At 52.9% G+C, this 48,301-nt stretch carries 47 protein-coding genes and 4 pseudogenes (1 of these 51 only partly in view); 18 read left to right on the top strand and 33 right to left on the bottom strand.

Annotated features, from left to right (window positions below):
- Nucleotides 1-14: 14 nt before the first annotated feature.
- Nucleotides 15-1,193, top strand: coding sequence for a MalY/PatB family protein (locus tag FG166_RS05115; protein WP_035431013.1), 1,179 nt, complete (start codon nucleotides 15-17; stop codon nucleotides 1,191-1,193).
- A gap of 27 nt (nucleotides 1,194-1,220) precedes the next feature.
- On the opposite strand, the gene FG166_RS05110 is transcribed toward FG166_RS05115, so the two are convergent.
- On the bottom strand, nucleotides 1,221-2,147 hold the full coding sequence (locus FG166_RS05110) for a linear amide C-N hydrolase (protein ID WP_003683043.1): 927 nt from the start codon (nucleotides 2,145-2,147) through the stop codon (nucleotides 1,221-1,223).
- 1 nt (nucleotide 2,148) lies between these two features.
- Complete coding sequence (gene xerS / locus FG166_RS05105; protein WP_003683045.1) at nucleotides 2,149-3,228, bottom strand: tyrosine recombinase XerS; 1,080 nt, start codon at nucleotides 3,226-3,228, stop codon at nucleotides 2,149-2,151.
- Nucleotides 3,229-3,349: 121 nt separating this feature from the next.
- Here xerS and FG166_RS05100 point away from each other — a divergent pair, with 121 nt between their 5' ends.
- The 5 genes and pseudogenes from FG166_RS05100 (at nucleotide 3,350) to FG166_RS05080 (ending at nucleotide 7,725) form a co-directional block, all read left to right on the top strand.
- Nucleotides 3,350-3,979 (top strand): AEC family transporter, encoded by a 630-nt coding sequence (locus FG166_RS05100; protein WP_240839892.1) that lies wholly within the window; start codon nucleotides 3,350-3,352, stop codon nucleotides 3,977-3,979.
- 9 nt (nucleotides 3,980-3,988) lie between these two features.
- A pseudogene (gene icd / locus FG166_RS05095) lies at nucleotides 3,989-5,242 on the top strand (NADP-dependent isocitrate dehydrogenase).
- Nucleotides 5,243-5,428: 186 nt separating this feature from the next.
- Entirely contained in the window at nucleotides 5,429-6,259 is an 831-nt protein-coding gene (locus tag FG166_RS05090) for a PfkB family carbohydrate kinase (RefSeq protein WP_003683053.1), read from the top strand.
- A 15-nt stretch (nucleotides 6,260-6,274) separates the two neighbouring features.
- Nucleotides 6,275-6,760 carry an ECF transporter S component gene (locus FG166_RS05085; protein WP_003683054.1) on the top strand — a complete coding sequence of 162 codons (486 nt, stop codon included), beginning with the start codon at nucleotides 6,275-6,277 and terminating at the stop codon, nucleotides 6,758-6,760.
- Nucleotides 6,761-6,852: 92 nt separating this feature from the next.
- Entirely contained in the window at nucleotides 6,853-7,725 is an 873-nt protein-coding gene (locus FG166_RS05080) for an aldo/keto reductase (RefSeq protein WP_003683055.1), read from the top strand.
- A 33-nt stretch (nucleotides 7,726-7,758) separates the two neighbouring features.
- Here FG166_RS05080 and FG166_RS05075 read toward each other — a convergent pair whose 3' ends face one another.
- Nucleotides 7,759-8,685 (bottom strand): YdcF family protein, encoded by a 927-nt coding sequence (locus FG166_RS05075; RefSeq protein WP_003683056.1) that lies wholly within the window; start codon nucleotides 8,683-8,685, stop codon nucleotides 7,759-7,761.
- Nucleotides 8,686-8,738: 53 nt separating this feature from the next.
- Between FG166_RS05075 and FG166_RS09580 the strand changes: the two genes are divergently transcribed.
- The 4 genes and pseudogenes from FG166_RS09580 to FG166_RS05060 all read left to right on the top strand — a co-directional run bounded on the left by FG166_RS09580 (nucleotide 8,739) and on the right by FG166_RS05060 (nucleotide 10,466).
- Complete coding sequence (locus FG166_RS09580; protein ID WP_003683057.1) at nucleotides 8,739-8,921, top strand: DUF2316 family protein; 183 nt, start codon at nucleotides 8,739-8,741, stop codon at nucleotides 8,919-8,921.
- 17 nt (nucleotides 8,922-8,938) lie between these two features.
- Nucleotides 8,939-9,040: pseudogene (locus FG166_RS09760) on the top strand (hypothetical protein); the annotation flags it as partial.
- Nucleotides 9,033-9,557: a GNAT family N-acetyltransferase gene (locus FG166_RS05065; RefSeq protein ID WP_003683058.1), complete on the top strand. Its 525-nt coding sequence runs from the start codon at nucleotides 9,033-9,035 to the stop codon at nucleotides 9,555-9,557. The pseudogene FG166_RS09760 and the gene FG166_RS05065, both read left to right, overlap by 8 nt.
- 54 nt (nucleotides 9,558-9,611) lie before the next feature.
- Nucleotides 9,612-10,466, top strand: a complete 855-nt coding sequence (locus tag FG166_RS05060) for an alpha/beta hydrolase (RefSeq protein WP_024271963.1) — start codon at nucleotides 9,612-9,614, stop codon at nucleotides 10,464-10,466.
- A gap of 529 nt (nucleotides 10,467-10,995) precedes the next feature.
- Here FG166_RS05060 and FG166_RS05055 read toward each other — a convergent pair.
- The 7 genes from FG166_RS05055 to FG166_RS05030 all read right to left on the bottom strand — a co-directional run bounded on the left by FG166_RS05055 (nucleotide 10,996) and on the right by FG166_RS05030 (nucleotide 16,407).
- Nucleotides 10,996-11,859 (bottom strand): phage minor capsid protein, encoded by an 864-nt coding sequence (locus FG166_RS05055; protein ID WP_260239078.1) that lies wholly within the window; start codon nucleotides 11,857-11,859, stop codon nucleotides 10,996-10,998.
- A 41-nt stretch (nucleotides 11,860-11,900) separates the two neighbouring features.
- Entirely contained in the window at nucleotides 11,901-12,110 is a 210-nt protein-coding gene (locus FG166_RS05050; protein ID WP_003683063.1) for a hypothetical protein, read from the bottom strand.
- 200 nt (nucleotides 12,111-12,310) lie between these two features.
- Nucleotides 12,311-12,451 carry a hypothetical protein gene (locus FG166_RS05045; protein WP_003683065.1) on the bottom strand — a complete coding sequence of 47 codons (141 nt, stop codon included), beginning with the start codon at nucleotides 12,449-12,451 and terminating at the stop codon, nucleotides 12,311-12,313.
- Between the two features lie 199 nt (nucleotides 12,452-12,650).
- Nucleotides 12,651-13,787 (bottom strand): aminotransferase, encoded by a 1,137-nt coding sequence (locus FG166_RS05040; protein WP_003683067.1) that lies wholly within the window; start codon nucleotides 13,785-13,787, stop codon nucleotides 12,651-12,653.
- Nucleotides 13,788-13,798: 11 nt separating this feature from the next.
- On the bottom strand, nucleotides 13,799-14,866 hold the full coding sequence (locus tag FG166_RS05035; protein ID WP_003683069.1) for an ornithine cyclodeaminase family protein: 1,068 nt from the start codon (nucleotides 14,864-14,866) through the stop codon (nucleotides 13,799-13,801).
- 169 nt (nucleotides 14,867-15,035) lie between these two features.
- On the bottom strand, nucleotides 15,036-15,284 hold the full coding sequence (locus FG166_RS09570; RefSeq protein ID WP_003683070.1) for a hypothetical protein: 249 nt from the start codon (nucleotides 15,282-15,284) through the stop codon (nucleotides 15,036-15,038).
- Nucleotides 15,285-15,312: 28 nt separating this feature from the next.
- Nucleotides 15,313-16,407 carry an MFS transporter gene (locus FG166_RS05030; RefSeq protein ID WP_258409084.1) on the bottom strand — a complete coding sequence of 365 codons (1,095 nt, stop codon included), beginning with the start codon at nucleotides 16,405-16,407 and terminating at the stop codon, nucleotides 15,313-15,315.
- A gap of 343 nt (nucleotides 16,408-16,750) precedes the next feature.
- Between FG166_RS05030 and FG166_RS05025 the strand changes: the two genes are divergently transcribed.
- Complete coding sequence (locus FG166_RS05025) at nucleotides 16,751-17,308, top strand: phosphoribosyltransferase family protein (protein WP_021349906.1); 558 nt, start codon at nucleotides 16,751-16,753, stop codon at nucleotides 17,306-17,308.
- A gap of 469 nt (nucleotides 17,309-17,777) precedes the next feature.
- Nucleotides 17,778-18,203 (top strand): Fic family protein, encoded by a 426-nt coding sequence (locus FG166_RS05020; protein ID WP_137876804.1) that lies wholly within the window; start codon nucleotides 17,778-17,780, stop codon nucleotides 18,201-18,203.
- Between the two features lie 95 nt (nucleotides 18,204-18,298).
- Here FG166_RS05020 and FG166_RS05015 read toward each other — a convergent pair whose 3' ends face one another.
- Complete coding sequence (locus FG166_RS05015; protein WP_003683081.1) at nucleotides 18,299-18,865, bottom strand: sugar O-acetyltransferase; 567 nt, start codon at nucleotides 18,863-18,865, stop codon at nucleotides 18,299-18,301.
- Between the two features lie 113 nt (nucleotides 18,866-18,978).
- Here FG166_RS05015 and FG166_RS05010 point away from each other — a divergent pair, with 113 nt between their 5' ends.
- The 3 genes from FG166_RS05010 to FG166_RS05000 all read left to right on the top strand — a co-directional run bounded on the left by FG166_RS05010 (nucleotide 18,979) and on the right by FG166_RS05000 (nucleotide 22,926).
- Nucleotides 18,979-19,620 carry a sugar O-acetyltransferase gene (locus FG166_RS05010; protein WP_035431042.1) on the top strand — a complete coding sequence of 214 codons (642 nt, stop codon included), beginning with the start codon at nucleotides 18,979-18,981 and terminating at the stop codon, nucleotides 19,618-19,620.
- 638 nt (nucleotides 19,621-20,258) lie between these two features.
- Nucleotides 20,259-21,290, top strand: a complete 1,032-nt coding sequence (locus FG166_RS05005; RefSeq protein ID WP_003683084.1) for a branched-chain amino acid aminotransferase — start codon at nucleotides 20,259-20,261, stop codon at nucleotides 21,288-21,290.
- A gap of 178 nt (nucleotides 21,291-21,468) precedes the next feature.
- The gene (locus FG166_RS05000) at nucleotides 21,469-22,926 is read left to right on the top strand and encodes an amino acid permease (protein ID WP_050755176.1); all 1,458 of its coding nucleotides are present in this window, start codon (nucleotides 21,469-21,471) and stop codon (nucleotides 22,924-22,926) included.
- A gap of 52 nt (nucleotides 22,927-22,978) precedes the next feature.
- Here FG166_RS05000 and FG166_RS04995 read toward each other — a convergent pair whose 3' ends face one another.
- Nucleotides 22,979-23,743, bottom strand: a complete 765-nt coding sequence (locus tag FG166_RS04995) for an aspartate/glutamate racemase family protein (protein WP_003683088.1) — start codon at nucleotides 23,741-23,743, stop codon at nucleotides 22,979-22,981.
- Complete coding sequence (locus tag FG166_RS04990) at nucleotides 23,743-24,969, bottom strand: NAD/NADP-dependent octopine/nopaline dehydrogenase family protein (RefSeq protein ID WP_003683100.1); 1,227 nt, start codon at nucleotides 24,967-24,969, stop codon at nucleotides 23,743-23,745. The genes FG166_RS04995 and FG166_RS04990 overlap by 1 nt, the downstream gene beginning before the upstream one ends.
- 506 nt (nucleotides 24,970-25,475) lie before the next feature.
- Here FG166_RS04990 and FG166_RS04985 point away from each other — a divergent pair.
- Nucleotides 25,476-26,698 (top strand): annotated as a pseudogene (locus FG166_RS04985) (ClC family H(+)/Cl(-) exchange transporter); the annotation flags it as partial.
- 180 nt (nucleotides 26,699-26,878) lie between these two features.
- Here FG166_RS04985 and FG166_RS04980 read toward each other — a convergent pair.
- A pseudogene (locus FG166_RS04980) lies at nucleotides 26,879-27,100 on the bottom strand (hypothetical protein); the annotation flags it as partial.
- The gene (locus FG166_RS04975) at nucleotides 27,087-27,242 is read right to left on the bottom strand and encodes a hypothetical protein (RefSeq protein ID WP_003683109.1); all 156 of its coding nucleotides are present in this window, start codon (nucleotides 27,240-27,242) and stop codon (nucleotides 27,087-27,089) included. The gene FG166_RS04975 and the pseudogene FG166_RS04980, both read right to left, overlap by 14 nt.
- 14 nt (nucleotides 27,243-27,256) lie before the next feature.
- Between FG166_RS04975 and FG166_RS04970 the strand changes: the two genes are divergently transcribed.
- A complete protein-coding gene (locus FG166_RS04970; protein ID WP_003683111.1) occupies nucleotides 27,257-27,460 on the top strand; it encodes a hypothetical protein in 204 nt (67 codons plus the stop codon).
- A gap of 126 nt (nucleotides 27,461-27,586) precedes the next feature.
- Here the strand turns inward: FG166_RS04970 and FG166_RS04965 are convergent, their stop codons facing one another.
- From FG166_RS04965 to parE, 15 genes are all read right to left on the bottom strand, one after another.
- Entirely contained in the window at nucleotides 27,587-28,936 is a 1,350-nt protein-coding gene (locus tag FG166_RS04965) for an MFS transporter (protein ID WP_003683113.1), read from the bottom strand.
- Between the two features lie 586 nt (nucleotides 28,937-29,522).
- Nucleotides 29,523-30,203, bottom strand: a complete 681-nt coding sequence (locus FG166_RS04960) for a DUF554 domain-containing protein (protein WP_003683116.1) — start codon at nucleotides 30,201-30,203, stop codon at nucleotides 29,523-29,525.
- On the bottom strand, nucleotides 30,200-31,546 hold the full coding sequence (locus FG166_RS04955) for a replication-associated recombination protein A (protein WP_003683118.1): 1,347 nt from the start codon (nucleotides 31,544-31,546) through the stop codon (nucleotides 30,200-30,202). Before FG166_RS04955 ends, FG166_RS04960 begins: the two co-directional genes overlap by 4 nt.
- 14 nt (nucleotides 31,547-31,560) lie before the next feature.
- A complete protein-coding gene (locus tag FG166_RS04950) occupies nucleotides 31,561-31,911 on the bottom strand; it encodes a hypothetical protein (protein ID WP_228030790.1) in 351 nt (116 codons plus the stop codon).
- 116 nt (nucleotides 31,912-32,027) lie between these two features.
- The gene (locus FG166_RS04945; RefSeq protein ID WP_031274565.1) at nucleotides 32,028-33,731 is read right to left on the bottom strand and encodes a phosphoenolpyruvate carboxykinase (ATP); all 1,704 of its coding nucleotides are present in this window, start codon (nucleotides 33,729-33,731) and stop codon (nucleotides 32,028-32,030) included.
- 168 nt (nucleotides 33,732-33,899) lie between these two features.
- Complete coding sequence (codA, locus tag FG166_RS04940; protein ID WP_003683122.1) at nucleotides 33,900-35,138, bottom strand: cytosine deaminase; 1,239 nt, start codon at nucleotides 35,136-35,138, stop codon at nucleotides 33,900-33,902.
- A 2-nt stretch (nucleotides 35,139-35,140) separates the two neighbouring features.
- Nucleotides 35,141-36,499: a cytosine permease gene (locus tag FG166_RS04935; RefSeq protein WP_023466126.1), complete on the bottom strand. Its 1,359-nt coding sequence runs from the start codon at nucleotides 36,497-36,499 to the stop codon at nucleotides 35,141-35,143.
- Nucleotides 36,500-36,655: 156 nt separating this feature from the next.
- Nucleotides 36,656-37,114 (bottom strand): GAF domain-containing protein, encoded by a 459-nt coding sequence (locus FG166_RS04930; RefSeq protein WP_003683128.1) that lies wholly within the window; start codon nucleotides 37,112-37,114, stop codon nucleotides 36,656-36,658.
- The gene (locus FG166_RS04925) at nucleotides 37,104-37,613 is read right to left on the bottom strand and encodes a GNAT family N-acetyltransferase (protein ID WP_003684903.1); all 510 of its coding nucleotides are present in this window, start codon (nucleotides 37,611-37,613) and stop codon (nucleotides 37,104-37,106) included. The genes FG166_RS04930 and FG166_RS04925 overlap by 11 nt, the downstream gene beginning before the upstream one ends.
- A gap of 152 nt (nucleotides 37,614-37,765) precedes the next feature.
- A complete protein-coding gene (gene msrB, locus FG166_RS04920; RefSeq protein WP_003683130.1) occupies nucleotides 37,766-38,191 on the bottom strand; it encodes a peptide-methionine (R)-S-oxide reductase MsrB in 426 nt (141 codons plus the stop codon).
- 9 nt (nucleotides 38,192-38,200) lie between these two features.
- Nucleotides 38,201-38,593: an iron-sulfur cluster biosynthesis family protein gene (locus tag FG166_RS04915; protein WP_015638938.1), complete on the bottom strand. Its 393-nt coding sequence runs from the start codon at nucleotides 38,591-38,593 to the stop codon at nucleotides 38,201-38,203.
- A 193-nt stretch (nucleotides 38,594-38,786) separates the two neighbouring features.
- Complete coding sequence (locus FG166_RS04910; protein WP_003683133.1) at nucleotides 38,787-39,719, bottom strand: manganese-dependent inorganic pyrophosphatase; 933 nt, start codon at nucleotides 39,717-39,719, stop codon at nucleotides 38,787-38,789.
- A 110-nt stretch (nucleotides 39,720-39,829) separates the two neighbouring features.
- Nucleotides 39,830-40,345, bottom strand: coding sequence for a YagU family protein (locus tag FG166_RS04905; RefSeq protein ID WP_003683135.1), 516 nt, complete (start codon nucleotides 40,343-40,345; stop codon nucleotides 39,830-39,832).
- Nucleotides 40,346-40,410: 65 nt separating this feature from the next.
- Nucleotides 40,411-42,888 (bottom strand): DNA topoisomerase IV subunit A, encoded by a 2,478-nt coding sequence (gene parC / locus FG166_RS04900; RefSeq protein ID WP_003683137.1) that lies wholly within the window; start codon nucleotides 42,886-42,888, stop codon nucleotides 40,411-40,413.
- Between the two features lie 7 nt (nucleotides 42,889-42,895).
- Nucleotides 42,896-44,893 (bottom strand): DNA topoisomerase IV subunit B, encoded by a 1,998-nt coding sequence (gene parE / locus FG166_RS04895; protein WP_003683141.1) that lies wholly within the window; start codon nucleotides 44,891-44,893, stop codon nucleotides 42,896-42,898.
- Between the two features lie 231 nt (nucleotides 44,894-45,124).
- Between parE and plsY the strand changes: the two genes are divergently transcribed.
- Entirely contained in the window at nucleotides 45,125-45,736 is a 612-nt protein-coding gene (plsY, locus tag FG166_RS04890) for a glycerol-3-phosphate 1-O-acyltransferase PlsY (protein WP_003683142.1), read from the top strand.
- 67 nt (nucleotides 45,737-45,803) lie between these two features.
- Here plsY and FG166_RS04885 read toward each other — a convergent pair whose 3' ends face one another.
- The 3 genes from FG166_RS04885 to topA all read right to left on the bottom strand — a co-directional run.
- Nucleotides 45,804-46,682 (bottom strand): aldose 1-epimerase family protein, encoded by an 879-nt coding sequence (locus FG166_RS04885; protein WP_003683143.1) that lies wholly within the window; start codon nucleotides 46,680-46,682, stop codon nucleotides 45,804-45,806.
- A gap of 15 nt (nucleotides 46,683-46,697) precedes the next feature.
- Nucleotides 46,698-47,534, bottom strand: a complete 837-nt coding sequence (locus FG166_RS04880) for a site-specific integrase (RefSeq protein WP_234446810.1) — start codon at nucleotides 47,532-47,534, stop codon at nucleotides 46,698-46,700.
- A 134-nt stretch (nucleotides 47,535-47,668) separates the two neighbouring features.
- Nucleotides 47,669-48,301 carry the final stretch of a type I DNA topoisomerase gene (topA, locus tag FG166_RS04875; RefSeq protein WP_003683147.1) on the bottom strand. It continues 1,500 nt past the right edge of the window, so only the last 633 of its 2,133 coding nucleotides appear in the window; its start codon lies beyond the right edge, outside the window — the gene reads right to left on this strand; it ends in the stop codon at nucleotides 47,669-47,671.

Here is a 48,301-nt window from a genome sequence, read left to right as displayed (position 1 = left end):
AAGGAGAATGCCAGATGACCATTTACGACTTCACCACTAACTTAGACCGGCGCCACACTAATTCGATCAAGTGGCGCGTTAAAGACGGCGAGCTGCCCCTAACGATTGCCGACATGGATTTCCGGGTGGCACCGGAAATTGAGGCGGCGATGCAAGCCAAGGTTGCCCGCGGTAACTTTGGCTATGAATACACCCCGGACGAGTACTTTACCGCCGTCGCTTCCTGGTACCAACAGGAGCACGGGGTAGACGTCGCCCCAGCTTGGATGCAATACGTGAGCGGGGTCATCCCGGCGTTAACGGCTTGCTTGAATTACTTTACGGCCCCGGGCGACGGAATCGTCATGCTGGAGCCGATATACAATTCCTTTTTCGGGGCGATTGAAAAAACCGGGCGTAAGGTGGTCGCTAGCCAACAAGATTACGATAGGGAAAACCACGCCTACCAAATCAACTGGGCCGACCTAGAGGAAAAACTAGCCGACACCAAGACCCGCATGTTTATCATCTGCAACCCCCACAACCCAACTGGGATGGTTTGGTCGAAAATGGACCTGGAACGGATGATTCGCTTAGCCAACCAATACGGGGTGTTGGTCGTTGCTGATGAAATCCACGGTGACCTGGTTATTGAGGGGGAAGACTACACGCCAACCTTCTCTTTAGATCCAGTCATTTTGAGTAACGTAATTACCCTCGTATCAACCTCCAAGACCTTTAACCTCGCTTCCTTACAAGCGGCGACCGCCATTATCGCCAACCCCTTATTACGGGACCGGTTTGCCCAGGCAGCTAACCAACAGGAGATCGTGGGTCCCAACCTACTGGCCATCCCGGCTTCGATTGCCGCATACGAAAACGGTGGTGAGTGGGTCCACCAACTTAAAGCCCTCATTAAACACCACCGTCAACTCGTACAACAGGTTTTGGCAACTGACCTTCCCGAACTTAGCTTAGTACCGGGACGAGGGACGTACCTAGTTTGGTTAGACACCCAAGCCGTTGCGGAGGACTCCCGCACTCTCGTTGCCTTCTTGAGGGAACAAACCGGCTTGCTCCTGACGCCGGGAACTGAGTACCGGGGAAACGGAAAGGGCTTTGTCCGGGTTAACCTAGCTTACCCAACCACCGTCATTAAAGACGCCTTAGCCCGCTTAGTTCGTGGGGTTAAAGCTTACCAGGCCCAGAAATAAAAAAAGCGCCCCGCGGGGCGCTTTTTTTTAGGGTACTTGCGATAGGACCTGGGGCGTTGAATACTTAGCCATCAAGGCTGGCAAGGATTGTGTAATCGTCGTCATTTCAGGAACGGGAGTGAAAAAGTAGCGCAGGGAGTTGAGATCCGCCATTCCAAGGTAATGGGTGAAGTCATCGTGACCCGGCAGGTGCGCCATCTTCACCGCCCCCAAAACCTTCATTGACTGGGCAACGGCTTGGTGATCATCAACCGGAAGTTGGTGCGCTAACCGGATGCTCGTAGCAATGAACCGTGAACGCGGGGAGCGAGCTTGCGGCAGATCACCTTGGTAATCCTTTAACGCTTCCTCCACCGTTTTAAGCGGGGCGTCGGCACTCAAGCCCAGAAAGGAACGGAGCCGCCGCAGGTGATTGGCGTAGGTGGGTGAATTAGTCAAGACCCCTAACTCAACTCGCTGCAAGGACAGGGTGGGGCTAGTTGGTTCCAATAGGTAGGTCCCGCTGGCATCCTGGATGAACCAGTGGAAGGGGTGGATGATATCGTGGTCATACCACTGCCGGTTAGTAATTACTAACCGGGGTAGCAGGGCCGCCACCTCGCTAATGTTGGCGCAGTTGCCCAGTAGGTAACCAATCACGTCCTGGGGTGAGAGGTTAATTTTCCCCGGTTGGGCCCGGGCGGCGTAATCAACCTGGCCGGGAAAGTAAAGCTCGGCGACCGCTAGCCCCGCCTGGTTAAAACCGTCGCCAATTAAGTAATAATCATCCACTCGGCGCATCCCGCCTAAAATGGCGTACTTAGAGGGGTAGGCGGCTTGGGGGGCGAGGGGACGCCAAAGGTACCCCTTCGGCAAATAAGTGAGGTTCCAAGGGGTGTTTTTGACCGGAAAGTCCATCGTCCGCCCAAAGTAGCGGTGGTGCTCCGTTGACCAAAAGGAAACGGCCGTGCACATCCTAGTCACCCTCTTTACTTGGTGCGTCGCTGCCGACTTCATCCAGTGCTTGACGTTGCTTGGTTTGATCGACGTGGGTGTAGAGGTCGGTTGCCGAGGTGCCCTTTTGGCCAAGCTGTTGGGCAACTAAAACCTGGTCTTTAGTCACGTCGTACAGCTCCGAGGCGAGGGTATGGCGAAGCTTGTGCGGGGTCAAGGGATGACCAAAGGCCCGCGAGTACTTGCTGACTAACCGTTCAATCCCGTTGACCGAGATCCGCTTGGTCTGCCCGTGGTAGTGGGTTAAAAAGAAGGCCCGCTCCGTTTTCTCCGGTTGGTAGCGCTGACGGCGAATCGTGGCGTAAGCCTGAATGTAGGGCATCGTCCAGGGGGCAATTGGGACCGCATCCCGTTGGCCACCTTTCCGGGTCACTTCCAGGGTCTGCCCCTTTAAATCAAGGTCGTTGACGTCAACACCCGCCGTTTCCGAGACCCGGATCCCGGTGCCCAAGATCAGGGCTACCAAGGCGATGTCTCTTTCCTTATTCTTTTCAAAGGCGGTCCGGGCGCGCGGATCACACTTTTGTTCGTACTCCTGGTCTAAAAAGGTTAAAAAATCGTACTTGAGCTGGCCGGTGTACATCTTGGCCTCCAAGACGTGGGCGCGGTAATTCAGAGTCTTGGTGTCATTTAAGGAGTCGATCTTTAGCATCACGTTACGCTCAAAGTAGGGCTGGCCCCCATTGATGTCGGCGGTTACGGTCAGATATTTGAACAGCGAGCGCAGGGCGTTGATTGACCGGTTAATCGTGGTGGGCGAATTAAGTCGTTGCTGCGCATTTTTGGTGTGGGCCAAGTCGTCAATAAACTGCATGATGTCGTTGCGGCGTAGCTTTTCCAGTTCCGCCGTCGTCACGTGGGCGTTATCCGTGGCCTTGCTTAAGCCGGTTTTGCGTAGCCAGGTAAAAAACCGGCGCAGTTCGGTTAGGTACTGGTACGAAGTGGTGAGGGAATGGCGGGTGCCCAGCTGGTACTCGCTGACAAAATCTGGCAGTTGCTTTAGCTCCCGGTCGATTAAATTAAGGTATCGTTGCGTTTCCATGCTTAACTTCCTTACGAATTGATGTTCCCTTCATTATAGCATGGTCATTTACAACGGCCTTCGTTCGTATTCTGCTCGCCCCCGTCAGGTAAGCTTGCTTTATTAAGCAAATGACGCCCCCGTGGCCATCCTACGCGCAATGTCGATTGCCGACCCCTCGGTTCCCTTCGTTGGCTCGGCCGTATTACCGTTAATTTTCGGCGCTAATGACAGTGCTATCACGATCGGGATCTGTACCCTGACAATCAACGTGATCATGTTACCGATCGCATTTAGTACCTTTGGCGATAACGGCGATACAGTATCCGCCAGGTTGAAAAACACCTTTAAGAAACCGCTAGTAATTGCCGCCTTGCTGGGCTTTATCCTAGTTTTATGTGGTTCCCAAATGCCCACGCAATTTGACTCCATTTTCACCCTGCTAGGGAAGGGCGCAGGTGGGTTAGCCATTTTCACCACCGGGATCGTATTAAAGACCCGCCAGATCACTTTCAACAAAACGATTTGTTCTACTATTTTATTGAAGAACCTCGCCTTCCCGCTAGTTGTTTGGGGATGCATGGCCCTTTTCAATAGTCCGACGCCCCTGACCCGGTTGGTGGTCGTAGCCTTGGCCATCCCCACGGCCACGATGCCCTCCACGCTGGCAATTCGCTTTAATGTCCACGAAGCCGAGTTAGCTTCGACCCAGTTTTGGAGCACGGCCCTCTCCTTCATTACCTTGACCGCCTTTGTTTTAGCACTTAGTTAGGAGGAAAACATGGGAGAAATAATTAAACTTGAAAACGGTCAACTCCGGGTTCCAGATTACCCCACCATTCCCTTTATCAAGGGGGATGGTATCGGGCCGGAAATCTGGGCAGCAGCCCAACCGGTCTTTGACGCTGCCGTTAAAAAGGTCTATGGGGGAACGCGACGAATTACTTGGCAGCCGGTCTTAGCGGGTCAAGCCGCCTTTGAACAAACCGGGAACTGGCTACCGGACGCGACCCTTGCCGCCCTCAAACGCTACCTGGTCGCCATCAAGGGGCCACTGACCACCCCAGTAGGCGGAGGTCACCGTTCAATTAACGTCACCCTACGTCAGGAACTTGATTTATACGCTTGCGTTCGCCCGGTTCGCTATTATCCCGGCTCCCCCTCGCCAGTCCGTTATCCCGAACGGGTTAAGATGACCCTGTTTCGCGAAAACACCGAAGACATTTACGCAGGAATCGAGATGGGGGTGGGGACAGAGGCGGCCAAGGGACTAACGGCACTGCTAAAAGAACAGCGGTAACTGGCCAAGGTTCGCTTCCCGGCGACGTCTGCCTACAGCATCAAGCCGGTCTCAAAGGAGGGGACTACCCGCTTAGTCCGGGCCGCTATTGAATACGCCTTGAGAAATAATGAACTCACCCTGACCCTGGTCCACAAGGGTAACATCATGAAGCAAACCGAGGGGGCCTTTAAAAACTGGGGCTATCAAGTAGCAGAAGAGTACGGTGACCGACTTTTTACAATGGCACAATACCAGGCCCTTGCTAAAACTAGTCAACATCAGGCTGACCAGGCCCTTCAAGGCGCCCGTGCCCAAAAGAAGCTGATCGTCAACGACGTCATTTGCGATAACTTCTTGCAACAAAGCCTCCTCCACCCGGAAAACTTTGCCGTCATTGCCACGTTGAACCTAAACGGTGACTACCTTTCCGACGCCTTAGCCGCCCAAGTGGGGGGGATAGGAATTGCGCCGGGTGCTAATATTAACTACCAAACCGGCCAAGCGTTGTTTGAAGCCACCCACGGGACGGCACCCCAATTCGCTGGTCAAAACAAGATGAATCCGACCTCCCTGCTTCTGTCCGGGGCGATGATGTTTGATTACCTCGGGTGGGAAGCAGTTGGTGGTTTGATTCGCCAGGGGATCGCCCAGGCCATCGCATCGCAACACGTGACGGCCGACCTAGCAACCTCAACGGCTGCCAACGTCCTCTCGACCAGTTCGTTCGGAAATTACCTCGTCAGCCACCTATAAGCGACCAAAAGGAGCCCCAACACCATCAAAAAGTGGTTAACGGGGCCTTTTTATTTCCCGAAAAGCCCTTTCTTTTTTTGCATTAGACTTTTTTAATGATCGAGTTTTGCATTAGACTTTTTTAATGATCGAGGCGTGCTATAATCAACGTACAAACGAGATGTGTTCAAAAAGGGAGCGAGTACAATGAAAACACTGATGATTGCTGAAGACCTGACCGCCTTGGGGCAAATTTCTCTAGCCAATGCCCTCGGTGTGGTACAAGCCCAATCCGTAAGACCAGCAATGTTGCCCACCGCCCTTCTTTCAACCCAGTCGGAAGGTTTTGGCACCCCAGTAGCCCTGTCAACTGAGGAATGGCTGGAAAATGCCCTTGCCCAGTGGCTTGACATGGGGGAGGAGTTTGCCGGCATCCTGATTGGCTACGTTGGTCAAACCGCCTTAATTGATAAGCTTTCGGTCATCATTGACCACTTTTCCTTGCCGGTCACGGTTATTGACCCGGTCATGGGAGACCGGGGGAGCCTTTACCCCGGTCTGGATGAAGATTACGTAGTGGCGGTGCGCCAGCTTTGCCAAAAGGCGACCGTCATCACACCAAACTGGACCGAGTTATGCCTCTTAGCCGGTTATGACCCCACCAGTGAGTGCACTCAGGAGCTATTAGATACCATGGTGGAGCAGCTGCGCCAAGAGGGGATCTCCGCTCGGGTGATCGTAACCGGTATCTTAGGGCAGGGGACTTCATCAACTGCCTACCAGGCGGAAAAGGACGATCAGTTTAACTGGTTGATGGCGCCCCGGATCCCAGGCCACTTTTACGGCACCGGCGACCTGTTTAGCGCCATTTTAGCCAGCCAACTGGTCAAGGACGTCCCGTTTGAGCGGGCGATTCAAGTTGCCCACGAAGGCCTGCGCCTAGCGATCGTTCAAACGGCCCCGTTTGACGAGGGCCAACGCCGCTACGGCTTGCAACTTAGTCACTTACTGGCCTACTTGACCAGTTTTGAAGCATAGAAGGGATTGATTGGGATGAATCATCAACGCACACAAAAGCAAGTTTTAACGGCCCTCTTGGTGGCGGTAGCCGTCGTCATGGGACGCTTCTTTTTAATTCCGATTCCATGGACCCACGGCAACGTTAACCTATGTGACCTAGGGATTATGATTGCCGCCCTGATGATTGGGCCGCTAGCCGGTGGGGTGGTCGGTGGCTTGAGCGGGATGATTCTAGACCTGATCTCTGGTTACGTTGCTTACGCGCCCTTTTCTTTAATCGCCCACGGGCTGGAAGGCTGGGTTATCGGCAACCTTTACCAGCGAACCCATAACCGCTACCTCGCCCTAAGCGTTGGGGTAGTTGTAATGGTGATTGGTTACTTCGTAGCCGACACAGTTCTCTACACGATCACCGCCGGGGTACTCGGGATCGGGACTAACATCTTGCAAGGGGTGGTGGGCGCTGTCGTTGCCTTAGTACTGATCCCCGCCTTAAACCGGGCCGTGCGCTTGAATTAAGTCAAAAACTCACGGGAGGTCATTTATGGCCTCCTTTTTGTTTCCGCTTTCAATTGGCGTATAATAAAGGTACTTTAACGGGAGGGGATATTATGACAATTCCAACAGTGACATTAAATAACGGACTGAAGATGCCCCAGCTAGGGATGGGGGTTTGGAAGACCTCCAATCGAGATTCCAAGCAAGCCGTTACCATGGCAATTAAAGATGGCTACACCCTAATTGATACGGCTAAGCAATACGGCAACGAAGCCGGCGTCGGCGAGGGGATTCAGGAAGGCTTAAAGGCGACCGGCAAGTCCAGAGAAGACCTCTTCATTACCACCAAGGTCTTTAACGGTGACCAGGGTCACCAACCAACTTTAGACGCGATTGAAGGGCAATTAGACGCCTTGCAAACCGATTACGTCGACCTACTTTTGATGCACTGGCCAGTTAACGGGCTATACAACGCAACTTGGTGGGCGATGGAAGAAATTTACGCCGCCGGCAAGGCGAAGGCGATCGGTGTCTGCAACTTCAACGTTGAACGGCTCAGTGACCTTTTGGATAACGGGAGCGTCGTTCCGGCGGTCAACCAGATTGAATTTAACCCCCGGATCCACCAGGATGACGTTCGCGACCTATGCCGCCAACACAACATCCAAGTGGAAGCCTGGTCACCACTAGGTGGGGGCGCTGCGCTGTCAAACCCAACTATCCAAACGATTGCCGACGCCCATCAAAAGACGGTAGCCCAGGTCATTTTACGTTGGGAACTCCAGCAGGGGCTCGTGGTTATTCCCAAGTCAGTTCACGAAGAACGAATCATTGCTAACCAACGGGTCTTTGACTTCACCTTAACCGACACTGAAATGGCCACCATTTTCAGTCTCAACACCGAAGAACACGCCATTTGGTACGACAAATTCAAGTGGTCGGGGAATCCAAACGGGGTTGACGACTACATCGATGACCGTGATTAATTTAAAAATTGGGGTCCACTGGACACCCGGTTTTTAGATTAGACAAAGTATAATCACCAACACTAACCCTAAGGGGATGAGGTACCGGTGAATGATCGTGTAGGCCCCCAACTCGCGGATGAAGGCGTTGCAAGTAAAGGTGAAGTGGGGGGTGTGGACGGCCAGGCCCTGACAATTCACCCCCTGGCGGCGAGCGTAGAGCAGGGAGCGTAGGAGGTGGTAATCACTGGTTACCAAGACCACCCGGTCACCTGAGTTAATGAAGCGCTTGGCCTCGCTCAAATTGGTTGCTGTATTGGTAGAGTTGGTTTCCAAGCGGATGGCAGACTTGGGAACCCCCTTTTGGCGGGCAAACCGGTGCATCGCGACCGCCTCGGGTTCGGGTTCGTCGTCCCCCTGACCACCGGACATAATCAGTTCAGCCTTGGGGAAGCGTTGGTAAAGCGCCAAGCCGCCTAGCAAGCGGCGCCGTAAAACCGGACCCACGCCCCCTTTGATGAGACCGGCGCCCAAAATTAGTATCTTGGTTGGTTTAATTGTTAATGGCAGGGCGTTGATCACCGTTGCCAAAAGGTAAGCGTCAATCAGGACCGCCACGTAGCCGTAGATGGCCAACATCAATTTAACGGTCAAAACTGAGCGCCATAGTAGCCATAAAACTGGGAACAGCGGGGCGAACACCATTACCAAAAAACCACCCACCAAAAAGAAGTAGCCCTTAGCAGACGTACCGTAACGGCTCAGTAGCCAGTAGCCATCGTGGGTCAACACCTCACCTAAAATGCCGAGCGGGAGAATGATGACAAACAGGGTACTAGCCAGCCAAACGGGGGTCAGCCCAGTGAGCCAGGTTAGTAACCCTAAGAAGGGCAAGAGGCCACTTAAAAGGGTGCGGCGATCGTGGGCAATCACCACTATCCCCAGGATGATTAATCCAGCCCCGATTAATAACGTCACCATTCATCCGACCTCCTTTGTTATAATATCAGTATAACTGAAAAGGTGGCGTTGCGATGTTAACAAGGGCCGAAATTAAGGCGACTAAAGAGGAGCTACAGGCCAATTACCGACGCTTAAACCAACCAGAAGCAACCGTACTCGCCGACCTAGAGATGAACGCTGAGCGACTGGACGCGGTGTTAAACATGGAGAGCACCCAGACCCTAGCGACGTTTGGGAGGTCCGTGATTACTTAGAAGACAAATTAAAGGAGCAGGGGATTGAAATGGTTCCCTTCTCACGGTTAGGGGACCACAGTGCCAACCACTGGTTCCCTTACCAAACGCCATGGCGCAAGGAGGAATTATATGATTAATTACCGCCGTTTAACTAAAACAGACTTGCCGCAAGTAATCGCTTTTTATAAGGATGCTTGTGACCACCAACAGTTCGATCAATACAGTCCGGATTGGACCTGGGGCGTTTACCCAAGTGAACAGTCGCTAGAAGAAAGCCTCAACGACTTGTTCATCGGCGCCTTTGATGACGATGGTACGCTACTGGGGGCCGGGATCCTGACGAAGGGCGAAGACCCAGATTACCCGAGCGAGGCCTGGAAGATCCCAGCCACGGACGACCAAATTGCTATCCTACACTTACTGGCGGTTGGCCCCGCCGCTCGTGGCAAGGGGGTCGCTAGTGGTCTCCTAGCACAACTCAAGCAGGTTGCTAAAGAGGCGGGTGCCATCGTCATTCACCTAGACGTAATTGACGGTAACCCACCGGCGGATGCCTTATACCAAAAGAACGGCTACCAACTCGCCAAACGGGTCGTCATCGACTACGAAGACGTTGGTCGTCAAGAAGCCAACTTATACGAACTGAAGCTATAACTTTAAAACGCCTCCCGAATGCGCTATCATGAGAGCATTGGAGGTGTTTTTCTTTTGAAGAAAGTGATTAACGTTGCTGTTGAACGGGATGGGCTTTGGCTCGATTCCGACATTGTGTATGCCCAGGTACCCGGCTGGCTGGGCAACGCCACCCGCAACTTACGGCTGTCGGTAATACGCCATTTTGCCACCGGGGATGACACCAAGTTCCCAGTGATCTTTTGGTTTGCCGGTGGGGGATGGATGGATACCGACCACAACATCCACTTGCCAAACTTAGTTGACTTTGCCCGGGCGGGGTATTTGGTTGTGGGCGTGGAGTACCGCGATTCTAACAAGGTCAACTTCCCGGGTCAACTCGAGGATGCCAAGGCGGCGATCCGTTACATGCGCGCTAATGCCGCGAAGTTCCAGGCCGATCCCGATCGCTTTGTCGTGATGGGTGAATCGGCCGGCGGTCACTTGGCCTCCATGTTGGGGTTGACCAACGGGATGACGGAATTTGACGTCGGCGACCACTTAGACGTCTCCAGTGACGTTCAAGTGGCAGTCCCTTGGTACGGCGTGGTTGACCCGTTAACTGCTAAACAAGGCAGCGCCACAGACGCCTTTGACTTCGTTTACCGTAACTTACTGGGGGCCGAGCCAGAGGACGCCCCGGAACTGGATGCCAAGGCCAATCCATTGACCTACGTTTCAAAAAAGAGCGTGCCATTCTTAATCCTGCACGGCCAACAGGACCAGGTCGTCCCGGTTAAAGACTCCGAGGTCCTGTACGAAGCCCTTAACCAAGCGGGCGTTGATGCGGATCTCTATGAATTAGAAACTGCCGGCCACATGGACGTCCAGTTCATGCAACCAGCCGTCTTCAAGCTCATTTTGGAGTTCCTCAAGAAGCATTTAAATTAAGCCATCCGAGCCGTCCAAACACTGGACGGTTTTTTCATATATTTATAAAAGTGGCACTAATTAACCGTCCGGCGCCCAGTCTTGGTTCGTTCCAAGGTTTTGATGGTTGGCATCCTGGTTAAACTTCTTCAACCAACGGGGAAGTATCCAACCGTTGCCAACAGCGAAGGCGAGCGGGGCGTTGCAAAGTTAAACCAAGGTGTGAAAAAAAACAACGAAATTAAAATTACGAAATCCATTGATACTAAAGGGTTTCTTTTAATGTGTGTCATTAAAACTATAATTTTAATGACAGGTTAATTTAAGCCAAAACACTACCCCATTTAAAAAGCCCGTTGCCAGTTTTAGCAACGAGCTCGCTTTCCTCCACCCCGCCACTACCAGTTGGGTGTATTCGTTTTGGTACGATACTACCTCTTCCCCCTGATTCACACTATAATGATTAGGTCAAGATCGTTGGCGACGCTCCGTATTTGAGAGGAGTGATGCCAATGAAAGGATGGAAAGATAGGCATGGACCTTCTCTACACTAGAGAAAGGACCCGTAATGTTGAACGGTCTTTGAAATCAGCTCCGATTCGTTCACCTTGATTATCGGTATCTTTGTGACGATCTTCTCCCTAGAATAATCCCTTACCAGAATCGGATTCTTCTTGCCGGCGTTGGTCTCTTTGATGAAGTCCCGTAGTTTCGCCTGGCGGGCTCGTAGGAGCGTTTTAGCCTGGCTCACCATCTGATCATCACCGAGTTGTTCCGCAACTCTCAGGCGCTTTTTAGCGTCCCTGATGGCCCGTTCTCGTGCCCGTTGCTGTTGGACCAGCTTGCCGTTTTTGATCGCTTCATCGGGATCATACTGTGGTTGATGGTTCTCACTGACGCCTGGCTCGTACGGGAACAGAATGTGCCGGCAGTTAATCCCTTGTGTTCCAGACGGTTCGCCATATCCGTGATTGAAGATTGAATCGTAGTGTGGGTCAAAGTCCGGATCACTCGGCGAAACTAAGTTAACCACGTGGCCCTGAATTGGTGCACACGCTGGCCGGCTGTTGGGATGTGACGACATCAAGGCTAAGTGCATGTCGAAGTCTTTCATCCGTTGCAGGCGAACCTCGTTAAATGCCCGGTTGACGGTCGTGTTGACCACCATCCGTGTGTAACCTTCAATGCTCCAGTTGCGCCCCGCCTTATCGATCAACGTGGTCGGCAGTCCTTTATCAACCACCCGGTACATGGCTGCCTGGACGGCGTCCTCGTGGGTCATCAAACCGGTGACAGTAGCGGTGGTCGACTCCGTTAAGATCTGCCGGTAGGCTTTGGTCACGGCTGACTGACCATTATTACGGCTCACCAGCGACTCATTAACGTTGTTTTTGAGGTCGGTCCAGGTTTGCAAGGACCATTTAAGTAGTAAAAAAAGACTAGCCAATATAATGACTAGTCCCTCATTTCTGTAATCCGATCATCAATCAAACTTCGGAGCTCCTGAAGTTCTTCAAGCGATGCGTCTTTTTTGATAAAGCTTTTAGCACGTGATTTCTTTTGGTAGCGATAGCCCTTATCACGGTTGGCAGCATTCCAACGATCACGACTCTTTTTAGCGTGGTCTTCTCGTTGCTTATCAGATAACGTCTTAGGTCTTGGCATTATGAACGCCGCCCTTTTCTCTTAGCAAGAATGGACTTAACCTTGCGAACGATTAACCATACGATACCAACGTCCAATGCAAACAAAGCAATTAAAATAATCCATCTCATCGTTTGCCACCTGTTCCCTTTCGTGATAAAGTAACTGTAGCAAAAGGCTAGGTGGTGCAACACCCAGCCTTTAACTCATAAGCTACTTACTTATTGCCCCTTGTGATCGCCCGGTCGCTTGTGGGCTTTTTCTTTTAGGTCGTACAACTTATCAATCGTTGATACCACCGCAAGAACGCCGCCGCTCATCAGGCTAAACAAGGTTGCTACATGCAACAATGCTTCATACATTTTGACCACTTCCCTTTGTCCACAATCGCTTGTGTTATTCGTGGAGTTGTCGCCGTGTAAGCTAGCATTAAGTAGCTTATGTTATAAGAGTACTCTCTTGTTTTACTTTGTCAACGTAATTAATTACAATTTTTGGTAAACCGTCTAGGCACTTACAACGGAGTGACTAGGCGGTTTTCATAATTAGAGGAGTGCATCCTTACCTTGCTTCCTGTTCTAATTTAGCAAGGAACTTCCCCAATTGATTCATCCCATCGCGCAGGTGGGTGGTTTCAAAGGCGTAGCCGATCCGCAGCGAATTCTCAATGTCAAAGCAGCTCCCCGGTACCAGTAGGGTTTCGTACTCTTTCATTAGGCGGTCACAAAAGATGGTGCTTGGTAGGTCAAAGTCATAGTACAAAAGCGCCGTGGTCCCCGCCTTAGGCTTTAACCAGGTGATGTGTGGTTGTTGGTGAACCCATTCCTCTAAGACCTTTAAGTTCTCCCGGACAATCCCCCGGTTCCGCTCCAGGAGCACTGCTTGGTTTTTCAGGGCTAGGGTACCGACCATTTCGTCTAACTGGCCACAAGAAATCGTTTCGTAGTCGCGGTAGGACAGGCAGGCCTTCATCACCGCTTGGTCGTGGGTCGCTAACCAACCTAAGCGAATCCCGGCGAGGGAAAAGACCTTGGAAAACGATGAGGTCGAAATCCCCTTATCGTAGAGGTCGATAATTGACGGTGAGTACCCGTCTTCTTGGGTCAGGTGCCGGTAGACTTCATCACACAATACATAAGCGTCAACGCTCTTGGCGATGTCCACAATCGTCTGGAGCCCTGCTTGGCTCATCAGGGCGCCGGTGGGGTTATCCGGGTTATTCAAGACGATTAGTTTAGTCTTGTCACTCACTAACCCCCGCAATTGTTCAGCATCCGGGAGGTAGCCGTTTTCCCTCTTTAACGGTAGTAACTTAACCGTCGCCCCGATTGCTTCGGGGATGGACTGGAGTTGCTGGTAAGTCGGCGTCACGGCGATTACCTCATCCCCGGGTTCCACCAAGGCGTTTAAGACCAAGTTGTTCGCTCCAATCGCCCCGTGTTCGGTCACGATCTCGTCCGGCGTCAAATTCTGGTAGAGCCGGGTAATTGTTTCCTTTAGCTCGACCGCCCCTTCAATGGCGCCATAAGTCAGGTGCCGATCAACCAGCTGCTTAGCAAAGTCATTAACGTCCACACCCACCAGTTCACACAATTCACGGATGCTTAACGAGGAAACGCAGGTTTCGCCCAGGTTATACTTGGCCTTCGTTTCGTATTCGTTCATCCATTGTTCCACGCCAAAGTCTTTAATCTTCATGGTACTCCTCCTTATAGGTCTACTTGAGTGCCGACGCCCTGTTCTTTGGCCCGCACGAAGGCTAAATTAGCGGCGGCTAAGTCTTGCAAGGCAATTCCGGTGCTGTCAAAGATGGTGATGGCATTCGCATCGTGACGCCCTAGGGTCGGATCCAGCAGGGAGTTGCCGATTTCAACTACTTGCTCTGGTTTGATAACGCCTGCCTTAATTGGATTTTGGATTTCGCCAACCTCGCTTGCCTGGGGTACGTCATCAGTATAGGCCTGGGCCCCTTGAAATAGTTTTGCGTCGAGTTCTTGCTTGCCTTCCATATCCGCGCCGATTGCGTTGAGGTGGGTCCCCGGTTGCACCCAGTCGGCTTGAATCAGCGGCTTAGTCGACGGGGTGGCGGTGACGATTACCCGGGAGCGTTGTACGGCCGCTGGTAAGTCAGTGACCCCAGTAAATTCAACTTCGCTTAGCCGGTGGTCAATTAGGCCTGCAACCACTGAATTGGTCGCCGAATTGGTCGCCCTAATAGTTTGGCTAAACAATTTCTCTAAAGTCATTGGCATTTGGGCTGCGGCCGCCTGGGCCTTCTTTGCGTCGCGTGGATTAGCCAGGAGCACTTGCGTCACCTTGGGTAAAACGCACAGCTGCGCCATGATTTGGTAGGGGGCTTGGCTCCCCGTGCCAACCACTAACAAGGTCGTGGCATCCGGGTTAGCCAAGAGGCGGCTAGCGACGGCCCCCGCCGCCCCGGTCCGAAAACCAGTCAAGGCGGTGGCGTTTAAAACGGCGACTGGCTCCCCGGTATCACTACTGTAAAGGTTGACTAGGCCGTTTAATTCTGGCAGACCCCGCTTGGCATTCTCGCCGAACCAAGCGAGGAGTTTGCTGCCAAAAACGTGCTTAGAAGCTAACACCCCGGAACGGATGTCCATGTCCGCTTCACCTCCGAGTTGCTCATAAACCATTGGCCAAAGCGTTGCGGGATGGTTCACCTTTTCCTTATACGCATCCGCCACGGCGTCAATCACGGCTGGCATGTCCAAGAGGTGGCTAATCTGGCTTGCGCTTAACATCGTTACTTGGGTCATGTTAAATCCTCCTTTTATGAAAAAAGGCACCCATGATCAGCCTTAGACGGAATCCGTCATACCTACGGCTAATCATAGGTGCCTAGCTTTTCCCAACCGGTGTCGGAAAAAGTGGTTTTAATTTGATGGGTTAAGCATAACTAATTTTGTAACCGGTGTCAACCGTGCTTTAATCAATCGTGCTGTCCGAGTAGCGACTACTAGTTACCCGGGAGCCGCTTGGTTCGTTAATGGTGCTGCGGTTGTGCTTGGCAAAGCGCAAGGAAGTTTCTGGTGCCCATTGGTAACAGATAATCCCCCCGATTAACAAGACCGTCCCGCAGATGATGAAGATCGCTTGGCTGCCCCAGGCGTTGCTGATGATTGGCAACATGAAGGTCCCGGCCACGGCCCCAATCCGACTAATGGCAATGCACATTCCAACCCCGGAGGTCCGGATGCTGGCGTCAAAGAGTTCGTTTGGGTAAGCGTAGTCCTATTACCAAGGCGGCCGAAATCGTCAAGGAAAAGAGGCTAAACAAGATTAGCGTTAAGGCTAACGGGGCCTGGTGCCAAATACTGAGCACCAGCAGGAAGGCCGCCGAGGCTAAGAAGGTCCCAATCAAGAAATAACGGCGCGGCAGGTGGTTACTCAAGACGATCCCCACGAGGACCCCGGCGATCATCAAGGCGTAGTAAAGCAACTGGGTGACCAAGGGGTTAGTCACGTTCATATTTTCCATCAGGATGGGCAAGAAGATGCTGATCCCAAAGAACGGGAGGGTCTGGCAAGCGTAAAAGAGCCCGCCGACCAAGGTCCGGCGCCGGTATTTTTTGCTAAACAGCATCCGCCAGGCGCCATTTTTTACTTCGACTTGCGGGGCCGGATGGACCGTGTAATCTTCGCCGACGTAACGGTGCACCAGGTTAATTGCTTCGATAATCCGCCCCTTAGAGGCCAACCAGCGTGGTGACTCGGGTTGACGAACCACGAGGCGCTGTAGCCCGGCCAAAGTGCTGACGATTGCCGACGAGGCTAAGATCACTTGCCAAGTCCGGTCGCCAAACCCGGTGGTAAAGGTCCCGACTAGGTAGGCGGCAAAGTAACCAATCGCCCAGTATGCTAACAGGTAGGTTTGGTAACGAAAGTAACGTTTGGCGGGCACCCACTCCATCAATAGGGCGGTGCCGACCGTGTATTCAACGGCAATTGCCATCCCAAGGGCGATTCGAATCACTAACAGGGCGGCTAAGTTAGTGGTGAATAGTTGTAGCACTGATAGAAGCGTTAGGGCGAGCATATCGGCCATGAAAAACTTCCGGCGCCCATAGCGGTCGGCAAGGCGCCCCACCAAGAGGCTACCAAACAGCCCGATTAACGACCCGGCCCCCAAGAGCCCTAACCAAGTACTGGATAGGGTCATGGAGCTGGGCACCCGGTCGAGGGCGACCCCGACGATCCCTAAGGTATAGCTACTAACAATTTGTCCTAAGACAACACCAATGAAAACATTCCAACTCATTTTCTCCATTGGGGCGTTGCGGTAGTCTGCTGACTTCAAGAGCATCCCCTCCTTCGAAAATTATGATTAATTTTGAAGTCATTATCCGGATTTCGGTAACTTCCTCGCTGATGGTTAACCAGTTTTTCATCCAGGAAAAACGGGAAAATCACGCAATCGATTAATATTAATTTACCGTATTTTTAGTTTATTTTAAAACATTTCGCTCTTTTTTGGCTCTTTTCAATCGCTTTCATTAAGTTTTTATTAAGACTAGTTAATCGTGGCGGGACGAACCTTATTATAATTAATAACCTTCTCCCACCCCCTTCTCCCTATCAATTAACGAACAACAATGGTAAGATGTTGGTTGAAAGTTAAGATTATCAAAAAGGTGAGAAAAATGTTAAATTACCCCCTCCAAATTGGCAAATTGCAGCGCCAATTACCCTTAATTGACCTCAATTCTGAGCTCAAAATTGCCTCCTTTGTCATCCTGGGTGACGCCGAATTGACCCACGAAGCTGCCCGCTTGTTAGCCCCCCTCTTGCCCACCGATTTTGACGCGCTCGTGACAATGGAGAGCAAGGGAATCCCCCTGGCCCATGAACTAGCCCTTTTAACCAAGCATCCCCGCTACTTCGTGATCCGCAAGGGCGTTAAGGCTTACATGCACAACCCCTACGTGACCACCGTTCAAGCCATCACCACTAGTGAACCGCAGCAATTGGTCTTAGACGGGGCGGATGCGCATGCTTTAAAGGGGCAACGGGTAATCCTAGTCGATGACGTGATTTCAACCGGTGGTTCTTTAAAAGCCGGCGCTCAGCTGTTAAAGGAGTGCGGGGCAACCGTTATTACTCAGGCTGCCATCCTTACCGAAGGAGACGCCGTCAACCGGACAGACATCACCTACTTAAAGCCCCTTCCCCTCTTTAATAAAAAGGGTGAAGCACTTTAACCAGGCAGATAACTAACTGCGACGACCGTTGATGATATAATTTAAAGCAACGGCTTCGTATTACTATTTTTTTGGGAGCGTGCCCCATGAAGATTGACATCAATAAATTTTCCTTTTTCATTGCGTCAACTGGTTCGCTAAATAATTACGGTAGTACCTTAACTAGTACTAAATCTGCATTATCAACGAAGGATCTTTCGTATTTAAAGGACAGGCCAAGATTTATTTAAGGATATCCAAAACGGCGTTAATGCAATTATCAGCACTGGTTTTACCGTCCAAGGAATCATTGCAATCAATCAACAGTTCACCAATAGTCCCATCGAAGCCCCCACGCTTCCTGGCCATTTGCGGAATTACATGTATAACGAAGAGGACAATGTCCACATGATTGCGGAACGTTCCTACTCTCCTAATAGGCGACTCCTACACCCTGCCCGAAATTGTTACTGAGGGGATTCTCCAAGAAATGATCGACCGTTTCGACACCTCTGAATACACCACCAAAGATGGTTGGCGAGTTTTCGCCGATTTAGCTAAAATGCAACCATTCCAGGATGGTAACAAGAGGACCGCCTTAATTGCGGCTAACGAGGCGATGGGAGCGTTTGAAACACAGGACTTCTTAGTTTTACCGCTCCAGCCAGAGAGCAATACTAAGTTTATTGGGTTACTAATGCGTTATTATTTAACAGATGATGCTACGCAACAAGACCGGCTCCTTGACGAGATGGTTAGCCTAACCCCCGGTACCGTTGAGCAAGAGCAGGTCTGGCAAGCAGAACGCGACCGACTCGAAAGTATCAAGAAGCTCTCGACCAGGCGTGTTAAACCTTTCTGGGGTGGCAACCAAGAATTCCGCCAACGCTATTTGAAAAACTTGCCGGATGATTAAGATCTTTAACCGCACTAAAAAGCCCCTCCCCGATGAAGTTCGGAGAGAGGCTTTATTCGATTAGCTAGGCATTCAAACTGAGTTCGTTTAAGGTGTTAGCCTTTTTTCTGAATCCCGCGGATGACCCGGCAGGGGTTGCCGGCCGCAATTACGTTAGCGGGGATGTCCTTGGTGACGACACTGCCGGCGCCGATAATCGAGTTCTCGCCGATCGTCACCCCGGGCAAGACGCTATCGCTTATGTGGATGGGCTTGGCGTACACTTGGTGGTTCGCCCGTTCCACCGGGTCTTCGGCGTGGTTGGCACAGTACAGCCCGACCTTGGGGCCGATGTAAACGTGGTCTCCGATCGTGACCTCGTTGCAATCTAAAATCACCATGTTGTGGTTAATGTAAATATTGCTCCCCAGCGAAATGTTCAGGCCTAATTCGCACATGAAGTTGGGTTCGATATAATTTTCCTCCCCCATCTTGTTGAAGAGGCCCTTCAGGATCGAATAATCGTACTTGTTTTGGGAGTTGACCAAGAAATTGTAACGGCGGCACTCTTTAATTGCGTGGTTACGGGCGGCTTCCACCAGGGGATCGACGTCATCGTAAGCTTGGCCCATGTTGGTAATGGCTTGTACCCGTTTGGCATCAATCTTGACTTCTTCACTCATAATTCACCCTCCAAATTTAATTTCTTTTGCTCATTATACCAACCCGTGAAGGCGCTTGCATAGTTTCGTTACCATCCAGTATAATGAACAAAATTAACCGAAAGGATTTTGTTATGAAAGCCCAAGATCTTCAACACGGTGGGGACCTCTACTTGCCAAGCGATCCGGATATCGCTAAGGCCCAATTGGCCGCTCAAGAACTCCAGTACGACTTCAACCAAACCCGCCCGTCCGAAGGGAAAAAACGCCAGGAGCTCTTGCAAAAGATGTTTGCCGAAATTGGTGAACACACCTACATCGAGCCACCCCTGCACGCCAACTTCGGGGCTAAATTTGCCCACTTTGGCGACTACATTTACGCTAATTACAACCTGACGATGGTCGACGATACCGCCGTTTACGTTGGCGACCGGACCATGTTTGGCCCCAACGTCATTTTAGCCACCGGAACCCACCCGGTGGCTCCAGAACTGCGGGCCAAGGAAATGCAATACAACCTGCCGATCCACATCGGAACCAACTGTCGGATCGGCGCCGGTTCAATTGTCCTACCGGGCGTCACGATTGGTGATAACACCGTCGTTGGAGCTGGCTCGGTGGTGACCAAGGACCTATCGGTTAACGTGGTCGCGTATGGCTTGCCGGCCAAGGTCATCCGCGAGATTAACGAACACGACCGTCAGTATATTACCACCAGGGCCGAAAGATTGCTCCGTCATACTTTGATTAGCTTCACCAACGAACCCTGTAACTAGGGCTCGTTTTTTGGTGGTTGTTATTTATGACGTTAAGTTATAGTAAATAATGTCTAATTAACGGGCCCAAATAACCAGAACCCCTTACGGAAGCTGATCACCCAGCTAGATTAAAAATAAATTAACAAAAGATGAGAAAAAAGTGTTGACATCGTGAGAGCCCGGCTTTAAGATGGGTACCAATCAGTTGAACGAAACAACACGATGAGAGAAACAGTAAGCATGACTGGTGCGCTAAGAGAAGCCCGGTAACGGTGAAACGGGAAGGCGCCTGACTGCTGAAGATCATTCTTGAGCGGGCTCCCCGATTGGTAAGGGAGCAAGGTGGCACCCGTTATCGTGCAGCGTATGAGCGATCGTACGTTTGAGGCTTGATTTTTCAAGCGAACTTAGGTGGTACCACGGTGCAAGTCGTCCTATTAGCAATGCTAGTAGGGCGTTTTTTTGTTCAACCAAACTAACGAAGGAAAGGTGATGAGTTGTGGAAGCAGGCATTTCAGAGATTCATATTCAAAACATTGGCACCTATCACTACACATATTTACGCCAACCAATTACACATATTGCCATTGCAATGCACACTGCATAATTCATACGGCGTCCGGCGTAGGCGTCACCCACTTTAAGGAGGAATTACCATGACAAAGACCCGCGTAGAAGACTTAGACTGGAACAACCTTGGCTTTGAATACCACGACCTCCCCTACAGCTGGACGGAGGAATTCAAGGACGGCCAGTGGCAAGGTGGCCACCTGACGACCGAATCAACTTTAACCCTGAACGAAGCCGCCGAGGTCCTCCACTACGGCCAGGAGGTCTTTGAGGGCCTCAAGGCTTACCGGACCAAGGACGGCCAGGTCAACCTTTTCCGCCCCGACCAAAACGCCAAGCGGATGGTTAACTCGGCCAAGCGGATGATGATGGAACCCTACCCGGAAGAGAAGTTCTTAGAAGCGGTCAAGGCCGTCGTTAAGGCCAACCAGGAATTTGTCCCGCCGTACGGTTCCGGCGGCACCCTTTACCTGCGCCCCTTCATGGTCGGCACCCAGCCGGTGGTCGGTGTGGTACCGTCCAACACCTATACCTTCCGCGTTTACGCCACCCCGGTTGGCGCCTACGTCAAGGGACTAAACCCGGTACCATTCACGGTTTCCAAGTACGACCGGGCCGCTTACGCCGGGACCGGGCAAGCTAAGACGGCCGGTAACTACGCCGGCTCCCTCCTGCCGGAAATGGAAGCCAAGAAGGCCGGCTTTGCCGACTGCCTCTTCCTAGACCCGCGCGAGCACAAGTACGTTGACGAATTCTCAGGTGCCAACTTCTTTGGGGTCACTAAGGACGGCCAGTTCGTAACGCCTAAATCGGAGTCAATCCTGCCATCGGTCACCAAGCGCTCGTTGCTACAAGTGGCTGCAGAACTGGGGCTTAACCCGGTCGAAAAGCAACTGGAAGTCGACCACTTAGACGACCTGGCCGAAGCCGGCGCAATGGGGACGGCCGCCGTCATCTCCCCGGTGGGTTCCCTAACCTATAAGGGGAAAAAGCAGGTCTTTTATTCCGAAACCGAAACCGGTCCGGTGACGACCAAGCTGTATAACTACTTAATCGGCGTCCAAAACGGCGACGTCGAAGACAAGTTTGGCTGGGTGGTGCCCGTCGACCTAGATTAGGTAACAACCATTAATTTACACTCCTAAAAACGGGGCTGAGGCAACTTGCCTTAGCCCCGTTTGCTTATGTTTTTTCCACCATTTTATTTACCTTTTGACCGGGTTCTTGTATAATTAATAATTTGTGTGCATATCCACGCAAATTAACAGAGAATTGATGAAAAAGGTGAAGACAAACATGAGTAAGGAAATCAAAAATAAGGTTGGTTTAGGGGGGCTCGTCACCCTGATTATTGGCGGAACGATCGGCTCGGGGATCTTTGCCCTGCCGGCCACCATGACGGCCAACGCTAACCCGCTCGGCATCTTAATCGGGTGGGCAATCGTGGCGGTGGGAATGTTTGCCTTGACCAGCGTCTACCGCAACCTCACCCTCCAGCAACCGGAAATCGACGACGGGATCTACGGTTGGTCCAAGGCCCTCTTTGGTCACCTCGGCGGCTTCATTGCCAATTACGGCCACGGAATCGGCGACGCAGTCGGTAACGCCTCGTACCTGACCGTTATCTTTTCGGCCTTCGGTGGCTTTACCCTCTTCCGCTTCTTTGGTGACGGGACCACCTGGCCGGCGGTGGTCGCCGCCTCCGTCCTCTTGTGGCTAATCACCTTCTTGGTTGCCCAGGGGGTTAAGGACAGTACGGTGGTTAACAACGTCACCACCGTGATCAAGATCATCCCCCTGGCTGCCTTTATCATCTTAGCCTTACTCAACTTCCACGCCCCGACCTTCTGGGCGTCCTTTGCCTCCACCAGGGTTTTCGACGCCGGTAGCCACCACTGGCACCAGGTCTCAATTTTTGCCCAGTCCAAATCCGTCCTCTTATCGGCGATGTGGACGCTGATTGGCCTGGAATCGGCCACGATTTACGCCACCCGGGCCAAACGCCTGTCAGACGTGGCCAAGGCAACCACCCTCGGCTCCTTAGCCATTATCCTCCTCTTGGTCGGGACCAGCGTTTTATCGCTCGGCTTACTGGCGCCCAGCCAGATCAGCCAACTTCACACCCCCTCGATGGCCGGCTTAATGGCTCAGATGGTCGGCAACTGGGGGAGCACCCTGATTAACGCCTGCCTAATCGTTTCGGTCACTGGGGCCCTGCTCGCATGGATCACCCTGTGTTCCGAAGAAATCCGTTTGACCGGGCGCTCCGGGTCGGCAACCAAGTGGTTAAACCGCCTAAATAATCACGAAGCCCCGCAAAACGCCCTGCTGGTCACCTCGGGGTTAACCCAGGCGTTAATGATCGTGGCTGGTTGTTCCAACGCCGGTTACCTGGTCCTCTTGAAGTTTGCCACCTCGCTTTCGATCGTTCCCTACCTGTTCGTTTCCCTTTACGCCGTCAAGAGCGTCTTGGCGGGCACCGGGTTTGCCCAGCGTTCCCGTGCCGAACGGGTGCGGTCCGGGATCGCCGCTTTATTAGCCCTGGCCTTTACGGTCTTCATGCTCTACGGGGCCGGCTTACAGTACCTCTTGTTGAGCGCGATCGTCTGGGAAACCGGCTTTTGGTTCTTTTACCAGGGGAAAAAAGAACAGCAACGCCCCTTCACCATCGTAGAAAAAATAACCTGGCTTGCCATTACCCTGATGGCGCTGGCCGGGATATACGGCTTGGTTTCTGGCACCATTAACTTTTAATCCTAAAAAGAGGCTAAGGGAAAGCACCACTTTCCCTTAGCCTCTTTTTTATTTAGATGAATCCGTAGTATGGCCGCTGGCACAGCGACTGGTGCAACCAGTTGATTAAGGTGATGAAGTCAAAGACCGGCAAGCCGACCCCCGCTTGAATGGCGGCCGCGTACGGGGGTAAATCGCTACATTCCAAGAGGAGGGCGCCGATGCTCGGGTCCTGTTTGACGGCCGCTACCGCCTTTTGGACCAGGGCCCGTTTTAAGGCGCCGTTATCGAGGGTTGTTTCCCCGTAACGGATGGCGTGAAATTCCGGCAGGCTGCCGATGTCAACGAAGGTCACCTTGTCAGGCGTGGCGTTAACGTTGGCCAGCAATTCAGGGGTCGCCCCCTGAATATCGGCCACCAATACGGCAATCCGTTGGTCGGCCCGTAAGCTCGTCTTAATCAGGGGTAGTTGGGCCAGGCTCGACAAAAGGACCGGCACCCGCACGGCTGCTTGGACCTGGGTTTGAAAGTTAGCAAAGTAGCCACAGGCCCCGACGATCGCCCGCACCCCGCGGGCCTCCAGCCGCTTCGCCGCTTGAACAATTTGGTCGACCGCCCCCGGATCGGCTTCAAAGAGCTGCTCGATCGCCAGGTCAATTACCTCGTAGTCGACCGGAAAGGCAAAGGTGCTAGCGTTGGCCACGTTCCCCGGTAGCTTGGGGTAGACCAGGTTCACGGCGATGATTCCGATCGCCGCTCCGGCCACTGGTTGGGGCGTGACTGACACCACTCCGTCCAGGTCCGCTGGGCTCCCCAAGTAGTCGCCCGTCTTCTTCATTAAGCTTCCTCCTTATAGTTGCCGTTTTCCAGGTAGTCCAACAGTTCGGCCCGGTCTAAGTGGCCGATCCCGAGTTCTTTAAGGGTGACCCCGGTTTGATCAAAATCAATCCCGACCATCGCTGACCCTAAGGTGATGATGCTGTCGATCACCGGGGTCTTGACGCCGAACTTTTGCCCCAACTCGTGGTAGATGTGGCAACCAACCGGGATGTCTTCGGTCACGTAACGGTCCTGGATGCTAAACGGCCCGGTCCCAAAGGCCATCGGGAACTGCTCGTCAAACGGAGCGCTGGCCCCGTCGCCCATGTACTCGGGCCCTAAGATGTTAGAGCGTGAATAGAAGGTTTCCTTGGGGTACCTAGCGATGTCGACACCGATCTTTTCGGCCAGCTTGATTTCTTCTTGGTAAAAGGAGTACTGGACCGCCGAAACCGACTCGGTGTAAACGTGGGAGTAAATTGAAAAGTCGCTCTTGTCGTTGCCACCAAAGACGCGGCCGTAGTTTTCCATCACTGCGGCCCCCAGAATCGTTCCCGGGCAGTGGAGGGTTGGGTTGACGTTGCTAAAGCCAACGTCTAAGACCGTTTTGCCGCCGACCGGGCCGTCGCCAAAGGTCACCGAGTCAAAGCAGCCAATGTGTTCGGTACTCTTTAAAAAGGCCTCCTGATCGGTGGACGGCAAAGACGCCCCCCGCAGGGAAACCGCCCGGTAACGCAAGAAGACCCGCTTGGTGTCAATTCCCGCTTCCTTAACAATCCGGGTACCGTACGGGGCACTCGACCAGCCCCCGACAATCACGTCGACGTCCGGCCTGGTTTCGCGCAGGACCTTGCGTAAGCGCAGGCTACCGAAGTTATCGGGGATAATGTGGATGATCTGGCCGTCTTCTAAGAGCGGCACCAGCCGTTCAAAGAAGGTTTGGTGACCAACCGACGGCACCGCGACTAAAATGATTTGGGCGCCGGCAACCACTTCGGCCAGGTCGTCAGACACCAGGTCGAACTTGGCGATCCCATTGCGCTTAAAGTTGTACTTGCCCAACTCAAAGCCTTGAATTTCGATCCCGGTCTTGTCGAGGCCCTTAAGTGATTCACCGGCAAACTCCGGTAGGTCAAACAAACGGACCTGGTTGCCGGCCAACTTACAATCGGCGGCCACCGACCGGCCCACGGCCCCGGCCCCTAAAACGGCAATCGTATAATCTACTAAGTGTTGTTTGGTCATGGTTCTTCCTCCTTTAATTAAAAAACGCCCCGAACAGAGTTTCCTCTCTTCGGGACGTCAAACGTGATACCACCCTCATTTAAGCAGGGGTCACCCCCCACTCCTCAATAAGTACCCCCAGCGGGGAGACTCAAGCGGGGTAACGACCGCTAACCGGGCGGGGCTCACCAGCGTTCACCCCACCAACTGCTCCGGAACCATCTTCGTCTACCGCCGCCCCCGTGGTTTCCACCAGTCCCACTTCTCTAGTTGGGGTTTGGTTAGCTTACTCATTCCATTAACGCATTATTATTTATTTTTAATCATTTTATAAGGGCGGTTTAACTTTGTCAACCAAAATTTGGTAGCGTTTTACTCGCACCACTTGGCGAGTTAGCATGCAGATTTCATTCCACCAACCCCCGCGCCCCTTCAGTAGCGTATAATGAAGGCGAAAGGAACTCCAGGCTAAAGACGTTTTACACCGACCGCTCTCGTCGAATTTTTTAACCGACGTCTGTAAGGGAATTTCAATCGGGTTAGCGACCGGCTTGGTGGTTGCACTCTTTCGCTGGCTGATTGACCAGGCGATGCTCTTTGCCCGCTTCGTTTACCCCCTCTTACGCAGCCAACCACTTTGGTTAATCCCCTATCTGATCGCCACCGTGATCATCTGGGGACTCTTAAGCTTGGTAATTGGCAAGGACCAGACTGACCTGCTCGGTTCCGGGGTCCCGCAAATCGAAGCAATCTTAAAGGACCAGCACCGGATGAAGTGGTGGCCGGTCCTGTGGAAAAAGTTCGTCGGTGGCCTCCTGGCAATCTGCCCGGGCCTGTTCTTAGGTCGCGAAGGTCCCTGAATCCAGATGGGGCCGCGATCGGCCAGGGAATGGGTGAACGCCTTTTTCACGCCGACCGGGAAGAAAACAAGCTCCTCTTATCGTGCGGGGTCGCCGCCGGGTTGGCAGCCGCCTTTTCCGCCCCCTTAGCCGGGACGATGTTTTTACTGTAAGAGATCACCTTCCGCTTCCAGATTCGCGAGTGGTTGACCGCCCTAGCTGCCGCCATCAGTGCCGACTTGATGACCGTGCTCGTTTACGGCACCCGCCCCTGCTTATGGCTACCAGTTAATTTCAACCTCCCCCCCGTCGCCTACCCCTGGCTGATCCTCTTTGGCCTGGTCCTCGGGGTGTTGGCCTGGTGCTACCAGTACTGCCTGTTGAACAGCCGGGTCTGGTACCGCCACTGCACTCACCTACCCAGCAAGGTCCAACCACTCCTGCCACTGTTATTAGTGATCCCGGTTGGCCTGTTGGACGTCAACTTATTGGGTGGTAGCCACATGCTGATTGACCACCTGATCGCCCTGCCATCTCACTCGGCCGCCTTCGCCAGTCTCTTTGGCCTCCTCAGTATATACTTTGTCGTCCGCTTTGTTGGCTCCATGCTCTCCTACGGGGCCCCGGTGCCGGGGGGAATCTTCATGCCAATCCTGGTGCTCGGCGCTATTCTCGGCGCCCTGTTGGCCACCCTTTTAATGCACCTCCACTTGCTGGCCGCCGGCAACTACATCAACCTGGTCGTGATCGGGATGGCCGCCTACTTTGGGGCGATTGAAAAGGCCCCCTTCACCGCCATCTGTTTATTAACCGAAATGGTTGGTACCATGGAGCAAATCTTACCGATGCTGATCGTGACCTTCATTTCCTATACCGTCAACGACTTACTCGGTGGGCGGCCAATTTACGCGCCCTTCGAGAAGAAATGTTTGGCTTGGACCAAACAAGTTAGTAATTTCTCCTACAAAGCAACAGTCCCCACCAGAGCTAGCAACTTGCTGGCTCTGGTGGGGATTGTTTGGTTAGCTAAATTTTTTCAACCCGGTTTTAGACACTGCACAAATGTTTAGATTTGTCGGGTGTGATTTTCTTAAATAAGCGCTGACCGGGATCATCACCCCGTTAACCATCAAAAAGCCGGTCGTCAGCCATTGAACCGTCGAGGTGTTGACGGCGAAGTGGCGCATCAAGGTTGGGTAGGCGGTCGCCAGCAAGTTCTGATTCAAAACGGTGCAAAAGGACCCGGTCATTAACACTACAACCATGATGGTCCGTTGGGGCTGGGTAAGGTCACTCCGCTTAGCCGTGTTCATCGTCTTCGCCCCTCCCTTGGCGGTCGATCAACGCTCGTTTCACGTTTCGCCAACGTAAGCGGACCGCCTGACGGTCGGCAAACCCGGCTAGGAGCTCTTTCTCTAGCGGTGTGGTCCCCTTGAGGACCGGTTCCTCTTGCAACGATTCAGCAATTCGTGAGCGCCCTGGCCCACACGATTGCCGGCGTCGATCAACTGGAGCGAATTGACCAAACCCTCGAGTCACTCCGGTTAACCGGGTCGATCCGGCTGGCTGCCCAACTACTCGACTACTTAGAAGAGATTACCGGCGCCAATCAGATCACCAGCCCCCACTTAACCGCCCTGCTTGGCCATTGGCGCCAAGCCCTAACGGAATAAAGGGATCAAAAAAGCCCGCCCGGAATTCCCGGACGGGCTTTTTTGTGGCGCGCACCACATTTATATGAGGGGTAACCCCCTCTTCGCTTCAGAAAGGCGCTTTTCTAAGCGATTGATTTGGTTAGGCTAGGCCTTCTTAACTGGCTTCTTGATTACCGCAAAGATAACCAAGGAGATGATAACCATTACCAACAGAACCTTGTACAGTAATGGGAAGTTTTGCGTTAAGACCGCCCCGTTAGCAAGGGTGACCTTACCTGGGTTCAGTGGGTTACCTGATGCCATCAGGAAACCAACCAGGATGGCCCCAATCCCGAACCCTTGGTAGATTACCGAGTAGTTACGGGAAGTATCGCGAAGACCGAAGTAGTCAGAAACGAAGGTTGGGAAGACGGTGATGTTCCCACCGAAGCAGAAGGCCATCGCCATAACAACCGTGTAAATCATCCCCATGCTCATGTCCCCCGGCTTGGTCATTAAGAGGGCCAAGAGCGTCAGGAGTTGAATGATGAAGGTGATAAAGAAGACTGGCTTCCGACCAGTAATGTCAGACAGCCACCCCATTACGAACCGACCAATCGTGTTGGCAATTGCCACCACGGCCACGAAGAAGGCGGCGGCGCTAGAACCGGCCCAGATCGAAACGTCCTTTGGTGATTGGGTCCAAGCAGCGGCCATGTTCGTAACGGCCGCCCCCAAGAGTCCCATGAACATACATGCCGTCATCAAGCAGAAGAAGATCATGTAAGCTTGTGGCGTGTGTAGCATTTCGGAAGTTGAGAAGTTAACGTTTTCGGATTTAGCTTCCGCAGCGCTTGGTGCAGTAACGACTTCTGGGGCGTCCTTTAACAGTAAGGAACCAACCACGGCCAGAACTAAGGCCAAAATCCCCCACCAGAGGAGAACGCGACCGATGTTGGAGGCGTTGATCACACCGTTACCACCGGCAACCCACATGGCAATGTACTTGAAGACAAAGGAACCAAGGCCGTAACATGCGACACAGATCCCGGAGATTAACCCCTTCTTTTCTGGGAACCACTTAATGGCGTTGGTCAAAGAGGTTAAGTAAAGCACCCCGTTCATCGCCCCGAGGAGAACCCCCCCGAAGAGCCACAGGGTCCAGATTGATGATCCCTTACCGATCATCGTCAAACCAAGAATGGAAAGACCATAAATAATTGCTGCAATCGTGTTGACAATCTTAATCCCGTATTTTTTAGCAAGCGGGATCCCTGCTAACGTTGCTAGGGACAAGCAAAGCATCCCTAAAGTAAACGTGAAACTAACGGACGCTGCCGGAAGACCACCAACGATCTTCTTTGCGCCGTTGACCATTTTAACAACCCCACCGGTTTTGAGCATAAACCCGTTGTTAAAAATGGCCCATGCGTAAAAGGAACCGGCAGAAAGCTGAATAAACACAGTTCCGAGGACAACCATCCACCGGTTTGTGTTTTGCTTAGTCGTATCCATAAGGTACACCCTTCTTTCATAATGACTAATAACAAAGCGCCTTCATAGATAGTTTAACATATTTTTAACAAAGCAACCCAAGAATTTCGTAACAATCTTAATTTTATTGTAAACAATTTATTGCACTTTTTATCGTTAAGAGGCGATTATTTTATATTAAATAGATGAAAATAACTCATTTGTCACCAAACTTGTTCATTTTAGTAAAAGTTAGCTTTGCGAAAGGGCTTTCTCTTGATCTGAATTTCACGATCACTCAAACCCTTGCCGCTACTTGTCTAGTGATAGTTATAATCCCCGAAAACACTAACCTTTAAACTTCCCCTCAGCCAACAAATCATCGTAAATAGTTGCTAGGTATTAGACATTCTTCACCCTTTTGATTGTAATCACCCGTTACCAAAAGAGGTAGGGCGAAAACACGGTTTTCTCCCTACCTCTTTACTGTATTCACGGATGTTAGACGGGAAAGATGGCCAATAACCGCAGGTCTAGTGTCTTTACAGGCCGAAGAACGGTGCGTCCTAACTTAGTCGTCCGATCTGCCGCGGAGGTTATTTCCCACCGACCTCATTTCTGTTAAATCTCAAACCCAACTCTTGAGCAAGAAGAAGAGGACGGGTATCAGGAGCGCCGGTAAGAGATTAACCGTTTTGATCTCCCGCAGCTTAAGCAGAGAAATCCCCGAAGCGGCAATCAAAAGGCCACCGACGATTGAAATCTCGGTAATGAAGCTAGCACTAAAAAAGCTCGTCGACAGGTACTTGGCCACCAGGTAGATCCCCCCTTGCCAACAAAAAAGGACCGGCGCCGCTAGCATCATCCCGACCCCAAAGCTGGCCCCCAAGATCACCGAACTGATCAAGTCAAGGGTGGCGTTGGTAAAGAGCATCGTTGGGTCGTGCTTGACGGCGGCCATTACCGGGCCGACGATCGACAGGGCGCCGATGCAATAAAGCAAGATCCCGGTGGACAGCCCGCGCCCCAGCTGGCTTTGGCTGTGGCGGTTGACGAGGCGATTAAAGCACTCATCAAGGTTCCCCCAAGTGCCCAGGACCGCCCCGCAGGCAATGCTGACGATAAAAAGGACCGGGTAGTGGCTCTTTTGCATGTTATTGACCACGTTTTCTAAACCGATCCCCAGCGCCGCTAAACCAATGGCGAGGTAAAGGGCCTCTTGGTAGCGTGGCTTGATACCACCGTGTAAGAGGCAACCGATCCCGGTCCCTACCAGGATCGCTAAGGTATTTAAGTAGGTTCCAATCATTTGCTCCCCTCCCTGGGGTTGTCGTGTTGGCGGTGCCAGGCTGCGATGGCGGCTAGACGTTGTTTGACCCAGGCCTCGTTACCCTGATCGGTTGGGCGATAGAGCTTCGCCCCGCTTATTTCGTCTGGCATCGTCTGCATCGTCGTCAGGCGGTCGCTACTGTCGTGGGCGTACTGGTAGCCCTTGCCGTAATCAAGCTCCTTCATCAGCTTGGTTGGGGCGTTTCTGATTTGAAGCGGTACCGGCAAATTCCCGGTCTGCTTGATAATCTTTTTCGCCCGGTTGCGGGCCGCGTACACGGCGTTGGACTTAGGTGCGGCAGCCAGGTAGATCACGCACTCGGTCAAGTGGACGTCACACTCCGGCATCCCCAAGAACTGGCAGGCCTGAAAGGTGTTGGTGGCCACTTGGAGGGCGTTTGCGTCGGCGAGGCCAACGTCTTCGGCGGCAAAGCGAACCAAGCGGCGGGCAATGTAAAGCGGCTCCTCGCCCCCGGCCAGCATCCGTGAGCACCAGTAAACGGCAGCGTCAACGTCGCTGTTGCGCATTGACTTATGCAACGCCGAGATCAAGTCGTAGTGCTCGTCACCGGCCCGGTCGTAGCGTAACGAACGGGTGCTGGTTAATTGGGTCAGGTCGGCGTTAGTTAATTTAACCTGGTGACCGTTGCGTTGACCATTTAGCACCGCCATTTCCAAGGTGTTAAGGGCCATCCGGGCGTCACCGTTGGCAAAGTTGGCAATCGCTTCTAACACCCCGTCTTCAACCGTAATCTCCAAGTCGGCAAAGCCATTCGGGTGGTGTAAGGCCCGGTGCAAAATTTTAACCAGGGCCCCTTTATCGAGCGCCCTTAATACAAAGACCTTGCACCGCGATAAAAGGGCGGCGTTTAGTTCAAAGGACGGGTTTTCCGTGGTCGCCCCGATTAAGATGATCTCCCCCCGCTCCACGTAGGGTAAAAAGGCGTCTTGTTGGGCCTTGTTAAAACGGTGAATTTCGTCAATAAAGACCACCGTCCGCTCCCCAAACTGGTGGTTAGCGGTCGCCGCTTCCATCACCTGCTTGATGTCTTTGATCGACGAATTAACCGCCGAAAAAGTAATGAACTTGGCCTTGGTCTTTTGGGCAATGATTTCGGCCAGGGTGGTTTTCCCCACCCCCGGTGGCCCCCACAAGATCAGGGACGGCAACCGGTCTTGTTCAATCAGCTCGCTTAAGACCTTTCCCGTGCCGACCAGCTGGTCTTGGCCAAAGAACTCCGCCAACTCCCTGGGCCGTACCCGGTTAGCTAAGGGCGTCGCACCACCCTGACCACTAGCGGAAAAGAGTGATTCCTGTTCCATCGTGCGTGCGCCCCCTAATTCAGCACCGCCCGGTCAACCGTGGCGGTTGGAAAGTGTTGTTTGACGGCCCTGATGTCGTCCTCAGTCATCCGGTGGTTGTAATAAATTGGTAGCGGGTGGTCTTTGATCAGGGTTGCCACCTGGTCTAAAAAGTCGTCCCAGTCCATCTCCCGTTGGTTAACGACCCAAAGCTCCGTTTGCGACAGGCCGGGGTAGTTACCATTCGACCAGGTCATCAGGCCCCAAAAGTACTGCCTAGTTAGTTCCGGTGTTGCCAGCCAATAAGCCCGGGCCCGGTTTTGATTTTGGTTAACTAAGCGAACTAGGCGCTCCTCAACCGTTTCTTCTGGTTCTTGTTTTTCCAATTTGCTGCCCCCTTTTAACATTTCCCCTATTGTAACAAATCAGGCGCTCCAAAAACAAAAAGGGCCGGGAGAACTGTGAGTTGCTCCCGGTCCCTGATATTGGATACGTTAAACAATTAAGAGTTCATTAACTGGTCTAGCAGTTCCTGGGCCGATTCGTGCAGGGCGTCTTTAGACTTGTCGGTCCCTAGGTGGGTGTAAACCTCGCCCACGTAAACGCCGTCCTTAAAGAGGCGCTTGAAGACTTCGTCGATGATCGGCTTGGTCCGTTCCGGTTCTTGAACCGGGCCGAACGGGTTCGCGAAGAAGGTGGAAGACATCCCGACTTCATCGGTCGTCCCAAGGGCCTTGCGCTTACCGGCGATAAAGACTTCCTTGGCTTCCTCTTCGTTTTCAAATTGGTGGACCCCAATCCCGTCGGAGTAGTTATTGGCGTACACCCACATGTCGATTTCGTGGTGGGCCACCACGTTTTCGTACGCGTCGGCCGGGATGATCACCCGGGCGTTTTTCCGTTCTGGGTTCAAGAAGACCCCACGGTCCATGTTGCTAAAGGCCACGGAAGAAGACAAATCGTCGAGGCGGACAAAGGCTCCGGTTTCGGTCCCCTGGGCGTAGATCCCGCCCTTGGCCTGGTCATCCAGGATAAAGGAGCCCATGTCGTCGAAGATGGTTTCCATTTCCACGATTTGTTCATCGGCGATTTCCTGCAGGGCTTCTAGCGATTCGGACTTCCCGGCGCCGGAATCCCCGAAGAAGACCACCGTCTTGTCCTTGCCGTTGGTGAACTTAATCCGCACCATCGACCCGTGGATTGGCAGCTTGCCGCTGTAGATTTGGTGTAAGTTGTGCAGGGTTAGGCACATCTTCTTCATGTAACCAAAGTAGGTCGTCTTGTCGTTGTACGGGACTTCGCCGACCCAAAGGTTGTTGTCGCTGTCGTAGTGGTAGTGCGATACATCGCCCGCCGTCTTTTCTTGGCCAAAAATCAAGATGGCATCGGGCTTTTGCCCCTCAACTTCTTCTGCCGTTGCCAATTCAAACAAGTTAGAAAGGGCGAGCCCGTTAACCATGTAATCGACGTGGAAGTAAATAAAGATCAGGCTTTCACCGACCTTAGCCGGGTAGCACAGCCATTCTTGACGCTGGCCGGCAAAGTGGTCAACCGGATTGTAATCTACGGCGGAAAAGACCCCTTCCCGCTTGTTGGACTTGGTGTGCATCAGCATTGGCGGCTGCAACATGACCTTGTCAATGAAGGTTACGTCGGTCAAGGATTCGTAACCCTTTGGTGCCGGCCATTGGTGGTCGCGAACCAGCAGGGTAGCGTTAGTCCCGGCGTTAACCTGACGGTAAACGTTGTTAACAAAGCCCTGGAGCTTTTCTTCGATGATCCGGTAGTTGCGGATCACTAAATCGTTGAACCGGGCGTCGGCTTCCTTAAAGGAGTGGGTAATCACCGAGTTGTCGTTGAAGTTAGTGATTGAAACCCGCAGGAAACTCCGGTAAAAGGAGTACAGTGATTCAAAGGAGGCCAGGATTTCTTGAGGCGTAAAGTCATCGTAGGCGTGGTCGTCGTTGATGAAGACCTTCTTTAGGATCGCCACGTACTCTTCGGCGGAGACGTTTTCGATCCCATTTGCGTCCTTAGTGTGGTGCGATGAGGTCAGGTAAAGACGGATGATCTCAACTAATCCCTTCGAATTGATGAGATTATAGAAGTTGTTAACATAGTATTTACTGAAGTCGAGGGTGGCAATCCCCCGGTCAGGATTCATATATAGGGCGTTAGTACGAACGGATTGGTGAGTTTCTGTCATAAACATTCGTCTTCCTTTCATCTTAGCTATGGAAACATTATAACATTCTCATTTAGGCTTGGCGTTGCTAAAATGCAACTTTTTGCAATTTTATTACAATCCGTCTAATCAAAGAAACCGCTTACCATTAGATCATTCAACGGATCGGCGGCGTCATTTCCGAACGCCCTAATTTAAGTGGATCGTCGTCTCGGCCGGCTTAGTTTGGGCCAGAACACGTCCGTGGCGGATGTTGTACAGGACTTCGGCGTGTTGGTTTAGGGCCTGGTAGAAGTCCTGACCGTTTAATAAGATGCAGTCGCCGGGCTTACCGACCTCAATCCCGTACTGGTCCTCGATGTGCAGGGTCCTGGCCGCGTTGGTCGTCACAAACTTAAACGAGTCTTGCAACTGGGAATAACCCATCAGGTGGGCAATGTAGACCCCCATCGTCACGGCGTCGAGCATGTTACCATCACCCAGCGGGTTCCACGGGTCCTGGACGTCATCTTCACCAAAGGAAACGTTGATCCCGGCGGCGTCGAGCTCCTTGACCCGGGTGACGCCACGCCGCTTCGGGTAGGTATCAAAGCGCCCGCCCAGGTGAACGTTCACCAGCGGGTTAGCCACGAAGTTAACCCCGCTCATCTTCAAGAGTCGGAACAACTTGTAGGTGTACGCGTCGTTATACGAACCCATCGCCGTGGTGTGGCTCGCCGTCACGCGGTCGCCCATTTGCCGTTCGTACGCTTCGGTCGCCAGCACTTCTAGGTGGCGCGACATTGGGTCGTCAATTTCGTCGCAGTGCACGTCAACTAGCTTACCGTACTTGTCGGCTAGGGCCATTAAGAAGTGGACCGATTGCCAACCGTACTCGGTCGAAAACTCAAAGTGCGGGATCCCCCCGACCACATCGAGCCCCTCTTTGACCGCTTGTTCCATTAATTCCTTGCCGTGCGGGAAGCTTAAGATCCCCTCCTGGGGGAAGGCCACCAACTGCAGGTCAACCTGGTCTTTTAAGTCGTGTTTGAGTTCCAAGAGGGCCTGGGCGGCGATCAGGTGCGGGTCGGTCACGTCAACGTGGGAGCGGACGTGTTGGATTCCGTGGCCAACCATCTTCATGATCGTCTGCTTAGCCCGCTTCTTGACGTCTTCTTTGGTTAGCAACTTTTTACGCTCGCTCCAGATTCGGATCCCGTCAAAGAGGGTCCCGGATTCGTTAAACTCGGGCTGCCCCGCCGTCAAAGTCGCATCCAAGTGGACGTGGGAATCAATGAAGGGTGGCAACAAAAGTTTCCCGTTCCCCTCGATTACCTGCTCGCCGGGCTTGGGAGTTAGCCCGGCTTCAATAGCGGTAAACTTGCCGTCGGTAATCGCGACGTCAACGAGTTCGGGTTGGTTGTTAACGTGGACGTTTTTAATTAGCATGATTAACTCCTTTGTAATTTTGACAGGACCATGTACAAGAGGCTGGAGACTACCATGTCGATAAAGGTGATCCCCACCGTGTTAACGAAGAACGTTTGTTTTTGGCAGGCCAAGAAGATGACCACCCCCACCACGAAGGTGATGATCGCCGCCGGGTTAACCCCGCCCTTGTACCAATAACGCCCCTTAACCCGGCCAAATTCTTCGACCTGGTAGTGGCGCTTTGCCTTCCAGTAAAAGTCGGTACAAATGATGGCAATCGTGGGTCCGAGGACCATCGCCACGTAATCCAGAAAGCTTTCGAAGGTGTCTAAAAAAGAACCGACAAACATCGGGATTAAGGTCACCACCGTTGCCAAAATCACCACTATCCAGAGGGCGAGCTTCAGGTTTAGCTTGGGGAAGATGTTGGACAGGGCCGACCCCGCCCCCAAGAGGTTAACGGCGTTGGCGGTCATGGAGGTCAAGACGATTACCAACAGGGCGATCACCCCGAGGCCGAGCTTGGCCGCGATCGTGCTGGGGTCGGAGTTATTAGCGTTGTAGGCCCCGGAAGTGATGGCAATCGAAATCGTTGAAATCAGGCCGATGAAGGCAAACCAGAGCACCCCCACCATGGCGCCGACGAAGGGAGAGACCACCGAATTAGCCCGGCTCGGCGTAAAGCGGGTGAAGTCGGCTCCCGCCGTTACCCAGGCCAAGTTGAAGGCGGCCACGTAGTCAATTGCTGCCCCGGTCGTCATTCTCGCCTTGGCCGGTACTTGCCAGTGAGCGATTTCGGTCAGGGAGACCGTCTTGAAGACGGCCACCGATTCCCAAATCACAAAGACCAGCACCAAAATAATGCCCAGCCGTTCAATCATCTGAATCGAACGGGACCCGGCCGACACCGACAGGATGTGCAAGATGCTCATCACGATGATCCCCACCACAAGGCCCTTGGCACCCCCGGGTTGACCGAAACTTGGCCACCCCAGCAGCTGGGTTAAGATTAACCCGACCGACTGGGCGGCGATGAAGGTGTTGACGGCCGTCCAGCCGATGAATTGGGTAATGTTCACCAGGGATGGTAAGTAGCTCCCCCGCTCGCCAAAGGAGGCCCGTGACAGGCTCATCGTCGACAGACCAGTTTTGTAGCCCATATAACCAACCAGGCTCAAAAAGACGTAGGATAAGGCCGATGAAATCACCAGCACGTTCATGGCGACGGCAAAACCGCAGGCGGCGAGCACCCCACCGACAAACCAAGTCCCGTTGTTGGCGTTGGCCCCCACCCAGGTGGCAAACATGTCCCACCAGTTAGTGTGGCGCGCTTCCATTGGGATCCGCTCGATCATGACCTCTTTTTGCTTTGTTTCCATTTTGTTCTCCTTCAAAAAAATCCCCGCCCGGGTGGCGAGGATTCTAAATGACGGGACTACACCCATCCTTTGTCGTCTTCGCCGCCTCTCTGGACGTCGTTAAAGACTTTCGTATTTTCGTTTATTCAATTATAACAGTCCCCCGCCGGTTGTCAATCAGGCGCCGGGCAAAAAGAGGGGTGCTAACCTTTCCAGACCGGCTTGGTCCTCCTGATCAAACCGGGCGAGCTTAGGGCTGTCAATGTCTAAGACCCCCCAGAGTTTGTCGCCCTGATAAATTGGCACCACAATTTCCGAGTTTGAGGCAGCGTCACAGGCAATGTGGCCGGCAAACTGGTGGACATCTTTCACCAATTGGGTTTTCCCCATTTGGGCGGCAGTCCCGCAAACCCCGCTACCAAAGGCGATGTGCACGCAAGCCACCTGTCCTTGGAAGGGACCCAAGATCAATTCACCGTCCTGAACGCGGTAAAAGCCGGCGAAGTTAACGTCAGCTAAGCCGTTATAGAGGAGGGCCGCCAGGTTACTGGCGTTGGCGATCCAATCGGTTTCCCCTTCAAAGAGGGCTAAGGCTTGCTGGTAAAGTAATTGGTAATCTGCTTGTTTACTCATCATTTTTTTCCTCATCGTAACGCTTGCCAAAGAAAACCAGGTCCTGAGTTTTGTCCGGGAAGCTAGCCACCCCCGGAAAGGCCCCCCACTTTTGGTAGCCGAACTTCTTGAAGAGGGCCTGGCTAGCCTGATTGGTGCCAAAGATGTAAGCGACCACCGCCGTGATCTCGCAGGCGGCTAGTTGGCTTTCCATAAAGGCCAGCGCCTTAGTGCCTAACCCCTGGTGGCGAACGGCCTGGTCAAAGTAAATTGCCACCTCGGCGGTGTGGCGGTAGGCGGCCCGTCCATAAAAGGGCTCCAGACCCACCCACCCAATCACTTGGCCACCATCTTCAACGACCCAGAGCGGGTGATCGTCGCTAAAGGAGTTAAACCACCCCCGCCGCTGTTCGACCGTCACGGGCTCCATGTCCGCCGTCACCGCGTGGGGGGCAATGGTTTGGTTGTAGATTGCGACAATGGTTGGTAAGTCGGCTAGCGTTGCTTGACGAAAATTAATCATCAACGGTCCCCCTTTATTCATTATTTCTTGTTAATTATACGCTGACCGGGTCAAAAGGAAAGGGCTAGTTAATTTAGGCCTACAGTTTTCCAGTAGCTGAAATTTAAAAAGGGCCCTGGGCCAAACGAACCCAGTTCCCTTTCACTCCTGTACTATTCAAACAATGATCGGTACTGACCGTAACCGGCTTCTTCTAACTCAGCAACCGGGATGAAGCGCAGGGCCGCCGAATTGATGCAGTAGCGGAGGCCGCCTCGGTCGACCGGACCATCGGTAAAGACGTGACCCAGGTGGGAATCGGCCTCCTTAGAGCGCACCTCAGTCCGTTCCATGCCAAACGACTGGTCGCGGTTCATGGTGAGCTTCGTGACCGGTTTAGTAAAGGACGGCCAACCGCAGCCGGCGTCATACTTATCCTTAGACGAGAAGAGCGGTTCCCCCGACACAACGTCGACATACAATCCCTCTTCATAAAAATCATCGTACTTACCGGTGAAGGGGCGTTCGGTGGCCGCCTCTTGGGTAACCGCAAACTGGGTCGGCGTCAGCTTCTTTAGCGCTGCTTGCTTGTCTTCCATTGCGTCCTCCTAGCAATCGTGGGTCGTGCCCTGGGTGGCGTTGGCGTTGACTGGTTCGGTAACGTCGAGGATCTCCACGCTATCAGTTAAAACCCCGTGTGGCGAGGTCAAGGACATCACAAAGTAAGTCGGGTTAAAACGTAGTTCCATCCCGTCGGTGTATTGTGGGGCGTCAAAGCCCTTGTAGTACACGTCACCGAGGTTGGACGGGAAGTGGGCGTCAAAGTCCGGTAAATCAGCATCCTTATCCACAAAGATCAGCTTGTAGTTGGCCGCAAGCGAACAATCGCCCAGCTTGGAAAACGGACCTACACCGTCATCGTAATCTAAGATAATCTTCTTGTCGGGGGAAAGGTAACGGGCCACCCGTTCCTTTGCCGCCTCAGTAAAAGTCAGATCCACGCTAATCACTCCTTTATTCGTTCAGGCATCCATGCAATTGTCTTTATTTTACCCTTATTTTAAGTAAGCACAACTTTAATGCTCACCAACCACCGAGGTCCTTCCCGGCTCGCGCACCGAAAAAGCGGTAAACGAATAAGGGGCTTGGAGAATGCCTCGTTCTCCAAGCCCCTAGGTTCATTTTAATGTACTACTAGCCTTCGAAGGCCTTAGTCAACGGTGGAACAACTTGCTTCTTACGGGAAACTACGCCCGGCAGGTTCATCCGCTTTTGGTCATTTAACTTCTTGTCAAAGGCGGCTTCCACCTTGTCAAGGTTGGCACCGAGGGCCAAGAGGTCGGAGTCGCTGTTCAAGATGTTGGTCACGATCAGAACAAAGGTGTCGTAACCGTTTTCGTCCATCAGGGCTTGCATAGCGGCTTCGATTCCCTCTTGGCGGGAGAAGACATCGTCTAAGTCAACCGTGTTAACTTGCCCAATCCGCACCTTGCTGTCCGCCAGTTCAAAGGTCTTGGCGTCGCCGTCAACGATTGCTTCGTCACTCTTGGCAGCCAGGTTGGTGCCGGCCTTTAACATTTGCAGGCCGTATTCTTCGTAATCAACCCCCGCAACCTTAGCTAAGTGCTTAACGGCTTCCCCATCGTGGTCGGTCGTGGTTGGTGACTTGAGCAAGAGCGTGTCGGAAATGATGGCCGAAAGCATCATCCCGGCCAGGTTTTGCGGAATGTCAATGTGGGCGTCTTGGAACAGTTCCGTGATGATCGTGGAAACACACCCGTACGGCCGTAGGGTTGCCCACAGCGGTTGGGCGGTGTTAAAGCCGTTCAAACGGTGGTGGTCAATCAGGTGGGTAACCGTTACTTGATCCAAGTCGGCAACGCTTTGGGCTGGTTCGTTGTGGTCAACCAACATTACGGCGTCAACTTCATTAGCCACCGTTTCAACCACCCGTGGTGCTTGCATCCCGAACTTATTCAGGGCGAACTTGGTTTCGTCATTGACTTCGCCGAGGGCAACGGCTTCCGTTTCGTACCCCAATTGGTTTTGGTAGTAAGAAAAGGCCATTGCAGCGGCGATCGTGTCCGTATCCGGCTTTTGGTGTCCAAAAACTAACTCTTTACTCATGTCTAGGATTCCTCCTCAAATTTAACGAATTTCACTTCGCTGATATTACATATTTTAGCATGCAGCCCCGGGGCGTGCATGGCTTTTTCAAAAAAGCTACCGCTACACCCCTAGGCCTTTTGTTCTTGCTTGGCTTCGGTTAGGCGCCGGTAAAGTTCGCGGCCGACAATGTCATTAGTCCACATCCAAGCGATGTGACCCAAGGCTTCCGACAGGTGCTCTTCTTTAGGCTGTTCCTTCGCCGACGGGACGGTCCCCATTGCTGGCATAATCCCGAGGTGGAAGGCCACCCAGACCGCCAAGCCGAAGATGGTCCCGTAGCCCTTCTTTAGGTACTGAGAGTTTTCGACCAACACCTCGTAAATGATCCCAAAGGAGACCGAAAAGCCGAAGTGGACGATAAACGATACCCACGGCATTTCCTGGTCAGAATAAGTGTAGGTCGAGTGGGTGAGGTTCGGTGACATCCCCAGTTGCTCTAACAAGCGTTGGGGTGGGTTGGTGGCGTTGCGTTCCGGTGTCCGTGGTGGTAAGACGTCTTCCCAGCCTAATTTAACCAGCCCGGAAATTAGCCCCGCTGCCGTCCCCGCCTTGATGGCGGCCTTTAAGTTAAAGTTCTTTTTCATGTTTAACACCTCTCGTCTAAATTGAGCGATTACACACCATTATTATAGGCGTTTTTAGGGGTGGTTTACAGTAATTCGATTTCTTCGCCCTCCGACACCTTGGCAATCAGCTTTTCGCGCAGGGTGACCGGAACGCCTTGGGTGTCCGTGTCAACCACGAAGCTCCCATTAGACTGGGTGGTCCCCAACCGTTGTTCAGCCACTAAAACGTCCTGGAAGGCCGGGCGGTTGGTGATAATCTCAAGGGCGCCGGTAAAATCAGCGGGGTGGGTAACAAAGGCAACCACTTGGTGCGGATTCTTCTTCAAGCGGTGCAAGACCAGGTTCCCCCGCCTTGCCCGGGCGCCGACTTCGAGGTCGCTGACCGCCATTTCCTTGAAGGCGCCCCGCTGGGTGACCAGCCCTAAGTGGTCCCCGTCGCCAGCCAAGGAGATCCCCACCAGTTGGTCGTCCTCCTTGAGGTTAATGGCCCGAACCCCGGCGGTCCGAACCCCAGTGACCGGCACGTCTTCAACGGCAAACCGCAGGGCGTAACCCTCCCGGCTAATGGCGAGAACGGACTGGCCGGCTTGTTCAGGTTCAAAGTAGTCCACGCTGACGACCTGTGCCCCTTCACGAAGCTTGATCGCTACCGAGGCGTGGGTCTTGTAGCGCGAACCCGGTTGGTAATCACTTAGGGCGCTCTGCTTAACTTGCCCATCGGAGGTGGCAAAAATGAAGGTCCCTGGTAAGTCGAGCTTATCCAACAGCATGGCCTTGACGATTACCTCATCGTCGTCCAAGTCAATCGTCTGCGATAGGTGCTCACCAGTGTCCTTCCAACGGGCGTCGGTCAGTTCGTGAACCGGCCGGTAAATAAAGCGGCCCTGGTTGGTAAACATGTAGAGGTGGCTCAGGGTGGTCGTTTGCTCCAAGAGGAGTGGGTAATCGTCTTCCCGTAACCCGTTATCTCCCACTTCAGAGGCCTTAAAGGAACGAATCGACGAGCGCTTGATGTAGCCAGCCGCCGACACTAAAACGATCACTTCTTCATCGGCGACCGTCACCCGGGTGTCAACAGTCAACTTTTGGACGGTGTCCTCGATCTGGGTCCGCCGTGGGTTGGCAAATTCCTTTTTGATCGCCTGCATCTCCCGTTTCAAGACCCGGTCCAAGGTTTTTTCGTCCGTCAGGATCCGCTTGAAGTTTTCGATTCGCTCGGTTAACTTGGCTTGCTCTTGTTCTAAGGCGGTAACGTCGGTGTTGGTCAACCGGTAGAGTTGCAAGGCGACAATCGCTTCTGCCTGCGTCGGGGTAAAGTCGTAGGCCGCCACCAAGTTTTGCTGGGCGTCCTTGCGGTTCTTGGAGGCCCGGATGGTCGCAATCACCTGGTCTAAAATCGACAGGGCCTTGATTAAACCTTCGACGATGTGGAGGCGGCTCTGGGCCCGCCGTAAGTCGAAGCGGGTCCGGCGAGTAATGACCTCCTTTTGAAAGGCGAGGTAAGAAGCCAAGTAGTGCTTTAGCCCCACCCGGACCGGACGTTGGTCATCAATGGCCACCATGTTGAAGTTGTAATTGATTTGCAGGTCGGTGTTTTTGAGTAGGTAGTTCAAGACCCCCTGGGCATCAACGCCTCGCTTGAGCTCAATGGCGATCCTTAACCCGGTCCGGTCGGTTTCGTCGCGGGCGTCGGCAATCCCCTCGACCTTTTTGTTTAAGCGCAGGTCGGTGATCCGCTTCATTAACTGAGCCTTATTGACTTCGTAGGGGATTTCGGTCACCACGATTTGTTCCCGGCCCCCGCGAAGGGTTTCGATGCTGGTTTTAGCCCGCACAACTACTCGTCCGCGTCCGGTTTCGTAAGCCTTCTTGATCCCGTCTTTTCCTTGAATAATCGCCCCGGTCGGAAAATCCGGTCCGGGAACAAACTTCATTAGGTCATCGAGGCTGGCAGCCGGGTGGGCCAACAGGTAAATTAAAGCGTCGATTAATTCGCCTAGGTTATGGGTGGGAATTTCGGTGGCGTACCCGGCGGAAATCCCGGTCGCCCCGTTGACGAAGAGGTTGGGGATCCGGGCGGGTAAAACGACCGGTTCCTTTTCGGTGTCGTCAAAGTTCAAAGTCATTTCAACGGTGTCTTTGTCAATGTCTTCGAGCATCCGCCCGGCGATCTTTGATAAGCGGGCCTCGGTGTAGCGCATGGCGGCAGCCGGGTCACCGTCCATTGACCCGTTATTCCCGTGCATTTCAATTAAAGGTTCCCGTAACTTCCAGTCCTGACTTAACCGGACTAGGGCCTCGTAGATCGATGAATCACCGTGGGGGTGGAAGTTCCCCATCACGTTCCCGACCGCCTTGGCCGACTTGCGAAAGCCCTTATCGTAAGTATTGCCATCCTTGTTCATGGCAAACAGGATCCGGCGCTGAACCGGCTTGAGCCCATCGCGAATATCGGGGAGGGCCCGTTCTTGAATGATGGACTTAGAGTAGCGGCCAAAGCGGTCGCCCATAATTTGTTCGAGGGTTAATTCTTCAATGCGTGTATCAGCCACTGGCGTCATCCTTTCTTTACTCGTTCCAAGTCGTCACCGTGGGGCTCACTTGGCCCTTAGCTTCCACTAAGGCATCCGCTTCTTGGTCGTCGCTAATGGTGAAGTGGACATTTTGATCGATCCACTCCCGCCGCGGTTCAACCTTGTTACCCATTAGAGTGGTAATTCGCTTTTCGGCTAATTCGGCGTCTTCAATCCGCACCCGAATCAGGGTCCTGGTTTCCGGGTTCATCGTCGTCTCCCATAATTGGTCGGCGTTCATTTCCCCCAGCCCCTTAAAGCGCTGCAAAGACGTCCCCTTGCTGCCCTTTTTGGTCAACTTAGTCAGTTCATCATTGGTCCAAGCGTAGGTGATCTTGGTGTTTTTACCGCGCCCTTTTTGTAGGCGGTACAGAGGTGGCATGGCAATGTAGACCCGCCCTGCTTCAATCATTGGCCGCATGTACTTGTAAAAGAAGGTCAATAAGAGGATTTGGATGTGGGCGCCGTCGTCGTCGGCATCGGTCATAATGATGATCTTGTCGTAATTAGCGTCTTCAACCTTAAATTCGGTTCCAACCCCGGCCCCGACCGTGTAAATGATCGTGTTAAGCTCCTCGTTTTTCATCACGTCATCGAGCTTGGCCTTTTCGGTGTTTAAGACCTTCCCGCGCAGTGGTAGGATGGCTTGGAACTTGCGGTCCCGCCCCTGCTTGGCACTCCCACCGGCCGAATCCCCTTCGACTAAGAACAGCTCGTTTTTGGCGCTGTTTTTAGATTGGGCGGGGGTTAACTTGCCGGACAAGTTACGCTCCTTGCGTCCCTTACGCTTGCCAGACCGGGACTGGTTGCGGGCCTTACGGGCTGCTTCCCGGGCTTGCCGGGCCCGTAAGGCTTTTTTAATTAGTGACTGGGCGAGGTCACTGTTTTCCATCAGGGCGTAGCCTAACTGTTCGGACACGATCGTATCAACAATCTTGCGCGCCTCTGGCGTCCCTAACTTCCCCTTGGTTTGCCCCTCAAACTGCAGGATCCGCTCCGGAATCCGGACGGAAACAACGGCGGTCAGCCCCTCTCGGACGTCGGTCCCCTCCAGGTTCTTATCGCGCTCCTTTAAAAGCCCCACCTTGCGGGCGTAATCGTTAAAGGTTTTGGTCCAAGCACCACGGAAACCGACCTCGTGGGTCCCACCACCCGGGGTACGGACGTTGTTGACGAAGCTCAGTAGGTTTTCGGTGTACCCATCGTTGTACTGGGCGGCCACGTCGACTTCGACCCCGTCTTGGGTGCCGGTAAAGGAAAAGACCTTCCCGAGGGTGTCCTTATCTTCGTTGAGGTAGGCCACGAAGTCTTCAATCCCGTTTTCAAACTGAAAGACCTCTTCTTGCTCCATTCCTTCCCGCTTGTCGGTCAGGGTGATCTTAACCCCCTTGAGTAAGAAGGCGGACTCGCGCAGGCGCCTTGCCAAGGTTTGGTAGTCGTAAACGGTGGTCGAAAAGATCGTGGGATCCGGTTTAAAGGTGACCGTGGTTCCCGATCCTTCCCGGGTCTTGCCCAGTTCCTTTAGGGTGCCGATTGGTTGACCACCATCACGAAACTTCTCTTGGTAGCGGACGTGGTCCCGCACGATCGTTAGGGTTAACTTCGAAGACAGGGCGTTAACTACGGAGGCCCCAACCCCGTGCAGGCCCCCGGAGCTCTTGTAGCCATCCGCTTGGCCGAATTTTCCCCCGGCGTGAAGGATGGTCATGATGACTTCCGGGGTGGGCTTGCCGCTTTCGTGCATCCCCACTGGCATCCCCCGCCCATGGTCTTGTACCGTAATGGCGTTGTCTGGTTCAATCGTCACGTTGATCTCGTCACCAAAACCGGACAGGGCTTCATCGACGGCGTTATCAACGATTTCGTACACTAGGTGGTGAAGCCCGTGGGCATCGGTCGAGCCAATGTACATCCCTGGCCGCTTGCGAACCGCCTCCAGTCCCTTCAGGATTTTGATCGAGGATGCGTCGTACTTGTATTCTTCTTGTGCCACAAAGGGGCCCCCTCACATTTTGGATTTGCATTTTTGCATTCGATTTTTTATCATAGCTAACTCCGGCCGCAATTTCAAATCATCTTTTGAATTGACCAGCCGGCGCCCAGCTGAATTACACTTAATTAGTGTAGCACACCCTGCCCATTTTAATCAAACACCCGTTCCCTTATGGTCGAACCTAGTAAAAGGTGCTATGATAGGTGAGCTATAATTCAAAGGAGCGTCTGTATGCTAAAAATTATTCTGATGGTCGTCATTGCCTATTTACTGGGCTCAATCCCCTCGGGGCTTTGGATCGGCCAACACTTCTATAATAAAGACATCCGCCAGTTAGGCAGTGGTAACATTGGCACCACCAATACCTACCGGGTCCTCGGTCCCAAGGCGGGAACGGTGGTCTTGGTCATGGACATTTTAAAGGGGACCTTGGCGGCTAGCCAACCCTACCTCTTCCACAGCAACATCAACCCTTTGTTGATTGGGATCTTTGCTTCCCTTGGTCACACGGTTTCTATCTTCGACCACTTCCACGGCGGCAAGGCCGTGGCCACCTCGGCTGGGATCCTCTTGGCCTACAATCCGCCAATGTTTCTCCTGGCCTCCGCCATCTTCGTAGCGGTGTTGCTAATCACCTCGATGGCTTCGGCGGCCTCAATCATTGGGATTACCAGCATCTTCGTGATCGCCCTGGTGATGCACGACTATATCTTAGCGACCGTGGCTGGTATTTTAACGGCGGTGGTCATTTACCGCCACCGTAGCAACATCAACCGGATCATCCACGGCCAAGAATCGATGGTTTCCTTCGGCCTGGGCCACTACCTCAAGAACCGCAAGTAGACTGGCAATTGAAAAGACCTTCTCCTAGGTGTTTCCCTGGGCAGAAGGTCTTTTTTTAGTTACTGATTTAAAAGGGACGGATGCTGAATTGGTAGTTGGCAACGCCTCCCGGAGCTAACTGGTTCATGGCCGGCTTATGGGTCAATTGACCGTCACTATCAACCCCATCGGCTAAGCCCCACCACGGTTCGATGCACAAGAAGTTCCCGGTGTTAGGGTATTGCGACCAAACCCCCACGAAGGGGTTGCCACTGGTGAGAACCGTAACCCCGTGGCCGCTCTCCGGTTCGGTTAGGGTTAAGGACAGGTCGGCACCATAAGGGGCGAAAACTAAGGCGTCATGGTCAAAGAGGTCGTGGTTTAACTGAATTGGCCGCCGGGCGTCCAGTTCCTTGGGGTGACCAAGGTCGCTGTATGGCCCCACCAAAGGAATTTGGGGGTAAACTTTAGCCGGGTCAGCCGTCAAAGTCGCCGTTTCAAACTGACCAGCCGCCGTTAACGGAACGTTGAATCCCGGGTGGGCCCCCAAAGCGTAGCGTAATACCTGCTCACTTGCGGGGTTAGCCACCTGGTAGCTGATCACTAACTGATCTTCCACCAAAGCGTAAGTGATCGTCAGGCGGAATTCAAAGGGGTAAACGGTCCGTGTTTGTTCATCGCTTTCTAACTCAAAAACCGCTAAATCAGCGGCCTGGTTAACCAGTTTAAATTCCCGACCGCGGGCAAAGCCGTGCTGGGTTTGGTGAAAATCTCGTCCTTCAAAGCCGTAGTGATCATCTTTCAAACGCCCTACGAAGGGAAACAGGACCGGGGCCTGGCGTGACCAGGACTGGGCGTCCCCTTGCCACAAGTACTCAGTGTCCTCACCCCGCCGCTTAATGCTGTGCATCTGCGCCCCCAGGGGGTCAATTTGGACCATTAAACGCTCGTTTGTGATCGTAATCATCGTTGCTCTTCCTCTCTAGAAATACTGTTGATACTTCTTCTTCAAATCCTGAACCTGCCCTTGTTGGTAACCCGCCGTGGCCACTAGGGTCTTATGGCCCGCCAACCGGTTGGCGTCTTCCAGGCGTTGTTCTAACACGACCTTGTTCAAATAGGCATGGCGTAGGTTCGCGGGCGTGGCGCCTCCGCTAACCCGGCGGACGGTTCGTTCAACCCAAGAACGGCTAACCGGTTTCCCATTCGCCAACGTCAGCACCCGTTCCCTGACCGTCGGTGGCGTCGCATAAGCCGCTTCTAACTGGCTTAATAAGCCTAACAGGTCATCAGGCAAGGGAACGTAGCGCTCGGTTTGGTCCTCGCCTTTAATCAGGACCATTTTCATGGTTACGTCCACCTGCCCCCAACATAGGGCGATTAGCTCGCCCGTTCGCATGCCAGTCTCGATTACCAAGTAGGTGGCGACCCGTTCTAAGAGGGTCGCCCGCTTGCTGTTTTGCTCGATCGATTCCATCAACAATTGGTAGTTGGGCAGGTTGCCCCTGGCACCACCGACCTCGTCAAATTGGATCCCGACCAGGGGATTTTGGTCCACCAACCCCTGCTCCAGTAAGTAGTGGTAAAACCGGCGGAGGGTCGTGGCCTGATAACGGGTAGTGGCCACGCTAACCCCCTCTTTTTGCCGGCGAACGAAAAAGGCGCGAATTTGGGCGGTCGAAAGGTGGACCCACCCCGGCCACTCGCCCTGGTAAGACCGGCGAACAAAGTTGAGGTTGCGACCGTACCCCGCGATGGTTGATGCGGCGAGTCGTCTTTCCTGTTCCTTTAAAAAGGACGCTTCTAATTCTTCATCCATTACCAAATGATCCCCTCCCGACAAAACTTTAAAAAAATTATAACATAGTAAATATCGCAAGAAAATCGGAAATGGAAACCCTTTCGTAAAAATCGTCTAAAAACGCCCACCATCTTAGGCAGGCGTCAATTAGATTATTTTTGAACTTCTTCCTTGTAATCCCCGTTTGGACAGAGGACTTGCTTGCCCCCCTTGACCTTTTTTTCAACCAAGAAGTGCCCATCCTTTGGGCAGTCGCGACCAATTGGCCGGTCCCAAGACAGGAAGTCACAGTCCGGGTACCGAGAACAACCGTAAAAGACCCGGTTCTTCTTGGACTTACGTTCCACCACCGTTCCCTGGTGGCAAAGTGGGCATTCGACCCCGGTGTCTTTAACGATCGCCTTGGTGTTACGGCAGTTCGGAAAGCGGGAACAAGCGTAAAACTTACCGTACTTCCCCATCTTAATGACCATCGGGGCACCACAAATCTCGCAATTGGACCCGGCTAGTTCATCCTTCATCTCAATCTTAGCCACCTGCTCTTCGGCCGTGGCCACTTCCTTTGAGAACGGCTTGTAGAAGCCATCAACGACTTGCACCCAGTTTTCCTTGCCCTCTTCGATCTTATCAAGTGAGTCTTCCACCTCGGCGGTAAACTTGACGTTGACGATGTCCGGGAACTGCTTGGCAATCAAATCGTTAACGATTTCCCCAAGTTCAGTTGGTTCAAAGTGACGAGATTCTAGCTTGACGTAGTAGCGGCGTTGGATCGTATCTAAGGTTGG

The organism is Limosilactobacillus fermentum (assembly GCF_013394085.1).
GTDB lineage: Bacteria > Bacillota > Bacilli > Lactobacillales > Lactobacillaceae > Limosilactobacillus > Limosilactobacillus fermentum.
This window is presented reverse-complemented; position numbering and strand designations above follow the sequence as displayed.

Bases quoted from the DNA above. Each gene is read 5' to 3' on its own strand.
- FG166_RS04935 (WP_023466126.1), bottom strand. From the start codon at position 36,499: ATGGAAACAAAGCAAAAAGAGGTCATGATCGAGCGGATCCCAATGGAA.
- FG166_RS04930 (WP_003683128.1), bottom strand. From the start codon at position 37,114: ATGATGAGTAAACAAGCAGATTACCAATTACTTTACCAGCAAGCCTTA.
- FG166_RS04925 (WP_003684903.1), bottom strand. From the start codon at position 37,613: ATGATTAATTTTCGTCAAGCAACGCTAGCCGACTTACCAACCATTGTC.
- FG166_RS05065 (WP_003683058.1), top strand. From the start codon at position 9,033: ATGATTAATTACCGCCGTTTAACTAAAACAGACTTGCCGCAAGTAATC.
- FG166_RS04880 (WP_234446810.1), bottom strand. From the start codon at position 47,534: ATGGATGAAGAATTAGAAGCGTCCTTTTTAAAGGAACAGGAAAGACGA.
- FG166_RS05015 (WP_003683081.1), bottom strand. From the start codon at position 18,865: ATGAGTGAAGAAGTCAAGATTGATGCCAAACGGGTACAAGCCATTACC.
- FG166_RS05020 (WP_137876804.1), top strand. From the start codon at position 17,778: ATGATCGACCGTTTCGACACCTCTGAATACACCACCAAAGATGGTTGG.
- FG166_RS05005 (WP_003683084.1), top strand. From the start codon at position 20,259: ATGACAAAGACCCGCGTAGAAGACTTAGACTGGAACAACCTTGGCTTT.
- FG166_RS05045 (WP_003683065.1), bottom strand. From the start codon at position 12,451: ATGTATGAAGCATTGTTGCATGTAGCAACCTTGTTTAGCCTGATGAGC.
- FG166_RS05075 (WP_003683056.1), bottom strand. From the start codon at position 8,685: ATGGTGACGTTATTAATCGGGGCTGGATTAATCATCCTGGGGATAGTG.
- FG166_RS04910 (WP_003683133.1), bottom strand. From the start codon at position 39,719: ATGAGTAAAGAGTTAGTTTTTGGACACCAAAAGCCGGATACGGACACG.
- FG166_RS05085 (WP_003683054.1), top strand. From the start codon at position 6,275: ATGAATCATCAACGCACACAAAAGCAAGTTTTAACGGCCCTCTTGGTG.
- FG166_RS04990 (WP_003683100.1), bottom strand. From the start codon at position 24,969: ATGACCAAACAACACTTAGTAGATTATACGATTGCCGTTTTAGGGGCC.
- FG166_RS09580 (WP_003683057.1), top strand. From the start codon at position 8,739: ATGTTAACAAGGGCCGAAATTAAGGCGACTAAAGAGGAGCTACAGGCC.
- plsY (WP_003683142.1), top strand. From the start codon at position 45,125: ATGCTAAAAATTATTCTGATGGTCGTCATTGCCTATTTACTGGGCTCA.
- FG166_RS04955 (WP_003683118.1), bottom strand. From the start codon at position 31,546: ATGGAACAGGAATCACTCTTTTCCGCTAGTGGTCAGGGTGGTGCGACG.
- xerS (WP_003683045.1), bottom strand. From the start codon at position 3,228: ATGGAAACGCAACGATACCTTAATTTAATCGACCGGGAGCTAAAGCAA.
- FG166_RS05035 (WP_003683069.1), bottom strand. From the start codon at position 14,866: ATGACCCAAGTAACGATGTTAAGCGCAAGCCAGATTAGCCACCTCTTG.
- FG166_RS05090 (WP_003683053.1), top strand. From the start codon at position 5,429: ATGAAAACACTGATGATTGCTGAAGACCTGACCGCCTTGGGGCAAATT.
- FG166_RS04885 (WP_003683143.1), bottom strand. From the start codon at position 46,682: ATGATTACGATCACAAACGAGCGTTTAATGGTCCAAATTGACCCCCTG.
- FG166_RS05115 (WP_035431013.1), top strand. From the start codon at position 15: ATGACCATTTACGACTTCACCACTAACTTAGACCGGCGCCACACTAAT.
- FG166_RS04945 (WP_031274565.1), bottom strand. From the start codon at position 33,731: ATGACAGAAACTCACCAATCCGTTCGTACTAACGCCCTATATATGAAT.
- FG166_RS05000 (WP_050755176.1), top strand. From the start codon at position 21,469: ATGAGTAAGGAAATCAAAAATAAGGTTGGTTTAGGGGGGCTCGTCACC.
- FG166_RS05080 (WP_003683055.1), top strand. From the start codon at position 6,853: ATGACAATTCCAACAGTGACATTAAATAACGGACTGAAGATGCCCCAG.
- FG166_RS09570 (WP_003683070.1), bottom strand. From the start codon at position 15,284: ATGTGCATTGCCATTAGTCGGATTGGGGCCGTGGCCGGGACCTTCATG.
- msrB (WP_003683130.1), bottom strand. From the start codon at position 38,191: ATGGAAGACAAGCAAGCAGCGCTAAAGAAGCTGACGCCGACCCAGTTT.
- FG166_RS05040 (WP_003683067.1), bottom strand. From the start codon at position 13,787: ATGAAGATTAAAGACTTTGGCGTGGAACAATGGATGAACGAATACGAA.
- FG166_RS05010 (WP_035431042.1), top strand. From the start codon at position 18,979: ATGAAAGCCCAAGATCTTCAACACGGTGGGGACCTCTACTTGCCAAGC.
- FG166_RS05025 (WP_021349906.1), top strand. From the start codon at position 16,751: ATGTTAAATTACCCCCTCCAAATTGGCAAATTGCAGCGCCAATTACCC.
- FG166_RS05110 (WP_003683043.1), bottom strand. From the start codon at position 2,147: ATGTGCACGGCCGTTTCCTTTTGGTCAACGGAGCACCACCGCTACTTT.
- FG166_RS04905 (WP_003683135.1), bottom strand. From the start codon at position 40,345: ATGAAAAAGAACTTTAACTTAAAGGCCGCCATCAAGGCGGGGACGGCA.
- FG166_RS05050 (WP_003683063.1), bottom strand. From the start codon at position 12,110: ATGCCAAGACCTAAGACGTTATCTGATAAGCAACGAGAAGACCACGCT.
- parC (WP_003683137.1), bottom strand. From the start codon at position 42,888: ATGACGCCAGTGGCTGATACACGCATTGAAGAATTAACCCTCGAACAA.
- codA (WP_003683122.1), bottom strand. From the start codon at position 35,138: ATGCTAATTAAAAACGTCCACGTTAACAACCAACCCGAACTCGTTGAC.
- FG166_RS04960 (WP_003683116.1), bottom strand. From the start codon at position 30,203: ATGATTGGAACCTACTTAAATACCTTAGCGATCCTGGTAGGGACCGGG.
- FG166_RS04965 (WP_003683113.1), bottom strand. From the start codon at position 28,936: ATGGATACGACTAAGCAAAACACAAACCGGTGGATGGTTGTCCTCGGA.
- FG166_RS04995 (WP_003683088.1), bottom strand. From the start codon at position 23,743: ATGAAGAAGACGGGCGACTACTTGGGGAGCCCAGCGGACCTGGACGGA.